Origin of the sequence: Arthrobacter crystallopoietes BAB-32 (assembly GCF_000328305.2) — a bacterium.
Taxonomy (GTDB): Bacteria; Actinomycetota; Actinomycetes; order Actinomycetales; family Micrococcaceae; genus Crystallibacter; species Crystallibacter crystallopoietes_A.
Window position 1 is genome coordinate 1 of the sequence record NZ_ANPE02000105.1, and the last position, 48,928, is coordinate 48,928.

47 protein-coding genes are annotated in these 48,928 nt (G+C 65.6%); 38 read left to right on the forward strand and 9 right to left on the reverse strand.

What is annotated here, in order from left to right:
* The 18 genes from rho to murA form a co-directional block, all read left to right on the forward strand.
* Positions 1–1,352: transcription termination factor Rho (gene rho, locus D477_RS07990; RefSeq protein WP_005268516.1), on the forward strand; the 1,352-nt coding region annotated here is incomplete at its 5' end.
* Positions 1,353–1,498: 146 nt separating this feature from the next.
* Entirely contained in the window at positions 1,499–2,578 is a 1,080-nt protein-coding gene (gene prfA, locus D477_RS07995) for a peptide chain release factor 1 (RefSeq protein ID WP_005268517.1), read from the forward strand.
* 5 nt (positions 2,579–2,583) lie between these two features.
* Complete coding sequence (prmC, locus tag D477_RS08000) at positions 2,584–3,429, forward strand: peptide chain release factor N(5)-glutamine methyltransferase (RefSeq protein ID WP_005268519.1); 846 nt, start codon at positions 2,584–2,586, stop codon at positions 3,427–3,429.
* Between the two features lie 19 nt (positions 3,430–3,448).
* Positions 3,449–4,201 carry an L-threonylcarbamoyladenylate synthase gene (locus tag D477_RS08005; protein WP_005268521.1) on the forward strand — a complete coding sequence of 251 codons (753 nt, stop codon included), beginning with the start codon at positions 3,449–3,451 and terminating at the stop codon, positions 4,199–4,201.
* On the forward strand, positions 4,198–6,012 hold the full coding sequence (locus tag D477_RS08010) for a polysaccharide biosynthesis protein (RefSeq protein ID WP_005268522.1): 1,815 nt from the start codon (positions 4,198–4,200) through the stop codon (positions 6,010–6,012). Before D477_RS08005 ends, D477_RS08010 begins: the two co-directional genes overlap by 4 nt.
* On the forward strand, positions 6,009–7,007 hold the full coding sequence (locus D477_RS08015) for an MraY family glycosyltransferase (RefSeq protein WP_005268523.1): 999 nt from the start codon (positions 6,009–6,011) through the stop codon (positions 7,005–7,007). The genes D477_RS08010 and D477_RS08015 overlap by 4 nt, the downstream gene beginning before the upstream one ends.
* A 103-nt stretch (positions 7,008–7,110) precedes the next feature.
* Positions 7,111–7,620: a hypothetical protein gene (locus tag D477_RS08020; protein WP_043846161.1), complete on the forward strand. Its 510-nt coding sequence runs from the start codon at positions 7,111–7,113 to the stop codon at positions 7,618–7,620.
* A complete protein-coding gene (locus tag D477_RS08025; RefSeq protein WP_150110048.1) occupies positions 7,610–7,870 on the forward strand; it encodes an AtpZ/AtpI family protein in 261 nt (86 codons plus the stop codon). The genes D477_RS08020 and D477_RS08025 overlap by 11 nt, the downstream gene beginning before the upstream one ends.
* 85 nt (positions 7,871–7,955) lie before the next feature.
* Positions 7,956–8,762, forward strand: coding sequence for a F0F1 ATP synthase subunit A (gene atpB / locus D477_RS08030; protein WP_005268526.1), 807 nt, complete (start codon positions 7,956–7,958; stop codon positions 8,760–8,762).
* Positions 8,763–8,829: 67 nt separating this feature from the next.
* The gene (atpE, locus tag D477_RS08035) at positions 8,830–9,033 is read left to right on the forward strand and encodes an ATP synthase F0 subunit C (RefSeq protein WP_005268527.1); all 204 of its coding nucleotides are present in this window, start codon (positions 8,830–8,832) and stop codon (positions 9,031–9,033) included.
* Positions 9,034–9,079: 46 nt separating this feature from the next.
* Entirely contained in the window at positions 9,080–9,643 is a 564-nt protein-coding gene (locus tag D477_RS08040; protein ID WP_005268528.1) for a F0F1 ATP synthase subunit B, read from the forward strand.
* On the forward strand, positions 9,643–10,458 hold the full coding sequence (locus D477_RS08045) for a F0F1 ATP synthase subunit delta (RefSeq protein WP_005268529.1): 816 nt from the start codon (positions 9,643–9,645) through the stop codon (positions 10,456–10,458). Before D477_RS08040 ends, D477_RS08045 begins: the two co-directional genes overlap by 1 nt.
* Before the next feature lie 104 nt (positions 10,459–10,562).
* Positions 10,563–12,200 carry a F0F1 ATP synthase subunit alpha gene (gene atpA / locus D477_RS08050; RefSeq protein WP_005268530.1) on the forward strand — a complete coding sequence of 546 codons (1,638 nt, stop codon included), beginning with the start codon at positions 10,563–10,565 and terminating at the stop codon, positions 12,198–12,200.
* A gap of 90 nt (positions 12,201–12,290) precedes the next feature.
* Positions 12,291–13,184, forward strand: coding sequence for a F0F1 ATP synthase subunit gamma (locus D477_RS08055; RefSeq protein ID WP_005268531.1), 894 nt, complete (start codon positions 12,291–12,293; stop codon positions 13,182–13,184).
* Between the two features lie 67 nt (positions 13,185–13,251).
* Positions 13,252–14,715, forward strand: a complete 1,464-nt coding sequence (atpD, locus tag D477_RS08060; RefSeq protein WP_005268532.1) for a F0F1 ATP synthase subunit beta — start codon at positions 13,252–13,254, stop codon at positions 14,713–14,715.
* A 5-nt stretch (positions 14,716–14,720) separates the two neighbouring features.
* Positions 14,721–15,008, forward strand: coding sequence for a F0F1 ATP synthase subunit epsilon (locus D477_RS08065; RefSeq protein WP_005268533.1), 288 nt, complete (start codon positions 14,721–14,723; stop codon positions 15,006–15,008).
* An 18-nt stretch (positions 15,009–15,026) separates the two neighbouring features.
* On the forward strand, positions 15,027–15,458 hold the full coding sequence (locus D477_RS08070; RefSeq protein WP_005268534.1) for a DUF2550 domain-containing protein: 432 nt from the start codon (positions 15,027–15,029) through the stop codon (positions 15,456–15,458).
* A gap of 81 nt (positions 15,459–15,539) precedes the next feature.
* Positions 15,540–16,841 (forward strand): UDP-N-acetylglucosamine 1-carboxyvinyltransferase, encoded by a 1,302-nt coding sequence (gene murA / locus D477_RS08075; RefSeq protein WP_005268535.1) that lies wholly within the window; start codon positions 15,540–15,542, stop codon positions 16,839–16,841.
* 69 nt (positions 16,842–16,910) lie between these two features.
* Here murA and D477_RS08080 read toward each other — a convergent pair whose 3' ends face one another.
* Together D477_RS08080 and nucS are read right to left on the reverse strand one after the other, a co-directional pair.
* Positions 16,911–17,114, reverse strand: coding sequence for a cold-shock protein (locus tag D477_RS08080; protein ID WP_005268536.1), 204 nt, complete (start codon positions 17,112–17,114; stop codon positions 16,911–16,913).
* 256 nt (positions 17,115–17,370) lie between these two features.
* The gene (gene nucS / locus D477_RS08085) at positions 17,371–18,066 is read right to left on the reverse strand and encodes an endonuclease NucS (protein ID WP_005268537.1); all 696 of its coding nucleotides are present in this window, start codon (positions 18,064–18,066) and stop codon (positions 17,371–17,373) included.
* A gap of 57 nt (positions 18,067–18,123) precedes the next feature.
* On the opposite strand from nucS, the gene D477_RS08090 reads away from it, so the two are divergent.
* Positions 18,124–18,453 carry a hypothetical protein gene (locus D477_RS08090; RefSeq protein ID WP_005268538.1) on the forward strand — a complete coding sequence of 110 codons (330 nt, stop codon included), beginning with the start codon at positions 18,124–18,126 and terminating at the stop codon, positions 18,451–18,453.
* A 3-nt stretch (positions 18,454–18,456) separates the two neighbouring features.
* On the opposite strand, the gene D477_RS08095 is transcribed toward D477_RS08090, so the two are convergent.
* Positions 18,457–19,725 (reverse strand): AI-2E family transporter, encoded by a 1,269-nt coding sequence (locus D477_RS08095; RefSeq protein WP_424580005.1) that lies wholly within the window; start codon positions 19,723–19,725, stop codon positions 18,457–18,459.
* Between the two features lie 246 nt (positions 19,726–19,971).
* On the opposite strand from D477_RS08095, the gene D477_RS08100 reads away from it, so the two are divergent.
* The 6 genes from D477_RS08100 (at position 19,972) to D477_RS08125 (ending at position 27,408) form a co-directional block, all read left to right on the forward strand.
* Complete coding sequence (locus D477_RS08100) at positions 19,972–21,666, forward strand: hypothetical protein (protein ID WP_005268540.1); 1,695 nt, start codon at positions 19,972–19,974, stop codon at positions 21,664–21,666.
* Positions 21,667–21,723: 57 nt separating this feature from the next.
* Positions 21,724–22,701: a tetratricopeptide repeat protein gene (locus D477_RS08105; RefSeq protein WP_043846174.1), complete on the forward strand. Its 978-nt coding sequence runs from the start codon at positions 21,724–21,726 to the stop codon at positions 22,699–22,701.
* A gap of 70 nt (positions 22,702–22,771) precedes the next feature.
* Positions 22,772–23,623: an ABC transporter ATP-binding protein gene (locus D477_RS08110; RefSeq protein WP_081608513.1), complete on the forward strand. Its 852-nt coding sequence runs from the start codon at positions 22,772–22,774 to the stop codon at positions 23,621–23,623.
* On the forward strand, positions 23,605–25,176 hold the full coding sequence (locus D477_RS08115; protein ID WP_005268543.1) for a hypothetical protein: 1,572 nt from the start codon (positions 23,605–23,607) through the stop codon (positions 25,174–25,176). Before D477_RS08110 ends, D477_RS08115 begins: the two co-directional genes overlap by 19 nt.
* Positions 25,177–25,211: 35 nt before the next feature.
* The gene (locus tag D477_RS08120) at positions 25,212–25,523 is read left to right on the forward strand and encodes a DUF3039 domain-containing protein (RefSeq protein ID WP_005268544.1); all 312 of its coding nucleotides are present in this window, start codon (positions 25,212–25,214) and stop codon (positions 25,521–25,523) included.
* A gap of 106 nt (positions 25,524–25,629) precedes the next feature.
* Entirely contained in the window at positions 25,630–27,408 is a 1,779-nt protein-coding gene (locus D477_RS08125; protein WP_005268545.1) for a DEAD/DEAH box helicase, read from the forward strand.
* On the opposite strand, the gene D477_RS08130 is transcribed toward D477_RS08125, so the two are convergent.
* Both D477_RS08130 and D477_RS08135 read right to left on the reverse strand, forming a co-directional pair.
* Positions 27,409–28,026 carry an isochorismatase family protein gene (locus tag D477_RS08130; protein WP_005268546.1) on the reverse strand — a complete coding sequence of 206 codons (618 nt, stop codon included), beginning with the start codon at positions 28,024–28,026 and terminating at the stop codon, positions 27,409–27,411.
* Complete coding sequence (locus D477_RS08135; protein ID WP_005268547.1) at positions 28,023–29,354, reverse strand: nicotinate phosphoribosyltransferase; 1,332 nt, start codon at positions 29,352–29,354, stop codon at positions 28,023–28,025. Before D477_RS08135 ends, D477_RS08130 begins: the two co-directional genes overlap by 4 nt.
* Positions 29,355–29,440: 86 nt before the next feature.
* On the opposite strand from D477_RS08135, the gene clpS reads away from it, so the two are divergent.
* The 7 genes from clpS (at position 29,441) to D477_RS08170 (ending at position 34,411) form a co-directional block, all read left to right on the forward strand.
* Entirely contained in the window at positions 29,441–29,794 is a 354-nt protein-coding gene (clpS, locus tag D477_RS08140; protein ID WP_005268548.1) for an ATP-dependent Clp protease adapter ClpS, read from the forward strand.
* A gap of 2 nt (positions 29,795–29,796) precedes the next feature.
* Positions 29,797–30,363, forward strand: coding sequence for a DUF2017 domain-containing protein (locus tag D477_RS08145; protein ID WP_005268549.1), 567 nt, complete (start codon positions 29,797–29,799; stop codon positions 30,361–30,363).
* 105 nt (positions 30,364–30,468) lie between these two features.
* On the forward strand, positions 30,469–31,407 hold the full coding sequence (murI, locus tag D477_RS08150; protein ID WP_005268550.1) for a glutamate racemase: 939 nt from the start codon (positions 30,469–30,471) through the stop codon (positions 31,405–31,407).
* Positions 31,404–32,198 carry an MBL fold metallo-hydrolase gene (locus tag D477_RS08155; RefSeq protein WP_005268551.1) on the forward strand — a complete coding sequence of 265 codons (795 nt, stop codon included), beginning with the start codon at positions 31,404–31,406 and terminating at the stop codon, positions 32,196–32,198. The genes murI and D477_RS08155 overlap by 4 nt, the downstream gene beginning before the upstream one ends.
* Before the next feature lie 22 nt (positions 32,199–32,220).
* Positions 32,221–33,006: a ribonuclease PH gene (gene rph, locus D477_RS08160; protein ID WP_005268552.1), complete on the forward strand. Its 786-nt coding sequence runs from the start codon at positions 32,221–32,223 to the stop codon at positions 33,004–33,006.
* Positions 32,999–33,616: an RdgB/HAM1 family non-canonical purine NTP pyrophosphatase gene (gene rdgB, locus D477_RS08165; RefSeq protein ID WP_005268553.1), complete on the forward strand. Its 618-nt coding sequence runs from the start codon at positions 32,999–33,001 to the stop codon at positions 33,614–33,616. Before rph ends, rdgB begins: the two co-directional genes overlap by 8 nt.
* 120 nt (positions 33,617–33,736) lie before the next feature.
* Positions 33,737–34,411: a DedA family protein gene (locus tag D477_RS08170; protein WP_005268554.1), complete on the forward strand. Its 675-nt coding sequence runs from the start codon at positions 33,737–33,739 to the stop codon at positions 34,409–34,411.
* Between the two features lie 18 nt (positions 34,412–34,429).
* Here D477_RS08170 and D477_RS08175 read toward each other — a convergent pair whose 3' ends face one another.
* Positions 34,430–35,029 carry an HAD family hydrolase gene (locus tag D477_RS08175; RefSeq protein WP_005268555.1) on the reverse strand — a complete coding sequence of 200 codons (600 nt, stop codon included), beginning with the start codon at positions 35,027–35,029 and terminating at the stop codon, positions 34,430–34,432.
* 189 nt (positions 35,030–35,218) lie between these two features.
* On the opposite strand from D477_RS08175, the gene D477_RS08180 reads away from it, so the two are divergent.
* Positions 35,219–36,235: a DNA polymerase III subunit epsilon gene (locus D477_RS08180; protein ID WP_005268556.1), complete on the forward strand. Its 1,017-nt coding sequence runs from the start codon at positions 35,219–35,221 to the stop codon at positions 36,233–36,235.
* A gap of 24 nt (positions 36,236–36,259) precedes the next feature.
* On the opposite strand, the gene D477_RS08185 is transcribed toward D477_RS08180, so the two are convergent.
* Positions 36,260–37,336, reverse strand: a complete 1,077-nt coding sequence (locus D477_RS08185) for an ADP-ribosylglycohydrolase family protein (protein WP_005268557.1) — start codon at positions 37,334–37,336, stop codon at positions 36,260–36,262.
* A gap of 312 nt (positions 37,337–37,648) precedes the next feature.
* Between D477_RS08185 and D477_RS08190 the strand changes: the two genes are divergently transcribed.
* From D477_RS08190 to D477_RS08205, 4 genes are all read left to right on the forward strand, one after another.
* The gene (locus D477_RS08190) at positions 37,649–38,449 is read left to right on the forward strand and encodes an MIP/aquaporin family protein (protein WP_005268558.1); all 801 of its coding nucleotides are present in this window, start codon (positions 37,649–37,651) and stop codon (positions 38,447–38,449) included.
* Between the two features lie 90 nt (positions 38,450–38,539).
* Positions 38,540–39,700 (forward strand): exonuclease SbcCD subunit D, encoded by a 1,161-nt coding sequence (locus D477_RS08195; RefSeq protein ID WP_043846164.1) that lies wholly within the window; start codon positions 38,540–38,542, stop codon positions 39,698–39,700.
* Positions 39,697–42,735: an AAA family ATPase gene (locus tag D477_RS08200; RefSeq protein WP_043846166.1), complete on the forward strand. Its 3,039-nt coding sequence runs from the start codon at positions 39,697–39,699 to the stop codon at positions 42,733–42,735. Before D477_RS08195 ends, D477_RS08200 begins: the two co-directional genes overlap by 4 nt.
* A gap of 114 nt (positions 42,736–42,849) precedes the next feature.
* Positions 42,850–44,193, forward strand: a complete 1,344-nt coding sequence (locus D477_RS08205) for an MFS transporter (protein ID WP_005268561.1) — start codon at positions 42,850–42,852, stop codon at positions 44,191–44,193.
* A 1-nt stretch (position 44,194) separates the two neighbouring features.
* On the opposite strand, the gene D477_RS08210 is transcribed toward D477_RS08205, so the two are convergent.
* Entirely contained in the window at positions 44,195–44,950 is a 756-nt protein-coding gene (locus tag D477_RS08210) for an IclR family transcriptional regulator (RefSeq protein ID WP_005268562.1), read from the reverse strand.
* A gap of 443 nt (positions 44,951–45,393) precedes the next feature.
* On the opposite strand from D477_RS08210, the gene D477_RS08215 reads away from it, so the two are divergent.
* A complete protein-coding gene (locus D477_RS08215) occupies positions 45,394–46,776 on the forward strand; it encodes an MFS transporter (protein WP_005268563.1) in 1,383 nt (460 codons plus the stop codon).
* 497 nt (positions 46,777–47,273) lie between these two features.
* Here D477_RS08215 and D477_RS08220 read toward each other — a convergent pair whose 3' ends face one another.
* Positions 47,274–48,758 (reverse strand): APC family permease, encoded by a 1,485-nt coding sequence (locus D477_RS08220; protein WP_005268564.1) that lies wholly within the window; start codon positions 48,756–48,758, stop codon positions 47,274–47,276.
* Between the last annotated feature and the right edge of the window lie 170 nt (positions 48,759–48,928).

The window sequence follows — 48,928 nt, forward strand, 5'->3', positions numbered from 1 at the left end:
GCGACGGTGACGGCCGCGACGCCGACACCCGGGACGACGCCGAGGACGGCGGACGCAACCGCAACCGCCGCAGCCGGAACCGCCGCGATCGCGACGGTGACGCCGGCAACAACCGGTACCGTGACCGGAACGAGCGTCGCCGCGGCCGGGATCGCTCGCCGGATGTCGATGACACCGAGATTTCGGACGACGACGTACTGCTGCCGGTCGCCGGCATTCTGGACGTCCTGGAGAACTACGCCTTCGTTCGCACTTCCGGGTACCTGCCCGGCCCGAACGACGTCTATGTCTCGCTCGCCCAGGTGAAGAAGTACCACCTGCGCAAGGGCGACGCCGTCGTCGGTGCCATCCGTGCGCCCCGGGACGGCGAGAATCCGAACCCGAACAGCCGGCAGAAGTTCAACGCGCTGGTACGCCTGACCTCGGTCAACGGCAAGCCGGCCGAGGACAACAAGGACCGTGTCGACTTCACCAAGCTGGTTCCGCTCTACCCGTCGGAGCGCCTGCGCCTGGAGACCGAGCCGAAGAAGATTGGCCCCCGCGTTATCGACCTGGTGGCTCCGATCGGCAAGGGCCAGCGCGGCCTGATCGTGTCCCCGCCGAAGGCCGGCAAGACGCTGATCCTGCAGGCCATCGCCAACGCCATCACCATCAACAACCCCGAGGTCCACCTCATGATGGTGCTGGTCGACGAGCGGCCGGAAGAAGTCACCGACATGCAGCGGACGGTCAAGGGCGAGGTTATTGCCTCGACGTTCGACCGGCCTGCCGATGACCACACCACGGTGGCCGAACTCGCCATCGAGCGTGCCAAGCGCCTGGTGGAAATGGGCATGGACGTCGTGGTCCTGCTGGATTCGATGACCCGCCTCGGTCGCGCGTACAACCTGGCGGCTCCGGCTTCCGGCCGCATCCTGTCCGGCGGCGTGGATTCGTCCGCGCTGTACCCGCCCAAGCGCTTCTTCGGTGCTGCCCGCAACATCGAAAACGGCGGTTCGCTGACCATCCTCGCCACCGCGCTGGTGGAGACCGGGTCCAAGATGGACGAGGTCATCTTCGAGGAATTCAAGGGCACCGGCAACATGGAACTGCGGCTTTCCCGCAGCCTGGCCGACAAGCGGATCTTCCCGGCGGTGGACGTCAACGCGTCCGGCACCCGCCGCGAGGAGAACCTGCTCTCGGCTGAGGAAGTCAAGATCATGTGGAAGCTGCGCCGCGTGCTGTCCGGCCTGGACACGCAGCAGGCCCTGGAGCTGCTGACCAACAAGATCCGGGACACGCAATCCAACGTCGAGTTCCTGATGCAGGTCCAGAAGACCACGCTGGGCTCGAAGTCCGACAACGACAAGTAGCTGGGTACCGCCCAGAAGTTTCCGGCTCCGGTAGGCCCGATGCCACTCCCGGGCCGGAAACTTCTGGGCGGCCTCGTCGTTTAACGGCGTCCCGCGCCGGCGCCGTCGTTATTTAGACTTGTTGTAGAAGCCGAAGGGGTTTTGAGATGTTTGAGTCCGTCAAGGGCATGCTGGAAGAGCATGCCGAGCTGCAGCAGCAGCTGAGCGATCCGGCTGTTTATGCCGACCAGGCGCTGGCGCGCAAGCTGGGGCGGCGGTCCGCCCAGCTGAACGGAATCGTCGAGGCGTACAACCGGTGGAAGCAGCTGACCGAGGACCTGGGTGCCGCACGTGAGATGGCGGCCGAGGATCCGGAGTTCGCCGCGGAGGTGCCGGGACTGGAAACCGACCTTGAGGCAGCCCAGGAGCGCCTGCGCCGGCTGCTGATTCCGCGGGACCCGGACGATGCCCGCAACGTGATCATCGAAGTCAAGGGCGGCGAAGGCGGCGACGAAGCCGCGCTTTTTGCCGGGGACCTGCTGCGCATGTACGCCCGCTACGCGGAGAACCGCGGCTGGAAGACCGAGATCATCTCGGCGACCGAATCGGACCTTGGCGGCTACAAGGACGTCTCGATGGCGATCAAGGGCTCCTCCAACGATCCTGCCGAGGGTGTGTGGGCGCGCATGAAGTTCGAAGGCGGCGTGCACCGGGTGCAGCGCGTGCCCGTTACCGAATCACAGGGCCGCATCCATACCTCCGCCGCCGGCGTGCTGGTGTTGCCCGAAGTGGATGAGCCCGAAGAGGTCGAGATCCACCAGAACGACTTGAAGATCGACGTCTACCGGTCCTCGGGTCCGGGCGGCCAGTCGGTGAACACCACCGACTCGGCAGTGCGCATCACGCACCTGCCCACCGGCATCGTCGTCGCCATGCAGAACGAGAAGTCCCAGATCCAGAACCGGGAAGCAGCCATGCGTGTGCTCCGGGCACGGCTGCTGGCCCACCAGCAGGAACAGATCGACGCGGCCAACTCCGAGGCGCGCAAGTCGCAGATCCGGACGATGGACCGCTCGGAGCGGATCCGGACCTACAACTTCCCGGAGAACCGGATCGCGGATCACAGGACCGGCTACAAGGCCTACAACCTGGACGCGGTCATGAACGGGGAGCTGGAACCGGTCATCCAGTCCGCAATCGAAATGGACGAAGAGGCCCGGCTGGCGGCACTGGGCGAGGACCACTAACGGCGGTGGCTGCTGCAAGTCTGGCCGAGGCCTTGGCGGAGGCCGCCCGGCTCCTGGCCGCTGCCGGCGTTCCAAGCCCGCGTGTGGACGCCGAGCTGCTGGCCGCGCATGTGTTGGGCGAATCGGCGGGACGGGTTCGGGTCCTGGCACTCACCGGAGCTCCGGAACCGGAGGGGCTGGCGGAGCTCGTGTCGGAACGCGCCCGCCGCGTGCCCCTGCAGCACATCACGGGCAAGGCCTACTTCCGCCACCTGGAACTGGCCGTTGGCCCGGGCGTCTTCGTTCCGCGGCCGGAAACGGAAACCGTGGCCCAGCACGCTATCGACGCCGCACGTCGGGTGGCGGGGGCGAAGGTCGTCGACCTGGGCACCGGTTCCGGCGCTATTGCCGGTTCGGTAGCTGATGAGGTGCCGGGAGCCGACGTGTATGCGGTGGAGCTGAGCGGGCTGGCCTACGCCTGGGCGGAGCGAAACCTGCAGCCTTTGGGTGTAACCCTGGTCAGGGGGGACCTGCGGACCGCACTTTCCGAACATGAGGGAACGTTCGACGTCGTTGTTTCCAACCCTCCGTACATCCCGCCGGATGCGGTGCCAGTCGATCCGGAAGTGGCCGAACATGACCCGGAGCTGGCCTTGTACGGCGGGGGAGTGGACGGCATGGAACTTCCGCGTGCGACAGCGGACAGCGCTGCGCGCCTGCTGAAGCCCGGCGGGTACTTCATTATGGAGCATGCCGAAGTCCAGGCCGCCGCTGTGTCCAAATTGCTCGCGGCCGCCGGCTGCTGGAACGATATTGCCACAGTCTCCGATCTCACCGGACGAGAGCGCGCCACCGCCGCAATCAGGCGGTAACCACGCCACGAATGAAAGAATGAACCCTGTGACCCCCACATTCAACTGCCAGGACGAAGCCGAGCGGAGCGAAGGACTTGCCGCCGCCCAGACGGCCATCAGCAGCAAACAGTGCGTCGTGATTCCCACTGACACCGTCTACGGGATCGCCGCTGACGCCTTTTCGCCGCAGGCCGTCGCCACGCTTCTGGCTGCGAAAGGGCGCAGCCGGAAAATGCCGCCACCGGTCCTGATTCCACGGCCGCAGACCATGGACGGACTGGCCGTGGACATCAGCGAAGATGCCCGGCGGCTTGCGGATACGTTCTGGCCGGGCGGCCTGACCCTGATTTTCCATGCGCAGCCGTCGCTGACCTGGGACCTGGGGGAGACCAAGGGCACCGTGGCCCTGCGCATGCCGGATGACCGGATTGCTCTGGACCTGCTGGCGCTGACGGGACCGCTGGCCGTATCCTCGGCCAACCGGACGGGACGGCCGGCCGCACAAACTGCCGAGGAAGCCTTTGCCCAGCTCGGTGAGTCGGTTGAGGTGTATTTGGAGGCCGGCGCGCGAGACGCCGGCACTTCAGCGGTGCCTTCCACCATCGTCGATTGCACGTCCACGCCGCTGCGCGTGGTCCGGGAGGGCACGTTCAGCCTCGAGCAGCTGCGCGAAGTCGTCCCCGGAATCCTTGGGCTGGGTGAAGAACTGCCGGAGCAGCAGACGGAGGCGGAGGGGCCGGAAGACGGCGGAGCGGAACCGCTCCCGCAGGACGGGACAGCCCGGGCATGAGCCGAAGCATTCCCGCCCACGGCAGGACCGCCAGCAGCGACCGCGCCCTTTGGCTCTGGTCACAGTTCCTGCTGGACTCGTTCGCCTGGATCGTCGCGATCGTGCTCGCGGTGTACCTGCGCTACGAGATGCAGCTGAGCGGACTGCGGCTGCCGGGCATTTTGGTACTGTGCGGCATTGCCATCGCCTCACAGTTCGCGGTGGGCTCGGCGTTCGCCCTGTACAAGGGCCGCTACAGTTTCGGCAGCTTCCACGAAGCCAAGCTGCTGGTCATTGTGACGGTCTCGGTCTCGGCGATCTTGACAGTGGCGTTGCTGTTCTTCGGTATCTCCATGAGCATTGCCCGCGGCACGGGCCTGATTGCCTTCCCCTTCGCGTGCCTGTTCATGGCCGCCATCCGCTACGTGAAGCGGATGTATGTCGAGAGCAAGGCCAAGCCGGGGGACCAGGCGGCCAGGACGCTCGTCTACGGGGCCGGGTTCGTCGGCAAGTCCATCGTGACCCGGATGAGCAGTGACCCGGAATCTCCGTGGCTGCCGGTAGGACTGATCGACGACGATCCGGCCAAGAAGCATCTGCGCATCGCCAGCGTGCCGGTGCTGGGCAGGATGGAAGACCTGCCGGACATCGTGGCCAGGACGAACGCCACCGTGCTGTTGATCGCGATCGCCAACGTGGACGCCAAGCAAGTCCGTCGCATTTCCGACGTCGTGGTCGGCTTGAACATCAAGGTCCTGGTTGTGCCCCCGCTGAAGGACATGCTGACCGGCGGCTCGGAGTTCTCGTTCAGGGAGGTCGCCATCGAAGACCTGATCGGCCGCCAGCCGGTGGACATCCACGTCGACGAAATTGCAGACTACGTCAAAGGCAAGCGTGTGCTGGTGACCGGTGCTGGAGGTTCCATTGGCTCCGAACTATGCCGCCAGATCAACGACTTCGAGCCTGCCGAGCTGATCATGCTGGACCGTGACGAAACCGGGCTGCAGACCACCCAGATCTCGCTGACCGGACGGGGACTGCTCAACGGCAAGGACACCGTGCTGGCCGACATCAGGGACGCGACAGCGCTGTCGGACATCTTCCTCGACCGCCAGCCGGAGGTGGTTTTCCATGCCGCTGCACTCAAGCATGTCTCCCTGCTGGAGCAATATCCGGAAGAGGCGTGGAAAACCAATGTCCTTGGCACACTGAACGTGCTCAACGCAGCGCGTGCCGCCAACGTGCAGACGTTCGTGAATATCTCCACCGACAAGGCAGCCAATCCCACCACGGTCCTCGGCCATTCAAAGCGGGTCGCGGAGAAGATCACCGCCTGGGTGGCCCGCGAGTCGGGCCTGAAGTACGTTTCGGTGCGGTTCGGCAACGTCCTTGGCAGCCGCGGCTCCGTATTGCCGCTGTTCAACGAGCAGATCCGGCATGGGGGGCCGGTTACCGTCACCGATGCCGACGCCACACGGTTCTTCATGACGATCCCGGAAGCCTGCCAGTTGGTGATCCAGGCCGGTGCCATCGGCCGCGGGGGCGAGGTGCTCATCCTCGACATGGGTGAGCCGGTGCGGATCCTGGATGTAGCGCAGCGCATGATCGCCATGTCCGGCAAGGACGTCGACATTGTCTTCACCGGATTGCGGCCGGGCGAGAAGCTGCATGAGGACCTCATCGGCGCCGGCGAGGACGATTCGAGGCCGCTGCACCCCAAGATTTCCCACGCCTGCATCGCTGCCCTCAACCCCGTCCAGATGTCACTCGAAGAGTGGAAGAACCGCCAGCATCTGGCCGCCTCCGGGGACGTAGCGGAGACGGCGAAGTGACCCACCTGGTGGCTGCTGCAGTGGCCTTCGTCCTCAGCCTGATCCTGCCTGTCCTGCTCAAGCCCATCCTGCTCAGGCTCGGCGTGCTCGACATCCCGAACGAGAGGTCGTCGCACACTGAAGCCGTAGTCCGCGGCATGGGCATCACCGTGGCTGCCGGTGTCGCGGGCGGCCTGCTGGCAGCGATGTTGCTGGGATCCGGACAGGGCGTGCCCGTGTTGGCTGCGCTCGGCGGGGCAGCGCTGGCTGCGGCGTTGCTCGGCTGGGTCGAGGACTTCCGCGGGCTGGGGATCCTGGCCCGGTTCCTGCTGCAGCTGGGCATCGGGGCGGCGGCTACGGCCATGCTGGTGCGGCTAGCGGATTCGACATGGTGGTGGGTGCCGCTGGGGGCCATTGCCATTGCCGGGTACATCAACGTTGCCAACTTCATGGACGGGGTCAATGGGATTTCCGGTTTGCATGGTTTGGCAGCCGGAGGCCTCTTCGCCGTTGCCGGGGGGATGACGGGCCTGGCATGGCTGGTGTCGGCGGGCGTGGTTGTGGCAGCTGCATTCGCGGCCTTTCTGCCGTGGAATTTCTCCGGCCGCAATTTCCTGGGCGACGTCGGAAGTTACCTTTTGGGCGGATCGCTCGCCGTGACGGGTGTGGCGGCGTTCCTGCACGGAGTCCATCCGGAAATGCTGCTGGGCCCGGTGGCGGTCTACCTGGCGGACACAATGACCACCCTGCTGCGGCGCATCAGCGCGGGGGAGCGCTGGTACACTCCGCACCGACAGCATGTGTACCAGCGCCTGACGGATGCCGGCCTGTCCCATCTGCAGTCAGCCCTCGTGGTAACGGTGTGTTCCGTGCTGACTGGAATCTGCGGTTTAATCGCAGCCGAAGGAACCCTCCCGGTGAAGGCCGCGGCACTGGCAGCGGGCGTCGCTGTCCTCGTTTTCTATCTGCGTTCCCCCCGGATTTTCCGCCGTTTGCAGGAGCGGTCAACCGCCTGAGAGGGGCAGACGGACCGTTGGCTCCAAGGAACTTCTATCTCATGTAGAATTCTTCTGGCCGAAAGATCGGTCTCCCCCCTCCCGCACCTCTGGACGGACAGCTATGAACGCACGCGAATCCAACGGCCGACGTGCCGTGGGCGCTGCGTCGCTTAGAGCAGCAGGTCCCACGACTTCTCCTTGGCTGCGGATCCTCGCGAAGGCTGCCGCAGCAGCAGGTGCGGCAACCGTCGTGGTCATGGCTCTCGGAACGGTTATGTCCGGTGGAGGCGCAGCGTTGAGCGCGTTGCTCGGAGCAGCACTGGTTGTGGTGTTCTTCGGTATCAGCCTCCTGGTTGGGCATGTCGTCGGTCAACGGAATCCCTCCGGTGCCATCGGTGCATTTATTGCCACCTACATCCTCAAAGTTGTCGGATTCGGCGCCGCTTTGTTCCTGATCGGCACACCTGAATGGCTGGATACGACCTGGTTCTTCATCGCCGCAGTCGCAGCGGTGGTCGTGTGGCAGGTGGCTGAAGTCCATGCCTTCTCGCGTGTCCGCTACCAGATCTATGACGACCAGGCAAGCACCCCGAATGGAGCTCCGCGGAAGGATGGGCGCCATGCCGGTTAAACCATCCGCAGGCAACGGAAACGGCGGCCAGGAGTACCAAGGTGGCAACACCCTTCTCACCTACATAATTGGCGGGATCATCGCCTGGGGTTTGATAGGGTGGGGGCTGGACTATCTGTTGAATACCCGCTGGCTGTTCATCGTCGGAGCCGTTCTAGGCGCCGGCGGGGGATACTATCTGGCCCGGAAACACAACCTCACGCGCAGCGCACGGCGCCGCCATGGGGACGGCCGGGGAAACAACAACTAAATGCCAACAACTTCATATGGTGGTGTGCCGCGTCGGCAGTCCACCCTGAAACGCCCAATGATGGACACTGCAGAGAGGAAACGCGTTGATCGCGCTTGCGCTTCCGGCGGCCGCTGATGAAGGTGGCTTCGTCCCACCCACCCTCGAAGATATGCATCTTCCCGAGATCCTTCCTTGGGGCGCCGAATACGGCACAGGCTTCGGCAAGCAGATGCTGCTGATCCTGCTGTCCGTCGCACTCATTTCCTGGTTCTTCGTCGCTGCCTCGCGCCGGCGGCAGCTCGTGCCCGGGAAGCTGCAGTTCCTCGGCGAGATGAGCTACAACTTCGTCCGCAACTCGGTGGGCAAGGACATCATCGGTGAACGGGACTACAAGCCGTTCGTGCCGCTGCTGTTCGCACTGTTCTTCTTCATCCTGGTCAACAACCTCTTCGGCTCCATCCCGCTGCTGCAGCTGCCTACGCCGTCGCATGTCGGCACCGCCTACGCGCTGGCCGGCATCGTCTACATCACCTGGATTGTTTTGGGCATCAAGAAGCACGGCATTGCCTACTTCAAGCTCGCTGTGGTGCCCTCCGGTGTTCCGAAGGCCATCCTGCCGCTGGTCGTCCTCATCGAAATCATTTCGACCTTCCTGGTGCGCCCCGTCACGCACAGCCTTCGTCTGTTCGCCACAATGCTGGCCGGCCACTTGATCATCATGCTGGCGGCCGCAGGCTCCGAGTTCCTGCTCATGGACGGCGCGGCGCTGATCAAGCCGCTTGGCGTGCTGACCCTTGCCGGCGGCGTCGGCATGTTCATGTTCGAAGTCCTGATCCAGGTCCTGCAGGCCTATGTGTTCACCCTGCTGACCGCGATCTACATCCAAGGCTCGTTGGCCGAGGAACACTAGAATTCCCCGCTGGGGATGCTCCTGAACCAAACAACCTGCCCGTCACGGGCATCTTGAAAGGAAAATAATGGAAGGCAATCTCAACCTCGTAGGTTACGGTCTCTCCGCCATTGGCGGTGCCATCGGTGTCGGCCTGGTCTTCGCTGCTTACATCAATGGTGTTGCCCGTCAGCCCGAGGCCCAGCGCGTGCTGCAGCCGATCGCCTTTTTGGGTCTGGCACTGACCGAAGCTCTGGCTATCCTCGGCCTGGTGTTCGCGTTCGTCCTCTAGTCGGCACCGCGCACTTTCCAAACCGAGTAGATAGGACGGGTGAGATATGAATGAGACAGTAATCCTCGCCGCCACAGAGGGTGCGAATCCTCTGGTCCCTAACATCTGGGAAATCCTGGTTACGCTGCTTGGCTTCGCCCTGCTCATGTTCATTGTCGTCAAGTACGTCGTCCCGGCGTTCGAGAAGACCTATGCAGAGCGTGCCGAGGCCATCGAAGGCGGCATTGCCAAGGCAGAGGCCGCCCAGGCCGAAGCCAGCGCCGCCTTGGACGAGTACAAGCAGCAGTTGCTTGATGCCCGCACCGAGGCCAACCGCATCCGTGAGGATGCACGTGCCGAAGGCGCCCAGATCCTGGCGGACCTGAAAGAGAAGGCCGCTGCCGAAGCCTCCCGCATCAGCGAACAGGCCCAGGTGCAGATCGCAGCCGAGCGCCAGGCCGCCGTTACTTCGCTGCGCAGCGAAGTGGGCGTGCTTGCCACCGAACTGGCCGGCAAGATCGTCGGGGAGTCCCTCAACGACGATGCCCGCGCCGCCCGTGTCGTGGATCGTTTCCTGGCCGACCTTGAGACGGCTGCACCGGCGTCCCAGAGTGCAGGTGCTGCGAACTAATGGCAGGTGTATCGAGCGAGTCACTGAAAGCGGCACAGCAGGATCTTGAGGCCAAACTGCCGACGGCTCCACTGTCCCTGGCAGAGGAACTCTTTGCCATCCTGGGCCTGCTGGACAGCAATGCTGGGCTGCGCCGTAGCCTGACTGACCCCGCACGCGAAGGCCAAGACAAGGCCCGTCTGGTTTCCGACCTTATCGGCGGAAAGGTCTCGGCTGATGCCCGGATCGTCGTCGAGGGTCTTGCTGCTTCGCGTTGGGCTTCAGCACGTGACATTGGAGATGCGCTGGAAACCCTCGCGGCGACCACTGCCATCGCAGTCGCGGAGAGCAAGGGCACAGGCCTTGACGGACTCGAAGGTCTGGAGAACGACCTGTTCAGCTTCATCAGGGCAGTCAATGCGGACCACGATCTGCAGCGAGCCCTCTCGGAGCCCCAGGCATCGACCGAGGCCAAGGTGCAGCTAGCCCTCAAGCTGGTTCCGCACGCCGGTCCGGAGGCGCAGGTATTGATCAGCCAGGCCGTGTCCGCCCCGCGCGGACTGAAGCCGACGACGCTGGTTCAGCGCTTTGTCGAGCTTGTCGCCAAGCGCCAGCGGCGTTGGATCGCTGAAGTCAGCGTAGCCCGTCCGCTGACCCAGGATCGCCTTTCGCGCCTGCAGACAGGTCTCGACCGGCTGTATGGCCGCGAGCTGAAGATCAATGTCAACGTCGACCCATCACTGGTTGGAGGCGTCCGCGTCCAGGTCGGGGATGAAGTGGTCGATTCATCGGTCATCACACGGTTGGCCGAACTTCGCCGGAAGCTCGCGGTCTAGCCGCTCCCTCAAGGGACGGCTGGCCTACGGCCTCAACACAGACTGATATACACACAGGTTGCCGCAGGTGCGGCGATCGCAACATAGGAGAGCAGGGACTGCAGATGGCCGAATTGACCATCAATGCCGATGACGTCCGTAATGCACTGAACGAGTTCGCGGCGTCCTACGAACCCGGGACCGCCGAGCGCGTTGAAGTTGGCCGCGTAACGACCGCCAGCGACGGCATCGCACGCGTGGAGGGCCTTCCCTCCGCCATGTCGAACGAGCTGCTGCGTTTCGAGAACGGCATCCTGGGCCTGGCCCAGAACCTCGACACCCGCGAGATCGGTGTCGTGATCCTCGGTGAGTTCACCGGTATCGAAGAAGGCATGGAAGTCCACCGTACCGGTGAGGTCCTGTCGGTCCCCGTGGGCGACAACTTCCTCGGCCGCGTTGTGGATCCGCTGGGCGAACCGCTGGACGACATGGGCCCGATCGAGTCTGAAGGCCGGCGTGCACTGGAATTGCAGGCGCCGGGCGTGACCCAGCGTAAGTCGGTTCACGAGCCGCTGCAGACCGGCATGAAGGCCATCGACTCCATGATTCCGATCGGCCGTGGCCAGCGCCAGCTGATCATTGGCGACCGCCAGACCGGTAAGTCGGCCATTGCGATCGACACGATCATCAACCAGAAGGCCAACTGGGAATCGGGCGACGTCAACAAGCAGGTCCGCTGCATCTATGTGGCAATTGGCCAGAAGGCGTCCACCATCGCAGCCGTGCGCAAGACGCTGGAGGAGAAGGGGGCGATGGAGTACACCACCATCGTGGCCTCGCCTGCTTCCGACCCGGCCGGTTTCAAGTACCTCGCGCCCTACTCCGGCTCGGCCATCGGCCAGCACTGGATGTACTCGGGCAAGCACGTACTGATCGTGTTCGATGACCTGTCCAAGCAGGCCGAGGCCTACCGCGCCGTGTCGCTGCTGCTGCGCCGCCCGCCGGGACGCGAAGCCTACCCGGGCGACGTTTTCTACCTGCACTCGCGCCTGCTTGAGCGCTGTGCCAAGCTTTCGGATGAGCTCGGTGCAGGCTCGATGACCGGCCTGCCGCTGATCGAAACGAAGGCGAACGACGTCTCGGCCTACATCCCGACCAACGTCATCTCCATCACGGACGGCCAGATCTTCCTCCAGTCCGACCTGTTCAACGCCAACCAGCGTCCTGCTGTCGACGTCGGCATCTCGGTGTCCCGCGTGGGCGGCGCCGCACAGGTCAAGGCGATGAAGAAGGTTTCGGGCACCTTGAAGCTCGAGCTGGCCCAGTACCGCGACATGCAGGCCTTCGCCATGTTCGCCTCCGACCTGGATGCTGCATCGAAGCAGCAGCTCGAACGCGGCGCCCGCCTGACGGAACTGCTGAAGCAGGGCCAGTACTCGCCGTACCCCGTCGAGGACCAGGTCGTCTCGATCTGGGCCGGCACCAACGGCTACCTGGACGACGTTCCGGTCGAGGACATCAATCGGTTCGAGCGGGAGTTCCTGGAGCACCTGCGCCACCGCTCCCAGGTCCTGACGACCATCGCCCAGACCAACGTGCTCGAGGATTCCACTCTCGACGAGCTGAAGTCCCAGATCACCGAGTTCAAGCAGGGCTTCTTCGGTGAGGGTGACAACCAGCTCGTTGGCGCCGGCCATGAGGAGTACGACGCTCTGGCCCAGGATGCCGTCGACCAGGAACAGATCGTCCGGCAGAAGCGCTAATTCGTTTTCACCGGCAGGTGCGGGGACGCCCATGTGCCGCAAGGCAGCATCGGGTCCCCGCCCTCCGGGGGGAATTAGGAAAGGAAAAGTATGGGAGCCCAGATTCGGGTCTACCGCCAGAAGATTGCCTCGACCTCCTCGCTGCGCAAGATCTTCAAGGCGATGGAACTGATCGCTGCCTCGCGCATTGGCAAGGCCCGCAGCCGGGTGGCTGCTTCGTTGCCGTATGCCAATGCGATTACCCGTGCCGTTTCTGCTGTGGCCTCGCAGTCCGAGATTGAACATCCGCTGACCACCGAACCGGAGCAGATCCGGCGGGCCGCAGTGCTGGTGCTGACCTCCGACCGCGGTCTGGCTGGAGCCTACTCGGCGTCCATCCTGAAGCAGACTGCATCGCTGACGGAACTGCTCCGTGGCGAAGGCAAGGAAGTCCGCCACTACCTCGTTGGCCGCAAGGCCCAGGCGTATTTCGACTTCCGCGGTCTCGACTACCAGCAGGTGTGGACCGGCAGCACCGACAACCCGGAGTTCGAAGTCGCACGGGAAATCGGCAATGCGCTGCTTGCGGACTTCAACACCGCCTTCGAAGAGGGTGGCGTTGATGAGATCCATGTGGTCTACACCCGCTTCAAGTCCATGGTTTCGCAGGAGCCGACGGTCATCCGCTTGCTCCCGCTCGAGGTTGTCGAGCAGGAAGCTGCCTCGGAATCGGACCTGCTGCCGCTGTACGAGTACGAGCCGGAGCCGGAGCAGGTGCTCGACGCCCTGCTGCCGCGGTATATCGAATCGCGCATCTTTGCCGCACTGCTGCAGGCTGCTGCCAGCGAGCTGGCCGCCCGCCAGCGTGCGATGAAGTCGGCCGGCGATAACGCCACGGAACTCATCAACAAGTACACCCGGTTGCGTAACAACGCCCGCCAGGCGGAGATCACGCAGGAGCTCACCGAGATTGTCGGTGGCGCGGACGCGCTGGCCGCGTCCTGACCGCCGCATCGAAGTACTCCATCAGACCGTAAACTTAACTACGCCATCTAACTGAGAAGTGAGAGAGATGACTGCCCAAACCATCGAGCACGGAACCGGTTCCGTCGCCTCGGGCGCCACTGGCCGTATTGCCCGTGTCATCGGCCCGGTTGTCGACGTCGAATTCCCGGCCGACGCGATCCCCGAAATCTACAATGCGCTCACCGCTGAGGTCACCCTCAACGGCGAAAGCCACACCATCACCTTCGAAACCTCGCAGCACCTGGGCGATAACCTGGTCCGCGCCATTTCGCTGCAGGCAACCGACGGTCTGGTCCGCGGTACCGCTGTCCAGGACAGTGGTGCTCCGATCTCCGTTCCCGTTGGCGACGGCGTCAAGGGCCACATCTTCAACGTGCTGGGCAAGCCCCTGGACATGCCGGAGTCGCAGCTGGAGGTCACCGAGCGCTGGCCGATCCACCGGAAGGCGCCCAGCTTCGCCGACCTCGAAAGCTCGACCGAGATCCTCGAGACCGGCATCAAGGTCATCGACCTCCTCACTCCGTACATCAAGGGCGGAAAGATCGGCCTGTTCGGCGGTGCCGGCGTCGGCAAGACCGTGCTGATCCAGGAAATGATCACCCGTGTGGCGCGCAACTTCGGTGGTACCTCCGTCTTCGCCGGCGTGGGTGAGCGCACCCGTGAGGGCAACGACCTCTGGGTCGAAATGGAAGAAGCCGGCGTTCTCAAGGACACTGCCCTTGTCTTTGGCCAGATGGATGAGCCGCCGGGAACCCGTCTGCGCGTGGCGCTGTCCGCACTGACCATGGCGGAGTACTTCCGCGATGTGCAGAACCAGGACGTGCTGCTGTTCATTGACAACATCTTCCGCTTCACCCAGGCCGGTTCCGAAGTGTCGACCCTGCTGGGCCGCATGCCTTCCGCTGTGGGGTACCAGCCGAACCTGGCCGATGAAATGGGTCTCCTGCAGGAGCGCATTACCTCGACCAAGGGCCACTCGATCACGTCCATGCAGGCGATCTACGTGCCCGCTGACGACTACACCGACCCGGCTCCGGCGACGACCTTCGCCCACCTGGATGCGACCACGGAACTTTCGCGTGAAATCGCCTCCCGTGGCCTGTACCCGGCGGTCGACCCGCTGACCTCCACCTCGCGCATCCTGGACCCGCAGTACATTGGCCAGGCGCACTACGACGTGGCCATCCGCGTGAAGCAGATCCTGCAGAAGAACAAGGAACTGCAGGACATCATCGCGATCCTGGGCGTCGACGAGCTCTCGGAAGAAGACAAGATCGTCGTCTCCCGTGCCCGCCGCATCCAGCAGTTCCTGTCCCAGAACACCTACACCGCCAAGCAGTTCACTGGCGTCGAGGGTTCGACTGTGTCCATCAAGGACACCGTTGAAGGCTTCAAGGCGATCTGCGACGGCGAGCTGGACCACATCGCAGAGCAGGCCTTCTTCAACGTGGGTGGGCTCGACGATGTGGAGCGCAACTGGGCCAAGATCCAGGAACAGACTGGTAAGTAGAGCCGATGGCTAACGAAACAGCTGAGCTGGAAGTTGAGATTGTCGCGGCGGACCACTTCGTGTGGTCCGGCGCGGCGTCCCTGGTCAAGGCGCGCACTGCCGACGGCGAGATCGGGATCCTGCCCGGCCACGCTCCGGTGCTGGCCATCCTCGCGGCCGGGGAGCTGGGAATCCAGCCCGTCAACGGTGACCGGATCAACGTCACTGTCGACGGAGGGTTCTTCTCCGTGGACAGCAATCGTGTTGTGATCGTGGCCGACAACGCCACGGTCAACGATTTGGCCACGGCCTAGGTCCTGCTAGCGGCGCCAGTGAACGAGCTATCGGTCGCGTTCGTTGTCCTCATGGCAGTGTTCGTGCTGCTCATCCTGGCGCTGCTGGCCTTTGGGATGCGCCGCTACCAACTGCGGCGCGCCTTGGGAACATTCGACGCCTCCATTTGCCTGCTGCCCGGCAGCTGGCAAATGGGGGTTTGTCGTTATGCGGACCAGCACCTGGAATGGCTTAGGCTGTTTTCGCTGAGCCCGCGTCCACGATACAAGTTCAGGCGCAGCGCCTTGGAGCTCAAAGGCTGGCGCCAGCCCACTGAGGAAGAACGGCCGAAGATCCAACCGGGTGCGATCGTGGTGATACTCAAGCATGAAGAGCAGGAGCTGTTGCTGGCGATGAACTTCGACGTGTACGCCGGCCTGTCTTCCTGGCTGGAGGCCGGCCCGGTGATCGGCATCGGAACCTGGCGGTGACCCGGCACCAGCCATACCCTGCGGCTCCCCATGGGGGCCGCTTTTGTTTAATAACCGGAAGCGCTGATTAGGATGGACAGAATGGAAGACGTCATCGTGGTCACCGGGCCGAGCACTCTGTCCGGACAGGTGCATGTAGCCGGGGCGAAGAACAGCGTCCTGAAACTGATGGCGGCCGTGCTCCTGGCTGAGGGACAGTCCACCATCACGAATGTCCCGAATATCCAGGACGTCTGGATCATGGCCGAACTGCTGCGCAGGCTCGGCTGCGGCGTGGAGTACGACGTCGGAGAGGCGGCGGTGCATATCGACGTCCCCGCCGAACCTGCTCACCAGGCGGACTATGATCTGGTGCGCGCCATGCGTGCCTCCATTTCCGTTCTGGGACCGCTGGTGGCGCGTTGCCGCCAGGCCGAAGTCGCGTTGCCCGGAGGCGACGCCATCGGTTCCCGTGGGCTGGATATGCACCGTGGCGGGCTGGAGCACATGGGTGCGCAGATCGTCATCGACCACGGCTACCTGGTGGCCAAGGCACCGGACGGGTTGAAGGCAGCCCACCACCGATTGGCTTTCCCCTCCGTAGGCGCGACCGAAAACCTCATGATGGCGGCAACGCTCGCCGACGGCGTCACAACGATCGACAATGCCGCACGCGAACCCGAGATCTCGGACATCGCCCAGATGCTCGTGTCGATGGGCGCGCGCATCGAAGGCATCGGATCGCCCACCTTGGTGATTACCGGCGTCGAACGCCTGCACCCTGTGACCCACCGGACAGTACCGGACCGGATTGTGGCCGGTACGTGGGCCTTTGCCGCCGCAGTCACCGGCGGCCGGATCGATATTTGCAAGGCCGACCCCTCGCACCTCGGCGTTGTGCTGGACAAGCTGGAGCAGGCTGGCTGTACGGTGACTCCGCGGGAGGACGGTTTCGTTGTGGAAGGATCGGGACGCCCGGCGCCGATCAACGTGTCCACGTTGCCATACCCTGGGTTCCCCACGGATCTGCAGCCTTTCGTGGTCGCGCTCAACGCAGTCGCTGACGGGAACGGAATGGTCACGGAGAACGTCTTCGAGGCACGTTGGGGCTTCACGAATGAGCTTGCGCGTTTGGGTGCCATTGTCCGGCTCGACGGCCACCACGCCCTGATCAAAGGTGTCCCGGAGCTCTCCGGCGCGCCAGTCGAGGCCAACGACATCCGTGCCGGAGCGGCGCTCGTTATCGCCGGCCTCGTGGCAGACGGGGTCACCGAAGTCAGGGGAGTGGGCCATATTGACCGCGGATACGAAGACTTCGATGCGAAGCTCCGATCGCTGGGGGCAACCGTCGAACGGCGGGGCCAAGCGCCGGATCCGCTGGCCCAGGCCGGGTTGCTCCGTTAACTGAGGCAGCCTCCCGGTGCGCCGGGAGGCTGCCTGCTGGCCGGCTGAGCGCCGGAAGCTATTGCGGGACTAGATGACGGTCACGCCCGTGGCCTGGGGGCCCTTGGCGCCCTGGCCGATTTCGAAGCTCACGCGCTGGTTCTCGTCCAGGGTCTTGAATCCACCGGTCTGGATCTCAGAGTAGTGAACGAAAACATCGCCCTCGGAATCATCCGGAGTGATGAAGCCGAAGCCCTTTTCAGCGTTGAACCACTTGACGGTCCCCTGTGCCATGTATTTCTCCTCATAACGGTACTTCTCAGACCGGCACACCTTATACCGGTCCTGGTTACTCCACGGAAGACCTCAGGATCCGGCAGGCTGCCGAAGCGTTTGAGGAGCTTCACGCTCGCAACAATGTCTTGCGAGCATGAAAAACTCACCTACACAAAGACTGCTCTAAGCATCACATAGGCGTATGGGCAGGTCAACGGTCATTTGCGTCATTCAACCTATTGTTAAGCGAAAGTTCGCTGCCCGGGACTGGGGGCTAGAAAAGCCTGGATTCCCGGTCGTCGATTCCCCGCATGGCGTCGTAGTCCAGTGTCAGGCAATCGATGCCGCGGTCCTCTGCCAGCACGCGGGCCTGGGGCTTGATCTGCTGCGCGGCAAACACGCCCTTGACCGGGGCCAGCAGGGGGTCGCGGTTGAGCAGTTCGAGGTAGCGCGTCAGCTGCTCGACACCGTCGATGTCCCCGCGGCGCTTGAGTTCGACGGCGACGGTGCCCCCATCGGCATCGCGGGCCAGGATGTCCACCGGCCCGATGGCAGTCATGTACTCGCGACGGACGAGGGTATAGCCATCGCCCAAGGTGTGGATCTGTTCGGCGAGCAGGCGCTGCAGGTCGGCTTCCACGCCGTCCTTGACCAAGCCGGGATCCACACCCAGCTCATGGCTGAATTCATGCAGCTGCTCATGGATGCTGATCACCAGGCGGTCGTCGCTTTTGGCATGCTGGACATTCCAGACCTCGGTGACGCCCTCGGGATGTTCGCCGTCGACCGGATCGCTCACCCGTAGCGTGGCAGGCGGGCTCATCCAGTTGAGCGGCTTGTAGGAGCCGCCATCGGAATGGATCAGGACCGATCCGTCGGCCTTAACCATCAGCAGCCGCGTGGCCAACGGCAGGTGGGCGCGGAGCCGGCCGATGTAGTCAACAGAGCAACGGGCAATAACGAGACGCACAGTAGGCCACCTTACCGCCAGTTTGGCCGCTCCCGTGGAGGCGGGCAGAATGGGCCTATGCCCCGCTCCAACCGACCGCGCCGCCGTTCAGGCCAGGCTTCGGGCAAGTGGAACCGCGGCGCGGAGCTTGATCTGGAGCGTGCCAGGTTCGGCATTCCGGAGCGCCAGAGTGCACCCGACGGCGAGTGGAACGTGAGGCGGATCACCCAGAGGAACGCCGTGAAGGATTACATCTGTCCGGGCTGCGGACTCATCATTGCTCCCGGCGTAGAGCATGTAGTGGCGTGGCGGGAGGACTCGCTGTTCGGCGCCGACGCCGCGCTGTCCGAACGGCGGCACTGGCACCACCACTGCTGGAAAACCCGCAGCTTCCGCTACCGCCGGTAGGTATCAGTTCCGGTCCTGCCTGACGATCACGACTTCCTTCAGCAGCAGCATGACTGCGGCGGCCGCGGGGATGGCCATGAGCGCGCCCAGGACGCCCATGAGCGAACCGCCGGCGATCACCGCGATGACTGCCACAGCACCCGGCACTGCCACGGCGCGCTGCATGATGCGCGGAGAGACGAAGTAGGCTTCGAACTGCAGGTAGGCGAAATAGATGATGGCGAACAGTGCCGCAGTCTGCCAGCCGACCGTCAGGGCGACCAGCGAAACCATGATTCCGGCAATCATGCCGCCCACCAGCGGAATGAAGGCCAGCAGTGCGACGAGGAACGCCAGCAGCACGCTGAAAGGCACGCCCGCGATGCTCATCGCAATGAACGCGACCGTCGCGTTGATCAGCGCAACGCAGGCCTGGCCGATAACGTAGCTTCCCACGCTGCCGGTGATTTCTTCGGCCAGCGCCTGCACCCGCTGGCGTTTGGACTTCGGGGCCAAGCGGTACGCCCAGATCTTCAGCGCCGGCAGCGAGGCCAGGAAATACAAGGTCAGAACCAGCACGATCAGGGCGCCGAAGGCTCCTTGGAGAACGGCGCTGCCGACCCCCAGCACCCCGCCGAAAATGCCGGTGATGGCTTCGGAATTGTCGAAGAACTTTGCAACCTCGTCCTCCACCCGCGTGCGGACCTGGAACTGCTGGTCGATGGATTGGAAGAGCTGCGAGTTGAGGAATTCGTCGGCGTACCGCGGTCCGTTGGCCACGATTTGAGTGGTCTGGTTGACAATAGTCGGGATCAGCGTCGAGAAGAATGCGGCCAGCAAGCCCGCCAAGGCAAGGACGACGGCGACAACGCCTGCCGGCCGCGGCAGGCCTTTGCTTTCCAGCCAGCGGACGACGGGATCCAAGCCCAGCGCGATGAACAAGGCTGCGGCGATCCAGCCCAGGAGCTGTCCGACATTGGTCAGGACGAAATACAGCAGCAGGGCCAGACCCACGCCCACCGTGGCCATGAAACCGAAGTGGATTGGGTGGTGCACGGCGCCCTGGCTGGCCACAGCTGCGGCGACCGCCTCCTCGTCCACCGGCGCCTGGGTCTCGGGCGGCATCTCGAAGCGCACTCGCGGCTGGGCACGGGGAATGGATGCCCCCAGCCGCCCAAGTGCGTGCAGGACGGACCTTCGTCGCGCCGGCGCCGGAAGGGGAGTCCCGCCTTCTGGTGCTGCGGGGTCGCCCGTGGCCTGCTGTGCGGCAGGCTGGTCCTCATGCTCGGTCACGCGAATTGCCCTGTTCCGTCAGCCCGCAGCGGCGGGAGAAGTGTGTGCGAACGATTATCCAAGCTGTCCCTTGTGGGTTGGCAGCGGGGGACAGCCGACAACGCACTCTAACAGGCAATTCGTTACCATAGGGTTATAAACACTGACCCCTGGTCCGCAGCGGCCAGCCGGCGTGCGGCATGCTCCGCGTCAGAGCCGGCGGTCAGGTCCGCTTTCCCGCGACAAATGATAGGTATTCTTGTGCGTTTGAAGACTGCAGTCGCTCTGATCGCAGCCGGTCTGGTGGCCATCCTGCTGGGCATCGGGTTCCGCACCGTCTGGGCTCCGCCCGAGACGCTGTCCGCCAGCTATTCGGCAGGGGAGTCGACGGCGCCGGTCACCGTGATCGAGCCCGCTGTCTTCGGCGTCCATGACGAGCGTGTGGACATCTCTGTAGAGGCCGACGGCGAATTCCTTCTGGCCGTGGGCCGTGCCGGAGACGTCGAGGCATGGGTTGGGGAGGCCGCCCACACCGCGATCAGCGCCGTGGATGGCGGCCAGCTTCAGGCCGAAATCGTCGAAGGCGAGGCCGAAGTGCCGAACCCGGCAGGTTCGGATCTGTGGGTCAGCGAGGAAACTGCCAATGGCAGCACCGAGCACCGCTGGATCGAGCCGGCCGAGGGCGAGTGGTCCATCCTGCTGGCGGCCGACGGCAAGCAGCCTGCACCGGCAACGGTCACCGTCAGCTGGCCCAATGACAGCAGCACCCCTTGGAGCATGGTCCTCTTCATTATCGGCGCTTTGCTGGCCGTGCTGGGCCTGGCCCTGGCTGTGCTCGCCCGGCGTGGCGGTTCCGATGCCGGAGGCCCGGACGCGGGCAGCCGAATCGGCCATCCGGAAGCCGCCGTCGCCGGTGCCTCCGCTGGCTCAGCCGCGGGGCAGCGGGTGCGTGGACGCGCTGAAACCGTAGCTGGCAGGCTCGTCAAGCCGGTGTTCGCTGTCGCCGCAGCCGGCGCACTGGCGGCAACGGTCCTGCAGCCGGCCCGGGCAGCCGAATCCTCCGCAGCCTCAAGTGAAGCAGGTACTGCGTATCCGGTGCTGCTGGATGGCCAGCTGAACCGGATCCTGGACTCCGTAGCCGCCGCGGTGGCCGCCGGGGACTCTGCCCAGGATGCCAAGGAGCTAACCTCCCGAGTGGGCGGATCCGCGCTCACCCTCCGCGAAGCCAACTACGCGGTGCGTGCAGAAAACAGCGACGTAGCAGCGCCCGCCCCTGTGGCCGCCGAGCCGCTGCGCACCGCCATGGTGAGCACCACGGCCTCCTGGCCCCGCACCGCCGTCGCTGTTACCCAGGGCAAGGACAACCAGGTGCCGCAAGTGATCGTGCTCTCGCAGGGCGGTCCCCGGGAGAACTACAAGATGGTGGAAGCCGTGCAGATGCTGCCCGGCACGACCTTCCCGCAGGTCGCCAGCGAAGCCGGCGGGACGGCCGCCGTCGCCCCGGACGCCGCGGACGGCCTGCTGCATGCGCCCAAGGATGCCCTCGAACTGCTGGCCGCCAACCTCAATGGCGGCAAGAACGCCGACAAGGTGGCCAAGAACACCTTCACTGACCAGATCCGTTCCTTCCAGGACGCCCAGGTCAAGGCCAACGAGAATGCCGACATCACCTTCAGCCGCAAGGTGGCACCGGACTCGGTGCGCGCCTTGAAGACTGCCGACGGCGGTGCGATGGTTTTCGGCTACATCAGCAATGTGATGAGCAGTGTCCCGGCTGAACCCGGCGCTACCGTCGAACTGTCGGACGAGTTCGCCACGTTGGCCGGAGAGCGTTCCACGACCTCTGGCGTAGACGTCACCTATGGTGAGTCGGTGGCGGTCTACGTTCCCCCGACGGGCGCCAAGGAACCGGTCAGCGTGATCGGCGTGGCACAGGACCTTGTCGACGCCAAAATCAAGTAGCGGCGGCGCTCTCGGCGGATTCCGCCCGCTGCCCGGGATCGTACTAGGGTGATGTTCATGACCACACCAGCTGCAGGGCGCGGCCCTGCGCCAGCTTCTGTCAACCTCCGCGGAGCCGTGGACCTGTCAGCGCTCAAGCGGCCTCAGCCACCCGCGGGTGTTCCCGCCGGCGGCTCCGGCCAGGCCGGGCCGGGCCAGCCGGCAGGCGAAGCGGCTGGGGAACGCCCGGCCTACATCGTGGACATCAACCAGGAGAGCTTCCCGTCCCTGGTCCAGCTGTCGGCACAGGTCCCGGTGATCGTGGAGCTCACTGCCTCCTACAGCGATCTGGCCAAGCAGCTGTCGGCCGCCATGGACAAGGTGGCTGCCGAGTATGCAGGCCGGTTCGTGCTCGGCCGGGTGGACGTTGATGCGAATCCGCAGATCGGCCAGGCCTTCCAGCTGCAGAGCGTTCCTGCCGCGGTGGCGCTGCTCAAGGGACAGCCGATCCCACTCTTCCAGGGAGTCGCCAGCGAGGAGGAACTGCGTTCCTTCGTCACCGAACTGCTCAAGGTGGCGGAGGCCAACGGAGTCACCGGCACCGCGCCGTCCGGCTCAGGCGGACCGCAGGAGGAGCCGCCGCTGCCGCCGTTGCACCAGGAGGCGTTCGACGCCATCGAAGCCGGGGACTACGCCGCTGCAGCCGCGGCCTACCGGAAGGCCCTGGCCGAGAGTCCGGCGGATAACGAGGCACGCAGCGGTCTGGCCCAGGTGGAACTGATGCAGCGGCTGGAAGGGGCGGATCCCAACGCCGTGCGCGAAGCCGCCGCTGCCAGTTCCGACGACCTGGAGGCCCAGCTCGCCGTTGCCGACCTGGACGTCTCCGGCGGCCATGTCGAGGACGCCTTCGCGCGCCTGGTGAAATTCGTCAGCCTGCACGCCGGGGACGAGCGCGAAGCAGCACGCGCGCGGCTGGTGGAACTCTTCGAGGTGGTCGGTGCCGCCGACCCCCGCGTCTCGAAGGCACGGCAGGCCCTGGCGAGAGCCCTGTTCTAAGGGCCTCACGAGGGGATTTAGTCCTTGCGGATGATGCCTCCGCCGCCGGCCCGTTGTTACGTTGGGCTCTATGACATCCCCCGACTTTGTGCCGCCTGCCGGTTCGACACCGCACGACCCCGTGCCCGAAGGCACCGGACCGGAACTGCCTGAGCACCCGCAGCCCGAAGCTCCTGCCTTGGCCGTGCGCGGCCTGGCCAAACGGTTCGGCGAGAAGGTCGCGGTCAACGGGGTCAACCTGGATGTGCCGGCAGGCTCCTTCTACGGCCTCGTCGGCCCCAATGGTGCCGGCAAGACGACCACGCTATCGATGGCCACCGGACTGCTGCGTCCCGACTACGGCCAGGTCCGGGTGCACGGAACCGAAGTCTGGACGCACCCGCTGGAAGCCAAGAAGCTGATGGGTGTGCTGCCCGACGGGGTGCGGCTCTTCGACCGGCTCACCGGCGAGCAGCTGGTGAGCTATGCCGGGCTGCTGCGCGGCATGGACCGCGAAACCGTTGCCTCCCGGGTGGCGGACCTGCTGCGCGCCCTCGACCTGGCCAACGACGCCGGTACCCTCGTGGTCGACTACTCGGCGGGCATGACCAAGAAGATTGCGCTGGCCTCCGCCCTCATCCATGCGCCGAAGCTGCTGGTGCTTGACGAGCCGTTCGAAGCCGTCGATCCCGTCTCTGCCGCGAACATCCGGGACATCCTGCACGACTATGTCGCCTCCGGCGGAACCGTCATCGTCTCCAGCCATGTGATGGATTTGGTGCAACGGATGTGCGACCACGTTGCCGTGATCGCCAACGGCAACGTGCTGGCGGCCGGGACCGTCGAGGAGGTACGCGACGGGGCGAGCCTCGAAGACCGCTTTGTCCAGCTGGTTGGGGGCCGGAGCCAGTCGGAGGGGCTGTCGTGGTTGCGCACCTCGTAAGGCTTAAACTGACGCTGCTGCGCAACGGTTTCAAGCGCAGCCCCTGGCCGCTCGTGGGCGTGATCCTCGGCGGACTCTACGCCCTCGGCGTCCTCGGCATGCTCCTTGTCGGACTGGTCTTCCTCGGCAGCGGCGAGCCCGATATCGCGCGTACCGCGATCATCCTCGCCGGCGCGGCTGTGTTCCTGGGCTGGGCGCTGATACCGCTGGTCGCTACCGGGGTGGATATGACTCTGGACCCCGCGCGCTTTGTCACCTTCGCCGTGCCGATGCCGCACCTGCTGGCCGGGTTGGCCGTGGGAGGCCTCGTGGGGATTCCCGGGGCTATGACCCTGTTGGCGTCGCTGGGGCAAGCCGCGGCCTGGTGGCAGCATCCGGCGGCGATGATCGCGGCTGTGCCGTGCGCCGCCGTCGCTGCCCTCACCGCGGTAGTGCTGTCCCGCCTGACAACGTCCGCGTCCACGACGCTGGCGAGTTCGCGCCGGTTCAAGGACCTGAGCGGCGTGATTGGCATTATCCCGCTGATGCTGCTCGGTCCGATCATCGCGGGGATTACTGAAGGTCTCGGCAACTCGCGGGATTTCCTTCCGTCGCTGGCCGAAACGCTGGCTTGGAAGCCGCTGGGCAGCATCTGGGCTGTTCCGGGCGATATCGCCTTGGGCGATTGGGGCGTTGCCGCCGCCCGGTTCGGCATCGGCCTGGTTTTCCTGGGCCTGGTCGCTTGGCTGTGGAAGTTGAGCCTGGCGCGTGCCCTGGTCACGCCGCCCTACAACGCAGTGGCGCGCAAGGGCGCCGGCAAGCTGGGCTGGTTTTCCCGCTTCCCGGCCACCCCGACCGGTGCGGTGGCGGCCCGGGCGCTGACCTACTGGTTTAAGGATCCGCGCTATGGCGCTTCCCTCATCTCGGTTCCGCTGATCCCGGTCGTGATGGTCTTCGCGTTGTCGCAGAGCGGGGACTTCTCCTTCATGCTGTGGCTCGGACCGATCATGGCGTTCCTCCTCTCGTTCGGAATCTCGGCCGACATCTCCTACGACAACACCGCCTTTGCCCTCCACATCACCACGGGCGTCAGCGGGATGGCCGACCGCGCCGGTCGGGTCTTTGCCTGTGCAGTCTTCGCGCTCTCGGTCACCCTGGTGTTCGCCGTCGCGCCGTTCTTCTTCCTTGGGCCGTGGCATCTGCTGCCGGCCACGCTCGGGCTCTCGCTCGGCGTACTGTTGAGCGGGTTCGGGCTCTCCAGCGTGGTGTCGGCACGCTACACCTACAACGTGCCGCTGCCGGGGGAGAGCCCCTTCAAGACGCCGCCGGGTTCGACAGCGCGGATGATGATCGTGCAGATGCTCGGTATGGGGGTGCTGGTGCTGCTGGCTCTGCCGGAAGCGGCGTTGGCGCTGGCGGCCGTGCTCACCGGCGCTCCGCTGTGGAGCTGGCTCACGCTGGTCGTCGGCCTGGTTCTTGGGACGGTCCTGCTGGTGGCGGGCCTACGCATCGGCGGCAAGTGGTACGACCGCCGGGCTCCCGAGCTGCTCCAGGCTGTTGCGGTCAACAAGTGAGCCGTCCCGGGGCCCCGAGCCGCTAAGATGGTTCCATGACTTTGCCCCCTGATCCTTTCGAGAACGACCCGTATCGCCAGCCGCAGGGGCCCGGCGGTTCGACCGCGACGATCGAGCGCGAAGAGCAGCGCGAGGAGCTCGAGCCGGGGGACCGGGAGCGCTTTGCCCACTACGTGCGCAAGGAAAAGATCATGGAGTCCGCCCTGACCGGGGAACCCGTGATCGCCCTGTGCGGCAAGGTCTGGGTTCCCGGACGGGACCCGAACAAGTTCCCGGTCTGCCCGGAGTGCAAGGAGATCTACGAGGGTCTCCGCCCGGGCAATGATGGCTCCGGCAAGGACAAGTAGCGTTTGACCCTCCGGCCAGCCGGCTGCAACCGGCTGGCCGCGGCTTTGGCATGCCCGAATGCCTCAAACGATCAACCGAATCGCACCGCAAGGAGCTTCCGCCCAGATGAGCCAAGAGACACTATTCGGCTCCGGCCCGGCACTGCCTCCGGCCTACCCGGAACGCGCGGCGTGGGGCACCGCCCCCAAGCTGCGCCAGTGGCAGGCTGAGGCGCTGGACAAATACTTTACGCTCGCGCCCCAGGACTTCCTCGCCGTCGCTACTCCGGGAGCTGGCAAGACTACTTTCGCGCTCCGGGCGGCCACTGAATTGGTGGACCGTGGAACCGTGAACCGGATCGTCGTCGTCGCGCCTACGGACCACCTCAAGCGCCAGTGGGCGGATGCGGCGGCACGCGTGGGCCTGTCCATCGACCCCAACTTCAAAAACTCCGACGGCCAGCACGGCCGGGACTTCATCGGCGTGGCCGTCACCTATGCACAGGTGGCGATGAAGCCGATGCTGCACCGAGCCAAGACGGAGGCCGCCCGGACCCTGGTGATCCTCGACGAAATCCACCACGGCGGCGACGCCCTCAGTTGGGGCGACGGCATCCGCGAGGCGTTCGAACCGGCCACCCGCCGGCTGGCGCTGACCGGTACGCCGTTCCGCTCGGACACTGCGGCCATCCCGTTCGTCGAGTATGCGGAAGACAAGGACGGCATCCGCCGGTCCCGCGCCGACTACACCTACGGCTACGGCAGTGCCCTTCGCGACCATGTTGTCCGTCCGGTCATCTTCATGGCCTACTCCGGCCAGATGCGCTGGCGGACCAGTGCGGGGGACGAGATGGCTGCCTCGCTGGGTGAAGCCGCCGTGACCAAGGATGTCACTGCCCAGGCCTGGCGTACTGCCCTGAACCCGCAGGGCCAGTGGATACCGGCCGTGCTGGCCGCCGCGGACAAGCGGCTGACCGAGGTGCGGCGTGCAGTGCCTGACGCCGGCGGACTGGTGATCGCCACCGACCACGAGGATGCCCGGGCCTATGCCGGCCAACTCAGCCGCATTACCGGGGAATCGCCGACCGTCATCCTGTCCGACGACGCGGGCGCCTCGGAGAAGATCGAAGAGTTTTCCGCCGGCGACAGCCGCTGGATGGTGGCCGTGCGGATGGTGTCCGAAGGCGTGGACGTGCCGCGCCTTGCCGTCGGTGTGTATGCCACCTCGACTGCCACGCCGCTGTTCTTCGCCCAGGCCGTGGGCCGTTTCGTGCGCGCGCGGAAACGCGGCGAGACGGCGTCGGTCTTCCTGCCCTCGGTGCCCAACCTGATGCAGCTGGCCAACCAGATGGAACTCGAGCGGGACCACGCGCTGGACCGCCCCGAGAAGGACAACGACGACTTCCTTCCGGAAGAAGGCCTGATGGAGGCCGCGAACCGGGAAGAGAAGGCGTCCGACTCGCTGACCAAGGGCAAGTACGAAGCGCTCGAATCGCAGGCCGCGTTCGACAGGGTGCTGTTCGACGGCGGCGAATTCGGCACTGGCGGCGAGATCGGTTCCGACGACGAGCTGGACTTCCTGGGCATCCCGGGCCTGCTGGACGCCGAGCAAGTGGGAGTGCTGCTGCGCCAGCGCCAGCATGAACAGCAGTCCCGCAAGCGCCGCACCAGTGCCGCTGCCGCTGACCCGCAGCCCGCCGTCGTCGACCACCGGCAGCTGACCGAGCTTCGCAACCAGCTGGCCAAGAACGTCTCCGCCTGGTCTGCCCGCTCCGGCATGCCGCACGGCGTAGTGCACTCGGAGCTGCGCCGGATCTGCGGCGGACCGCCCGTAGCGCAGGCCAACGAGGAGCAGCTGAACAAGCGCCTGAAGAAGCTCCAGGACTGGTTCATCGGCCGCAAGTAGTCAGTCCTGGATGACCTCGATCCCGTTGTCTTCCAGTTCTGCGACGGTTTCGGCGACCCGCTGCTCATTGATGCCGGCGGTCAGCGGCAGCAGCACGGCGGTGGTGTAGCCGGCCTGCACCGCGTCGAGAGCCGTGGCCCGGACGCAATAGTCGGTCGCGATGCCGGTAATGACCAGTTCGTCGACGTCGTTCTGGCGCAGCCAGTCGTCGAGGGTGATGACGTCTTCGTCCGAATCCGCGTCCTCGTCCAAGTCTCCGGTGGCAACCTCGTCCTCCGGCGCCAGCACCCCCTCAAAACCGGAATAGGCCGCCTCGAAGGCTCCCTTGCGGAAATAGGCGTCGATCGGCTCGGTGTCCAGGTCAGGATGCAGCTGCGCCCCCTTCGACCCGGCCACGCAGTGCGGGGGCCAGCTGTCGACGAAGTCCGGGGTATCGGAGAAGTGGCTGCCCGGATCGACATGCCAGTCCTGGGTGGCGACCACGAAATCGTAGCCGGCACCGTTTTCCTCCAGATGCTCGCTTAGGTCCGCGGCCACCCGGGCACCGCCATCGACCCCCAGAGCGCCGCCTTCGCAGAAGTCGTTCTGCACATCAACAATGACCAGTGCCCGTGTCATGGCTGCTCCTCGAACTCGGTGGGAATGACTGCCTCGCCGCGCTGCAGCCGGCGGTGGGTGCCGGGCAGTTCCGCCAGCGACAGCCGGTGCCGCTCCGCCGCCCGCTGGACTGCTTCCGCCCCGGTGAACCCGGGCAGCAACTCGCCGTTCTTCACGAACTGCTCCAGCAGCGGCCGGTCGTTGCTGTCCCGCTCCGGCCGGTGCCCGATGCCTACCACTTCCGCAGTGGCCACGCCGTGGTCGTCCAGGCGGCGCAGGGCGTATTTGCGGCCGCCGCGCGACATCTTGTTCTTGGCGGCCTTCGCGACGGAAACCTGCACTCCGTCGTCGTTCTCCCTGCTGACGAGCTTGTATACCATGCTGGCAGTCGGGGCCCCGGAACCGGTGACCAGTTCCGTGCCGACGCCGTAGGAATCCACCGGCGCCGAGGCCAGCGCCGCGATGGCGTACTCATCCAGGTCCGACGTGACGGTGATGTGGGTGTTGTGGTTGCCCAGGTCGTCCAGGAGGCGGCGCACCCACTGCGCCTGGGTGACCAGGTCCCCGGAATCCAGCCGGACTCCACCCAGGTCAGGTCCGGCAAGTTCGACGGCGGTGCGCACCGCAGTCTCGACGTCGTACGTATCCACCAGGAGGGTGGTGCCGTGGCCCAATGATGCCAGTTGCGCAGTGAAGGCGTCCCGCTCGCTGTCGTGCAGCAGCGTGAAGGAGTGTGCTGCCGTGCCGACGGTTTTGATGCCGTAGCGGTAGCCCGCCTCCAGATTCGACGTGCTGGTGAACCCGCCGATGACAGCGGCCCGCGCGGCTGCCACCGCGGATTCTTCCTGTGTGCGGCGCGAGCCCATCTCGATGCAGGGCCGGCTGCCGGCCGCCGTCGTCATCCGCGAGGCCGCGGAGGCAATAGCGCAGTCGTGGTTGAGGATGGAGAGGATGTAGGTCTCCAGGATGCAGGCCTCGGCGAAGCTCGATTCGACGGTCAGGATGGGGGAGTAGGGGAAGTAGGCCTCGCCCTCGGCATAGCCGTAGATCTCGCCGGTGAACCGGAAATCGGCCAGCCAGTCGATGGTCGGAGCGTCCACCACATTGGTCCGGACCAGGAACTCCAGTTGTTCCTCGCTGAACGTGAAGCTGCGGAGGCCTTCGAGGATCCGGCCGGTGCCGGCCACCACGCCGTAGCGTCGTCCGTCCGGCAGCCGCCGGGCGAACGCTTCGAAAACCGAGCGCCGGTGCGCAGCGCCGGAGCGCAGGGCCGCCTGGAGCATGGTCAGCTCGTAGTGGTCGGTGTACAGGGATGTCGCGGGCGGAACCCAGCCTGTTTCGGTACTCACACCTCAAACTCTAATCAAGCAGCCGCGCCTTGAGTACCCGCCGGCCGAACGGGCGGCGGCTGCGGCAGCGGCCTACAATGGAAGCCATGTCATCAACCATTGAGCTGCTTCCAGCGCTGTCCCCGGTGGTGGAGAACACCGTTGTTGACGTCGAGGCCGAAACCGAGCGGTACACCGGCACCAGCGAAAGCACGGCTACGGATGTGCCGTGGGTGGTCTTGGTCTGGAACGACCCGGTCAACCTGATGAGCTACGTCAGCTACGTCTTCCAAAGCTACTTCGGCTACCCCGAAGCCAAGGCCAACACGCTGATGCTGCAGGTGCACCAGCAGGGCAAGTCCGTTGTCTCCAGCGGCACGCGCGAAGAAGCCGAACGGGACACGCAGGCGATGCACTCATTCGGGCTGTGGGCCACCTTCCGGAAAGCGGACCAGGCGTAGGCATGGCGAAGGCTTTCAGGAAGACGCGCAAGGGAATCGCCGGCGAGCTGGAGCGGGCCGAGCGGGACCTGGTCCGCCGGCTGTTCGAAGACGTCATCAGCATGCTCGAACGCACCGCTGCCGCGGACGAAGATCCGCTGGCCGCCTTGGTCGGGCTGGACACCAACGCAGCCAGACCGGAGGACAGCGCGCTGCTGCGGCTGCTTCCGGACGGAGTCAAGGATGACGACGGCGAATCCCTGGAGTTCCGCCGCCTCACCGAACGCTCGCTTCGGGAGGACAAGGTGGCTGCCCTGCGGGCGGGTGCGCTGCTGCTGGAGCAGAACCCGCTGCTGCTGACTCCGGAGCAGGCCCAGCTGTTGGCCCGCGCCATCAACGATGTCCGGCTGGTGCTGGCGGACCGGCTCGATATCGAGACGGACGAGGACGCCCAGGCGCTGCATGAGATCGACGACTGGTCGCAGGCCGAAGACCTGCAGACATACCTGGCCCTGGTCTACAACTTCATGACTTGGCTGCAGGAATCCCTGATGCAGTCGCTTCTGGCCGGCCTGCGGCAGCCGGAGTAGGTCCGGCAGGCCGGGTTCGTGGGTGTGAGATGGCTTACAGGGCAGGGGTCAAAGTTCAACAAAGCCTTGCCCACGGCATATCCTCGATAGACCATGAGCCCGGACATGAGTGCTTCGCCACGAACCAGCCAGCCTTCGGCGCCGATCGGTATTTTCGACTCCGGCGTCGGCGGCCTGACCGTCGCCCGCGCGGTGATCGACCAGCTGCCGCAGGAATCCGTCCTCTACGTCGGCGATACGGCCAACGGCCCCTACGGCCCGCTGCCGATCGCCGAGGTGCGGGCCAACGCCCTCGGCGTGATGGATGAGCTCGTCGACTCGGGCGTCAAGGTACTCGTGATCGCCTGCAACTCCGCCTCGGCCGCAGTGCTGCGAGATGCCCGGGAGCGCTACACCGCGCGGTACGGGATCCCGGTGATCGAGGTCATCCAGCCGGCCGTCCGCCGCGCCGTCGCCTCAACCCGCAGCGGCCGGATCGGCGTGATCGGCACTGCGGCGACGGTCGGATCGCGGGCTTACGAAGATACGTTCGCGGCCGCGCCGCACCTGGAGATCACGTCGGTCGCCTGTCCGCGCTTCGTCGAATACGTCGAAGCCGGTGTGACCGCGGGCGATGAGCTGCTGACCACTGCGGAACGCTACCTTGCCCCCTTGCAGGATGCCGGCGTCGACACCTTGGTCCTGGGCTGCACGCACTACCCGCTGCTCACGGGCGTCATCTCGTACGTCATGGGAGACGATGTCACGCTGGTTTCCAGTGCCGAGGAAACCGCCAAGGACGTCTATCGTGCGCTGGTGGGCAACGGACTGCTCCGCCAGGACGGCTCGGTCCCGCAGCACCACTTCATCGCCACCGGCGACGCTTCCCGGTTCGAGGTGCTGGCCCGCCGTTTCCTAGGGCCTGAAGTCCGCACGGTCGAGCACGTGGACCACGTCTCCGCCCAGTATCCGACCGGTGCCATCGCGCGGATCACGGACGAGATGATCGCGGCCGCACGCCAGGGGTCGCTGGCCGGCGCCGGGAGTGCGGGGGACCAGGCATGAACCTGACTGTCGTGGGATGCACCGGCTCCTTCCCCGGTCCGCTTTCGCCGGCCTCCTGCTATCTGGTTTCGGCTTTCGACGGCGAACGCACGTGGCGGATCCTGCTGGACCTGGGCAACGGCGCCCTCGGAACGGCCCAGCGCTATCTGGATCTGGAGGACATCGACGCGGTCTTCCTCAGCCACCTCCACCCGGACCACTGCATGGATCTGTGCGGCCTGCATGTGGCGGTCCGCTGGCACCCCGACGGCTGGTCCAAGGGCCGGATTCCGGTCTGGGGCCCGGAGGACACCGCGCTGCGGATGGCCACCGCGTACGGCCTGGACCCCGACCCGGGAATGACCGAGGAGTTCGAGTTCCACAGCTGGTCCGCCCGCGAAACGGTCAAGCTCGGACCCTTCAGCATCACTCCCTACCCGGTCCGCCATCCGGTGGACGAGGCGTACGCCATGCGCGTGGAAGCAGTGGAGCCCGGCCCTGACGGTCCGGTGACACGCGTGCTGACCTATTCCGGCGATACCGACAGCTGCCCGGAACTGGTCGAAGCTGCCCGCGGCTCCGACATGTTCCTGTGCGAGGCGGCCTACCACGAGGGCCGTGACGACGCGATCGAGGGCATCCACCTGACCGGCAAGCGCGCCGGGGCGGCCGCGACCGAAGCGGAGGTGCGGCGGCTGCTGCTGACCCACCTGCCGGTGTGGAACGATTCCGTGCGGACGGTCCAGGAAGCCCGCGAAAGCTACTCCGGCGACCTGGCGGTTGCCGTCGCCGGCGTCAGCTACGTCATCTGAACGGGAACGATAAGGTGGAGCCATGACTTCAGTTGAACCCAGCTCTGCCGCGCCCGCCATTGTCCGAGCCGACGGTCGGAGTCCGGACCAGCTGCGCCCGATCAGCATCACCCGCGGCTGGTCCAACCAGGCGGAGGGGTCGGCGCTGATCGAGTTCGGCAACACCCGGGTGCTGTGCACTGCCTCGGTCACCGCCGGCGTTCCGCGCTGGCTCAAGGGGGAGGGCAGGGGCTGGGTCACGGCGGAGTACGCGATGCTGCCGCGGGCCACCAACACCCGGTCGGACCGCGAGTCCGTCAAAGGCAAAATCGGCGGCCGCACCCATGAGATCTCCCGGCTGATCGGCCGGTCCCTGCGCTCGATCATCGACCTGAAGGCGCTGGGCGAGAACACCATCGTGCTGGACTGCGATGTCCTGCAGGCCGACGGCGGAACCCGGACGGCCGCCATTACCGGCGCCTACGTTGCGCTGGCGGACGCCTTGCGGTGGGCGAAGGACAACAAGCTGGTGGCGCGTTCGGCGAGTCCGCTGACCGACACGGTCGCCGCCGTGAGCGTTGGCATTATCGACGGCGCCCCCATGCTGGACCTGCCGTATGTCGAGGATGTCCGCGCGGAGACCGACATGAACGTCGTCGTCACCGGTTCGGGCCAGTTCGTCGAAGTCCAGGGCACGGCGGAAGGGGCGCCGTTCGACCGCGATGAGCTGAACGCACTGCTAGACCTGGCACTGGCGGGCACGGCGCAGCTGGCCCAGATCCAGCGTGACACGCTCGCCGGGACGCTGGCGGAGGTCATCCGTGGCTGAGTCCCCGCGGCTGGTTCTGGCAACCCGCAACCCCGGCAAGCTGAGGGAACTTCGTGAGCTGCTGCGCGGGCAGGTGCCCGGACTGGACGTGGACACGCAGGTCATCGACGCCGCCGCTGCCGGAGCCCCGGATGTGCCCGAGACGGGACTGACCTTTGCGGAGAATTCATTGCTGAAGGCGCGCGCCGTAGCCGCTGCCACCGGCCTGGTTGCCGTGGCGGACGATTCCGGACTGGCGGTGGATGTCCTCGGCGGCGCCCCCGGCATCTTTTCCGCGCGCTGGGCGGGTGCCCATGGCGACGATGCAGCCAACCTGCAGCTCCTGCTCGACCAGCTGTCGGATATTGCGCCGCCGCACCGCGCCGCCGCCTTTGTGTGCGCGGCCAGTGTCGTCTCGGCCGGATTCGAAGCCGTCGAGGAAGGCCGCCTGGCCGGGGTCCTGCTGACCGAGCCGCGGGGCGGCGGCGGGTTCGGTTACGACCCGATCCTCCAGCCCGAGGGGATGGACCGCAGCTGCGCGGAGCTCAGCCCGGAGGAGAAAAACCGGATCAGCCACCGCGGCCAGGCTTTCCGGGCACTGCTGCCGCATCTGGTCAAGGCACTATCCTGACTCTCCTGCCGATCCTCCCGCTGGCTCCCGCGACGCCGGCGGGGGCCGGGGTGGTCTTGGTCACGGAGCGGCCGCGGTAGTTCGCCGCCCGCCGGGCGATAGTGCAAACTGGAAGGCACTATGAGTATCGCTGCCTCCGTTGCTGCCCAATCCTCCGGTTCCGCCTCCAACCTAACGGGCGTTGCCCAGTGGGCTGTGGACGTGATGGAGACGATCGGCGCTCCGGGGGCAGGCCTGGCCATCGCCTTGGAGAACCTTTTTCCGCCGCTGCCCAGCGAGGTCATCCTGCCGCTGGCAGGGTTTACTGCCAGCCGCGGCAACTTCACCCTGGTCGAGGCGCTGCTCTGGACCACGCTCGGTTCCGTATTGGGGGCCTGGTTGCTCTACGGCATCGGTGCTGCCCTCGGCCGGCGCCGTATGCTGGCCATTGCGGACAAGCTGCCGCTGGTGGACGTCGAGGACGTGGAACGGACGGAAGGCTGGTTCAACCGGCACGGCTACAGCGCGGTCTTCTTCGGCCGGATGATTCCCATCTTCCGGTCACTGATCTCGATCCCGGCCGGCATCGAACGCATGCCCATTTGGAGGTTCCTGGGGCTCACGGCGGCCGGCAGCCTGATCTGGAACACGATCTTCGTGCTCGCCGGCTTCTATCTGGGCGAGAACTGGCACATCGTCGAGCAGTACGCCGGCATCTTCCAAAAGATCGTGATTGCCGCCGTCGTTCTCTTCGCCGCGTATTGGATCACGTCCAAGGTCATCAAGCTGCGCAACCGGAAGAAGTCCTCTTCCTGAATCCGGCGCCGCCGCTGCCTACAGCCGCAGCTCGCGCATCAGGTCCGTGCCGGGCACATGGTGAATGGTGCTGAAGCCGAGCGCGGCTGCGGCAGCGATGTTTTCCGCTTTGTCGTCGATAAAAACTATTGACGAAGGCTCTGCCTCCAGCGCGGACAGCACATGCTGGAAGACTCCCGGATCCGGCTTCGTCATCCCGATGCGCGAGCTGTAGAAGCGGTGGTCGAAATACTTGGTCCAGGCCGCGCCGTCGAATTCGTCGGCCATCGCCGCGGGCATGTTGGACAAAACGGCCAGCCCGGCCGCACGCGAGACCAGCAGCTCCAGCACGTCCAGGGTGTCCAGGTTCAGGTGGGACCACTGGATGGCATCGAGGGAATCAAGCTCGGCTGCCCTGCCCGTTGAAACCCGGGAGCCCAGGACCAGGGACCAGTAGTCGACCGAGTTGAGCCGGCCCTCGTCATAGTCCCGCCGATGCAGCCAATAGCTGCTTGAAGGATGCCGCAGGTCGATTCCGGCGGCTTCCTCCATGGCCAGCCAGTCCGCGTCTTCCGGGGCCGTGGAGATCACCATGCCGTAGTCGAACAGATACCAGCTCCCGGCGGCTACCTTCTCCATGCCACCAGAGTAGACCCCCTGCTCCGGAGGCAAGGAAGTGCTCGGGTGTAAACAATGGGTGAAGTTTGCCCGCACCGCCCCTGACCAAACCCCGGCGCCCGGGCTTGGGAGCCAAAAGGTTCCACAGTTTCGGGTCGCCGTCGTCGTGCCTCCCGCTGACTGTCGGCACCGAAAGGTAGCCTGTGGGGCGTGGGAATTGAGTTCACGGCCATTGACTTCGAAACAGCAAACGGGTTCCGGGGCTCCCCATGTTCAGTCGGACTGAGCAAGGTACGCGACGGCAAAGTCGTTGAGGAAGCGTCTTGGCTGATGCGCCCGCCGGAAGGCTTCGACCATTTCGATCCGCGCAATGTGCAGATTCACGGGATCACCGCCGGGATGGTCGCGGACCAGCCCCGCTTCTGCGACGTGTTCCCCGAGATCGCCGGTTTCATCGGTGCCGACCTCCTCGTGGCGCACAACGCCGCCTTCGACCTTGGCGTCATCCGGTCGGCACTTGAGGTGTCGGAGCTGGCCGGGCCGGCCTACGACTACGCCTGCACCGTCATCCTGTCCCGCCGGAGCTACTCCCTGGTGTCCTATTCGCTGCCGTTCGTCGCCGAGGCCGCCGGCGTGCCGCTGCAGAACCACCATGACGCGGTGGAGGACGCGCGGGCCTGTGCCGGGATCATGATCGACATCGCCCGCCGGCGCGAAGCCTCCAGTGTGGCCGAGCTGATGCTCGGCCTGCAGCTGAATCCGTCCCGGCTGCAGGAGTATGTTCCGGGCCGGGACGGCCTTTCCAAGCCGACGGTGGCCGCCCGGGAGCGGCTTCAGCTGTCGGCCGCCGGCGGAGCTGCACCGCAGACGGCCTGGACCTACTGGCCGCAGGAGGGTTCCAATCCGCCGGCCAATCCCCAGGCGGACGCAGCCCATCCGCTGTACGGCCAGACCGTAGTCTTCACCGGAAACCTTGGCATCGAGCGGCAGCAGGCCAAGATCCGCGCGGCAGCGCTGGGCGCCCAGCCGGCCAGCAGCGTCACCCGCAAGACCACGGTCCTCGTGGTCGGCGATGGCTTTGTCGCCGCCGACCTCAAGCGCGGCCGGCTTACGGCGAAGGCGCAGAAGGTGCTCCAGCTGCACGGCCGCGGCCAGCAGATCGAGGTCCTCTCCGAGGGCGAGTTCCTCCAGATGCTCGGCGGCGACTGGCCCGCGGCCAGCGTCTGAACCGCCGGGGTGCCGCTGTACCCCTCAGCCGACGGTCTGGGCGAGGAACAGGCCGGCCATGCCGTTGACTTCGTCGGTTCCCTCTGCTGCGGCGAGCCATTCCGGCGGCAGGCCGGCCTCACCGTAATAGGCGCCGAGCAGGCTGCCGGCGATGCTGCCGGTACACGAGCTGTCGCCGTCGATATTAACTGCAAGGGCCAAAGCTGCGCGGAAATGCTCTTGGGGATCCGAAGCATGGCCGGCGAGGACTGCGTAAAGAGCGACGGCGAGGGCCTCGTCGGCCTCCAGCCCGGCACCGAGCTCCCCGCTGACGGCTTCCGCCGGCACCGGTCCGGCTTGGCCCAACCGTAGGGCCGCCTTGAGCCGTCCGGCCAACCCAGCTGCAGCCGGGATGGCCTCGGTGGCGGCCAGCACGGCGGTGGCCGCGTCCGCCGGGGCTGCGCCCTGGTGCACGAGTACGTGGACGAGCGAGCTGAAGGCAGCCGCACTCTGCTGGGCGGCGGGACGTCCGTGGGTCAGCGCTGCACCGTCCAAGGCGAGCCGCCTGACCATCTCGGCGGGCACGCGGGGCAGCAGGCCGAAGGGTGCGGACCGCGCGACACAGTCCGCACCGTCGGTGTCGGCATTGATTGGGCGGGCCCGGCTGCCCATTTCGCCAGTCGCCAATGCCGCCAGGCTGGCCGCGCTCGGAGACCGGCGCTCCTGCAGCAGCTGCTGGGCGTCAATCCACCGGGGCAGCGGCTGCGGGGCCGCATCGGGAAAACCGCCTTCCTGCCCGGCATACCAGCGCAGGTAGGCCAGCCACAGGCACGCCGTCTCATCGGCCGCGGTCCCGGCGTTGGCCCACTCCAGCGCTTCAAGCAGCGCGTCCACGGTGTAGAGCGCCAGCTGGGTCGTACCGGAAATCCGTGCCGTCTCCAGCTGCCCGAAGCTGCGCAGGCCCTCGGCCCCGTAGCGCAGCCGGATGCCCTCGCGGCTGCTGGCGGTCACCGGATGTCCCAGTTGGTCGCCGAGGGAGCCGCCCAACAGGCAGCCGCGCACGCGGGAGGGAAAACCAGGGTCAGGGGAGCCGGAACCGGCCGGCTGCAGCACGTCATTCACCGGACCAGTTTAGGGTGGAGTACCGTGGCCCTGCCGCACGGGAGGCATTCAGCCAATTCCCAGTCAGCGGTGAAACGCTGAAACGGTTTGTGTTCAGAATGCCGGCGTGCTGCCGGCCGGAGGAGGTAAAGAATACATGTCTGCAGAGCAGACCCAAGAGCCGGAGGCAGCGGCACCAGGAGCCGCCAGTGCTCCCCGGCTCGGAGAGGGCCACGGGCTGTCCGCCCGCATTGCAGCGGAGGCTGCCGGAGCATTCCTGTTGTTCTTCGGGGCGATGGGCATCGGAATGTTCAACCCGCAGGCGGGTTCTCTGTGCCCTTCGGTTTCGGCCTGGCAGTCGTCGCCGGCATGCTCGCCTTCGGACACATCTCGGGCGGCCACTTCAACCCCGCAATCACGCTCGGCAGCGCGCTCGCCGGACGCACCAGCTGGAAGAGCGTCCCGGCCTATGTTATCGCCCAGCTGGTCGGCACGTCCCTGGCTGCAGTTGTCCTGTGGGTGATCCTGCTCAGCCACCCCGCCGCCAGCCAGCTCTCGCAGGTCTTTACCCTGGTTGCCAACAAGTACGCCGCCGGAGAGGAGCTGGGCTTCGGGCTGGCCGGAGTGTTCCTGGCCGAAACCATCGCCACGGCCATCCTTGTGGCTGTCTACCTCGGCGCGACGTCCAGCAGGGACCGGCTGCGCAGCGCGCCGTACGCCGTCGGCCTGGCTTTCGCCGTCCTGACCGCCGTCCTGATTCCCATTTCGAATGCCGGAATGAACCCCGCCCGTTCCACTGCCGGCGTCTACTTCGCCGACCCTGCGACGCTGGGCGAGCTTTGGCTGTTCTGGGTCGCCCCGCTCCTGGGCGCGGTCATTGCCGGCCTGCTGTACCGCAGTGCTGAGATGGTGCCTGCCAGCAAGTCCGGCGGCGACGCATCGGACGGCTCAGCGGAAGCCCACGTGCAGCAGAAAACCGCTGCGGCAACGGCTGAGGATGCTGCGCCGGCTCCGGCGGCAGAAGGTCCTGGCGGCAGGACGGTCCCGACCGAGGCCCAGGGCGACCACGGTGCCGACGAAGCCCGGGACTTCTTCAACGGGAAGCCGAGCCGGAATCCGGACGAGGAGCAGTAAGGCCTTCCACCACGGTGGCGGCACGTCTTTTCGGGGCGTGCCGCCGTGGCCTGCACAAAACTGTCAGAGCCCGCCGTTAGCGTTGGGAGCATGAGGTTACTGCATACATCGGACTGGCATCTCGGACGCTCCTTCCATGGCGTCGGGATGCTCGGGGCGCAGCAGCATTTCGTTGGCCAACTGCTCGATACGGTCAGGAGCCGCGGCATCGACGTCGTGCTGATAGCCGGGGACGTGTATGACCGTGCCTTGCCCGGCGTCGATGTGGTGAACTTCTTTTCCGACACACTCTCGCGCATTCGTGCGGCCGGAGCGGCTGTGATCGTCACCAGTGGAAACCATGATTCAGCGTCGCGGCTTGGCTTCGGTTCGGACATCCTGGCCCACGGCGGCGTGCACCTGCGCACCCGCATCGACCAGTTGGCTGTACCGGTGGAACTGGACCTCGGCGGCGCAACCCTGGCCGTCTACGGCATCCCTTACCTGGAACCGCGGCTCAACTCGGAGGAACTCGAAGCTGCCGCGCCCACGCATACCGCCGTGACCCGTGCGGCATTGGACCGTGTCCGGGCAGACCTGGAGGCCAGACGGTCGAAGGGCCGCGTTCACTCCCTCGTCATGGGACACACCTTCGCGAGCGGTGGCATCACGTCGGACAGCGAGCGGGACCTGAGCATCGGAGGCGTGGGAGCCGTCCCGCTCGACTTGTTCGACGGTCTGGACTATGTGGCGCTAGGCCACCTGCACGGGCGACAGAAGCTCAGCAGCACGGTCCGGTATTCCGGCTCCCCGCTGCCGTACTCGTTCTCGGAAGCGGGACATGAGAAGGGCGGCTTCATTGTCGAATTCACCGAGGACGGACTAGGTACAGTGGAGCCGGTTAACTGGACGGCACCCCGGCGCCTAGCCGTGCTGAGGGGGACCATGGACGACCTCCTGTCCTCAGTTGAGCATTCGTGGGCTGAGGACGCATACTGCCAAATCACGCTGACGGACAACGACCGTCCGGCCAAGGCCATGGAACGCCTCCGGGGACGGTTCCCCGAGACCCTGGTCCTCGCCTTCGAACCTGAATCGGTGCCGGCCAAGGCCGCAATGACCTACAGCCGGCGGATTGCCGAAGCCCGGGACGATCTTGAACTGTGCTGCGGCTTCCTGGAGCATGTGCGGTCCAGGGAGCCAGACCCAGCGGAACGCGCGCTTGTTGCTGACATGCTGGCCAGGGCCGCAACAGCGGAGGTCTCGGCATGAGGATCCATCGGTTGGAGATCCAGGCCTTCGGCCCCTTTGCCGGACGTGAGGTTATCGACTTCGATGAGCTCAGCAGCCAAGGGCTGTTCCTGCTGAACGGTCCAACCGGCGCCGGCAAGACCAGCATCCTGGACGCCGTCTGCTTTGCCCTGTACGGTTCGGTGCCTGGCGCCCGGCAGCAGGGCAAGCGGTTGCGCAGCGACCATGCTCTACCAGACGCCGTCCCTGAAGTTGTTTGCGAGTTCAGCGCCAGGGGACGCCGGCTGGAGGTCACCCGCAGCCCGCAATGGGACCGCCCCTCGGCCAGGTCGAAGAAGGGCTCTGTCCCGGAGAAGGCCCTGACGCTGCTGCGGGAAAAAGTAGACGGCACATGGGTGGCCAAGACGTGGCGAAATGATGAAGCCGGCTCCGAACTGCTGGCACTGCTGGGCATGAGCCTGGACCAGTTCACCAAGGTCGTGCTGCTGCCACAAGGAGACTTTGCCGCCTTCCTGCGGGCCGACGCCAAGGAGCGCCGCCCGCTGCTGCAACGGCTGTTCAACACCGATCGTTTCGAAACCGTCGAACAGCTGATGGCCGAAGAGGCCCAGAAAGCCCGCAACAGCTTCGACGCGGCGGCGGCGGGAGTTGCCCAACTCCGTGATCGTGCCTTGGACGAGGCCCGCCGGTATTTGGCCGAAGAACAGTTGCCTGCCGAATCCTTGCCGGTGGAGGAGGTCATTCCTGCCCTCGAGGGAGCATTGGCGGATGCCGTTGCCAGCGCGTCGTCGTCTGTGGAATCCCAGCGGCAGCAGCTCCTGGCCCGGAACGAAACCATCGCAGCGCAGGAACAGTCCCTGGCAGACGCCCGACAGCTGCAAGCCATGGAGAAGCTCGCGGCCGAGCACGAGGCTGCGGCACCGGCGTACGCCGAATGGACCGCAACCCTCCAAGCGCACCGTGCGGCCGAGCTGCTGGCGGCGCCGTTGCGCCACCGCGATCAGGCCGCCAAAGCGGTTGAGCAAGCAGACAAGGGCTTCCTGGAGAGCGCCGACGCCGCCCAGGCGCATCGGCTGTACCCGCGGTTTGCGGCTGATCGTCCGGCGCCGGACAACTCCGGCAAGGAACTCCTCGAGGGCATTTCCCGGCAACTGTCGAACGAGCTGGGCCGGTCTCGTGCCATGTTGCCTGAAGCCGAAGGGCTGGCAGCGGCCAAGGCGGAACAGCGACGCCAAGAGCAGCGCGTTGGCGCCCTGCGGCAGCAGGCGGAAGCCGCCTCCAACCGGAAGCGGGAGGCGGAGGAACACGGAGGCCTGCTCCGCCAGCAACTCGAGTCTTTGGGGCGGGAGCCGCTGGACCCTGCTTTGCTGTCGGAAAAACTTGACCAGGCCAGGCAAGTCCGGGATGCCGTAATCCACTACGGAAATTGCCTTCGCCGCACTGAGGAAGCCAGGGAACTGCGGGACCGGGTCAATGCCGAGCAACTCGAGTTGAAGCAGCGCTGGCTGCAATTGCTGGAACGCCGGCTCGAGCAGGCCGCGGCGGAGCTGGCTGACACGCTGACACAAGGCGGTCCATGTCCGGTCTGCGGCGGCATTGAACACCCGCAGCCGGCCGTGGCGGACCACGGAGGGCTGGTCACTCGCGAAGTCGAGAACGAAGCTCGCCGCCGCCATGCCGAGGCCGAGGCTCGCTACGCGGAGGCACAGCAGTCGTGCTCTGCCTTGGAACAGGAGCTCGCAGGACTTGCCTCCCGCGGCGGCACGACGGATCCGTCGGAAGCCCAAGGGGATGTCCGTGCTGCACAGGACAGCCTGGATGCGGCCCTCGCTGCCCGCCGCCGCCTGGAAAGGCTGCAGGAACAAGTGCAGTCGAACGCTGAACAGGTCCAGTCGCTGCAGCGGCAGCTTTCCCAAGTGGTTGTCGAGCAGGCCTCGGCGGAATCGGAACTTCAGTTCGCTCGGGCCCGAATTGTCGAACTTGAGCATAGATTGGCTGAAGTCTTGCCTGAGGGTGAGCGTCTTGAGGAGTGGATTGCGGGTCTGGAGCAGCTGGAGCGGCTGGTGGGTACCTGCTCCAAGCTGCTTGTCCAGCGGGAGCATGCGGCCCGGGCATTGGACAGCACCGAGGATGAAGTTGCGGCTGCCGTAGAAGCGTCGGAATTCGACACCGAGGACGACGCACGCGTTTCGCTCCTGGCGGGACCGGAACTGGACGATCTGAGGCGACGCCGGGATGCCTACGAGGAGGCAGGCCAGCGTCTTCGCCTGCTGTGCGAATCCTCTGCTGTCCTACGGGCACAGGACGCTGTGCGCAGCGGGTCGGGCCTGCCTGAACCGGCTCAAGTAGAAGAGGCCCGTGCCGAGGTGCGCAGGTTGGAGGACGATCTGCGCCGGATTTCTGTCCGGCACGGCATGCTTCAGGCCGCGCAGGAGCAGCTGGGGGGCTACCGGACGCGGCTCCAGGAACAGCTCGTGCGGTTGCGGCCCGCGGCCGAACGGTTCGAACTGGTCCAGTCAGTGGCAGATAGTGTCCGGGGGCTGGGCGATAACGACCGCAAGATGACTTTGGCGACGTACGTCTTGGCGGCCAGGCTAGAGCAGATTGCTGCGGCAGCCTCAGAGCGGCTGAATGCGATGACTGACGGCCGGTACACCCTCCTGCACGATGATTCGAAGTCTGGCAACAAAAAGTCCGGCCTCGGCCTTCATGTTAGTGATGAATGGACCGGATTGCGTCGGGACACCTCCACGCTGTCAGGCGGCGAATCCTTCATGGCTTCGCTGTCCTTGGCCCTGGGCCTTGCCGACGTCGTGCAAGCTGAATCCGGCGGCGTGGACATCGAGACCCTCTTCGTCGACGAAGGTTTCGGCAGCTTGGACGAGCAGTCCCTCGAACAGGTCATGGATGCCCTCGAAGGCCTGCGCGACGGCGGCCGGGTGGTAGGCCTGGTCAGCCATGTTGCCGAGATGAAGCAGCGGATCGGCGCCCAGTTGCAGGTTGCAAAGGGTCGACAAGGTTCAAGTGTGCGCACGGTCGTAGCAGCCGTGGAATGAGGTCCGGCAGCAGCCGCCGGAACGGGGTGCCGCCGGAGGTATGATGGTTCGCGTATCCGGGTTCTGCGTATCGGGAGGTAGGGACGATGCGCAGCACAAACCTACGGAAAATCAATGAACGAACATTTCGAGCCTGGCATCCCTGCCCAAACTGACGCCGGTGATCGGCCGTCCGGCACAGCAGAAGCGGACGCCCGCGGTGGCAACCCAAGGAAAACCTGGGGCCGCTACGCGCGCCTCGCTGAACTGGCGGGCCTGTCCTTCCTGGCGATCGGATTTCCCGCCCGGCTGCCCTTGGCGATGTTGACGATCGGCGCATTAACCATGGTGACTGCGAGCACCGGATCGTACGCGCTCGGCGGTTTCGCTGCCGGCGCCGTAGGCCTTGGTTCGGCACTCGGCGCGCCGCTTCTGGGCTACTTGGCCGACCGAAACGGCCAGCGGCCCGTGCTGCTGCTGTCGGCGGCGGTGCATACAATCGCCGTCGCACTCTTGCTGCTGGCCGTCTACGCGAGCCCGGCAGATGCCGGAATGCCCGCCGTTCTCGCAGCTTCGCTGGCTGTGGGCGCCTCCTGTCCACAGGTAAGCCCCATGGCCCGGGTGCGCTGGATGGCACTGGCCCGCCACGACAAACGGGCGCTGGATACGGCCCTGTCCTACGAGAGCACAGCGGACGAACTGACCTTCGTGCTGGGCCCGGCACTGGTCGGCCTCCTTGCAGCCACCGTTGCCCCATGGCTGCCATTCGCGCTTGTTGTGCTCCTGACGGTCACGCTTGTTCCGGCCTTTGCGCTCCATCGAACTGTGTTCACCGTGGCGCCGATCGGCAGGAAGATGGAGCGCCGGCATCCGGCGGCTGTCGCAGCGGCGCGCAGCCGGCCGCCAGTCAACTGGCTCTATACTTCGGTCCCCGTGCTGGGCATGGTCGCCATGGGGATGTTCTTCGGGTCCACCCAGAACGCGCTGAGTGCCTTCGGGGGAACCTTCGGCGCCGCGGATTCCGCAGGACTGCTGTACGCATTGCTGGGCCTGACATCGGCGTTCGGCGCCCTGTCCGTTGCCTATTGGCCCGCCCGCTGGAATCATGCAGCGCGTTGGATCGTCTGCGGCGGGACCATGGCTGTCTTCACGGCGTTGTTGCAGTTGCCGACAGAAGTCGCGCCCATGATCCTGATCCTGCTCCTGGTGGGACTGCCGGTCGGCCCCACAATGGTCACGATTTTCAGCATCGGTACCGTAGTTGCGCCAAAGAACCGGCTCGGCACAGTAATGACCTTGCTGGCCAGCGGAGTGGTGCTCGGGAGCGCGCTCGGCTCTGCCGCTGCCGGAGCGGTGGCGGAATCGGCCGGGTACTCCGCCGCGTTCATCGTTTCCCTAGGTGCGGCGGCCGCGCTCTTCGTCCTCGGCTTCCTGGCGGCTGTCGTCCGTCGCAAGGCAACCGCCGTCGACCAGCCTTAGGTCAACGCAATTCCGCTTCAATCGCGGCGGCGGCGCGCTGCAGTGCGGCTGCAATGACCTCGGTTGATGTGTCCGTGCGAATATAGACCACCGCAACGGCGGCGGGTAGCTGTCCGGGCACATTGACGGGTACGGCGACAGAAGAGACCCCGGGGATGACTTCGTCGTGGCTCACAGCGAAGCCCATCTGCCTGGCCAGTTCCGCTTCCGGCCGGAACGGCTGGCCAGTTGACCGCTTCTCCCATTCCTCGCGCCCGATTGCAGACTGGATGGCGATCCCGGGGGCGCCTGTCGAAAACGAATGCCGGGTCCCCGGGCGCTGCACAAGCGCGGCCGCTGTGTGGCGTGGCTCCACGGTGACGAGGGTGACGGAATCGTGCTGGTCCCATACTGCTATGAACGCGGTCATCGCCAGGCCATTCGCCAGTGCAGTCAGCTCCGGCAACGCGGCGGACTGCAGGTCCCTTGACACGCCTCGAGCCAACGCTGCGAGTCCCGGGCCTGCCTGCACCCGCCCCGAGGAATCGCGCATCAGCAGGGAATGGTCCTCAAGGGTGCGCAGAATCCGATAGGCGATCGACCGGTGCACCCCGAGCGCTTCCGACAGTTCAGCGATGGTCATCGGCGCCTGCGCCTCGGCAAGGATCTCCAATGCGCGGATGCCCCGCGAGAGAGTCTGCGAATGCGCCGGACCCTTGGGCGTGGCAGGCGCTGTCTCCTTGACCGACAGGTCCGCAGGGGGCATGCGCTGGCTCATTGGTTCATCCTTCGATCGCTGTTGAGGGACAGGCACAGCAGGCTGTTCCTGTGCTCACACGAATCATTGTTCTATATCAGTACGTGATGTTCAACTATAGAACATTCTGAGTCGCGCGGACCGGGCGCAAATTCCGAAGCGCCACTGCCAGGGGGCGAGCGACGGTCATGGCATCGTGTGCATCTGGACCGCTCCTTCCTCTGCGCCGAAGCGCTCCCCTATCACTGCCACCTCCTCAAAGCTATCGTTCTTGCGCCTGCTGCCGGTTCGCCTGCGTGTGGGCACCCCTCGCCACACCCGTCTGTAGGCCGGCAGGCACGAAGGCCGCCGTTGCAGGATCGTTAGCGAAGAGGCTGTGATGGTTGTCACCGTCGTGTAATATGGCTTCAGTCACATTACCGACCGTTCTGTCGGTAATCTTCGATGGGAGGATCGGAGTCTTCATGTCAACGTCAGAAGAACTGGCAGGCAACCTGAACGCCTCTACGCGGAAAGAGGAGCGCAAGGTTCTTGCCGGAACGCTGGTCGGCACCACCATTGAGTGGTACGACTTCTTTATCTATGCGCAGGCTGCCGGCATGGTCCTGGCTTCCCTGTACTTCGCCCCGCTCGGCACCGAGAATGCCGGACTGGCACAGATTATCTCGTGGGCCTCGTTGGGTATCAGCTTCCTGTTCCGCCCTTTGGGGGCGATTGTCGCCGGCCATCTGGGCGACCGGCTCGGCCGCAAACTCATGCTTGTCTTCACCCTCATCCTGATGGGTGTCGCCACCGCCCTGATCGGCGTGCTGCCGACCTACGCCCAGATCGGCATCTGGGCGCCGATCCTGCTGGTGCTGCTCCGCATCCTGCAGGGCTTCTCCGCCGGCGGCGAATGGGGCGGCGCTGCCCTGATGTCGGTTGAACACGCCCCGCGGGACAAGCGAGGGTTCTTTGGCGCCTACCCGCAGATCGGCGTGCCGTGCGGCATGATCCTGGCCACCGGCGTGATGTGGCTGCTGACCACTGTCATGAGCGAAGAAGCCTTCCTAACCTGGGGCTGGCGCATCCCGTTCCTGTTCTCCATTGTGCTGATTGTGGTCGGCTACATGATCCGCCGCGCGGTGGATGAGAGCCCGGTCTTCAAGGAAATGCAGGAGCGCAAGAAGGAATCGGCTGCCCCGCTCGGCCTGCTGTTCAAGCACAACTGGAAGGAAGTCATCCTTACCGCCCTGATCTTCATTGCGAACAACGCGGCCGGCTACCTCCTGATCGCCTTCTTCGCCTCGTACGCGACCAAGGCGCCGGCCGACGGCGGCCTCGGCATGGACCGTTCCGCGGTGCTGCTGGCCAGTACGCTCGCGGCCTTCGGCTGGCTCGTCTTCACCATGTACGGCGGCATCCTATCGGACAAGATCGGACGCATCCGCACCTTCCAGATCGGCTACGTTTGGGTGCTGCTCTGGTCGGTTCCGATGTTCCTGCTGATCGACACCGCCAGCATCATCTGGTTTACGGTGGCTGCCTTCGTCCTGACGATCGGCCTTGGCCTCTCGTACGGTCCGCAGTCGGCCCTGTACGCCGAAATGTTCCCGGCCAACGTCCGCTACTCGGGTGTCTCGATCGGCTACGCCATCGGCGCCATCCTCGGCGGTGCCTTCGCGCCGATGATCGCTGAATTGCTGCTCGGCCGGACCGGAACGACGATCTCCATCGGCATCTACATTGCGGTGCTCTCCGTTATCTCCCTTGTGGCCGTCTCCGTAGTCAAGGAAACCAGGGGCTCCAACCTTCGGGTTGAGGAGGCGCACCAGGAGTACCTGCGCAGCCATCCCGAGGCGCGCTGACGGGGTACCAGACACAGCAAGTTCAGCAATAGGCAGCCGGGCTGCTGCGGATTCTCCTCCGCGGCAGCCCGGCTGCTGCCGTTCCCGGAAAGAAGCACGACGGCGAGGGGCGCCGGCTGTGCCAGTTGCAGCAGATGGGGCGCGGGGGGAGGGGCTGGGTGACACGCCCAGTGGGAAGATTGGCGGCGGCAACCCGAGCCGACGGCCGAGGCGGGTGCGTTTTGAGTGCTGCGAATGAAGGTGCCACTGCAGTCAAGCACATCGCATGGGTAGTTCTCCCCATCGCCCCTGTGCGGCCGTAAAGCTAGGCTGGATCCGACGGCCGCGCTTGGGAAGAAGCCGGCCGGTTCGCCCGGGTCTGAACGAGAGCCCGGAAGCGGAAAAGCCGGCGCTGCACAGCCCCCCAACCTCTGCAGCCCCGGCTTTTCTGTTTAACCGTCACAGGCGGGCCAATTGGAACGGCCCGCCTGTCCGGCGCTCGATACGGATGTGACCCGTTAGTCTTCGAAGCCGCCGTGGCCGATCCCGGCATACAGCTCCGGCCGGCTGGACTTCAAGTGCAGTCCCCAGCCCACGCCGGCAAGGCCCGGCAGCACCACAATCGCCGGCAGCAGCCACGACAGTGTGGAAAGGCCATCGGAGCCGATCAGGACATTGAAATTGACCACGATCAGGATGAACACGGCACCCAGGCTGGCAACAGCCAGGGCAGGCGCCACGAGCTTGGTCCAGGCTGAGTAGCCTTCACCGTGCTTCCGGAAGTAGCCGATCACCGCGGCCGAGATCAGCACCAGCAGCAGGACCAGCCCGAAGGCGCCGGTGTTCGTCAGCCAGGTGAAGAAGGTCAGGACCGGATAGAGCGGCCCCAGTTCCGAGCCGGTGCCCGCAATGGCGAAGACCACCAGCAGCAGCAGGGCCAGGCCGGATTGGACCAGCGAGCCGGCGACGGGGGCATGGCTGCGGGGGCTGACGTAGGCGAGCTGCCGGGGAATGACCCCCTCGCGTCCGAGCGAGAAGACGTAGCGCGCGACGGCGTTGTGGAAGGCGATCAGGGCCGCGAGCAGGCTGGTGATGAACAGGACCTGGGTGATGTCGGCGATGACCGTCCCGGCGTGCTCGGTCAGGAAGACGAACAGCAGGTCCGGGCCGAACTCCTGCGAGCGTGCAACAACCTGGCCGGGGCCGGTGGCGATCGTCGTGGCCCACGCCGAGAAGGCGTAGAAGAGCGAAATCACGGCGACCGCAATGTAAGTGGCCCGGGCGATGGAGCGCTTGGGGTCTTTGGCTTCCTCGCTGTAGATCGCGGCGGACTCGAACCCCATGAAGCCCGCGATGCTGAAGGCCAAAGCGGCGCCGACACCCGCCGTGAAAAGGTTCGACGGCGCCATGCCCGCGCCGGAGACGCCTTCCGGCTGGACTGCGAGTGCCACGATGTCGAAGACGATGACGGCCAGGAATTCCAAGCCGACCAGCACGGCGATGACCTTCACGGACAGGTCCACCTTGTTGACTCCGAGCCAGCCCACAATCGCGAAGCCGGCCAGAGCCGTCGCCCACCAGGGGATTTCGCTGCCGATCTTGCTCCCGATGAAGGACGCCGATGCGAAGCCAAAAAGGCCGTAGATGCCGATCTGCATGGCGTTGTAGGCGACGAGGGCCACCCACGCGGCTCCGACACCGGCGGCCCTTCCGAGGCCCTGGGCGATGTAGGCATAGAAGGCGCCGGCGTTGCGGATATGGGCGCTCATGGCCGAGTAGCCGACGGCGAAGAGAGCCAGGCAGGCGCCGAGGACGATAAAGGAGAGCGGGATCCCCACCACCCCGGTGACCGCGAAGTTGCTCGGCGTGCCGCCGGCGATCACGGTCAGCGGCGCAGAGGCCGCAATGATCATGAAGACCAGGGCGGGCACGCCGAGGGTGCGCTTGCTGAGGCCCTGCGCGGCTGCAGGTTGCCCCTGCTGCAAAGTGCGTTGCTGTGACATTAAAACCTCCAACGGGAGAATAAAGATGCACCGATTGTGGCAGATGTCACCTCCGCAGCAATTGCCAATAGGAGCACGGGACTTGTCTTCCCGTGCATACCTGCGGTGGGGAGGCTGGAGCCGGACAAAAAAGTGCGTACGACGGCGGTCCCGCACCTTTCGGGCGAAAG

What these genes read in the sequence shown, in the direction of transcription:
- prfA (WP_005268517.1), top strand. Translation starts at nt 1,499, where the DNA reads ATGTTTGAGTCCGTCAAGGGCATGCTGGAAGAGCATGCCGAGCTGCAG.
- D477_RS08005 (WP_005268521.1), top strand. Translation starts at nt 3,449, where the DNA reads ATGAACCCTGTGACCCCCACATTCAACTGCCAGGACGAAGCCGAGCGG.
- D477_RS08010 (WP_005268522.1), top strand. Translation starts at nt 4,198, where the DNA reads ATGAGCCGAAGCATTCCCGCCCACGGCAGGACCGCCAGCAGCGACCGC.
- D477_RS08020 (WP_043846161.1), top strand. Translation starts at nt 7,111, where the DNA reads ATGAACGCACGCGAATCCAACGGCCGACGTGCCGTGGGCGCTGCGTCG.
- D477_RS08025 (WP_150110048.1), top strand. Translation starts at nt 7,610, where the DNA reads ATGCCGGTTAAACCATCCGCAGGCAACGGAAACGGCGGCCAGGAGTAC.
- atpE (WP_005268527.1), top strand. Translation starts at nt 8,830, where the DNA reads ATGGAAGGCAATCTCAACCTCGTAGGTTACGGTCTCTCCGCCATTGGC.
- D477_RS08040 (WP_005268528.1), top strand. Translation starts at nt 9,080, where the DNA reads ATGAATGAGACAGTAATCCTCGCCGCCACAGAGGGTGCGAATCCTCTG.
- D477_RS08045 (WP_005268529.1), top strand. Translation starts at nt 9,643, where the DNA reads ATGGCAGGTGTATCGAGCGAGTCACTGAAAGCGGCACAGCAGGATCTT.
- atpA (WP_005268530.1), top strand. Translation starts at nt 10,563, where the DNA reads ATGGCCGAATTGACCATCAATGCCGATGACGTCCGTAATGCACTGAAC.
- D477_RS08055 (WP_005268531.1), top strand. Translation starts at nt 12,291, where the DNA reads ATGGGAGCCCAGATTCGGGTCTACCGCCAGAAGATTGCCTCGACCTCC.
- atpD (WP_005268532.1), top strand. Translation starts at nt 13,252, where the DNA reads ATGACTGCCCAAACCATCGAGCACGGAACCGGTTCCGTCGCCTCGGGC.
- D477_RS08065 (WP_005268533.1), top strand. Translation starts at nt 14,721, where the DNA reads ATGGCTAACGAAACAGCTGAGCTGGAAGTTGAGATTGTCGCGGCGGAC.
- murA (WP_005268535.1), top strand. Translation starts at nt 15,540, where the DNA reads ATGGAAGACGTCATCGTGGTCACCGGGCCGAGCACTCTGTCCGGACAG.
- D477_RS08080 (WP_005268536.1), bottom strand. Translation starts at nt 17,114, where the DNA reads ATGGCACAGGGGACCGTCAAGTGGTTCAACGCTGAAAAGGGCTTCGGC.
- D477_RS08090 (WP_005268538.1), top strand. Translation starts at nt 18,124, where the DNA reads ATGCCCCGCTCCAACCGACCGCGCCGCCGTTCAGGCCAGGCTTCGGGC.
- D477_RS08105 (WP_043846174.1), top strand. Translation starts at nt 21,724, where the DNA reads ATGACCACACCAGCTGCAGGGCGCGGCCCTGCGCCAGCTTCTGTCAAC.
- D477_RS08110 (WP_081608513.1), top strand. Translation starts at nt 22,772, where the DNA reads ATGACATCCCCCGACTTTGTGCCGCCTGCCGGTTCGACACCGCACGAC.
- D477_RS08120 (WP_005268544.1), top strand. Translation starts at nt 25,212, where the DNA reads ATGACTTTGCCCCCTGATCCTTTCGAGAACGACCCGTATCGCCAGCCG.
- D477_RS08125 (WP_005268545.1), top strand. Translation starts at nt 25,630, where the DNA reads ATGAGCCAAGAGACACTATTCGGCTCCGGCCCGGCACTGCCTCCGGCC.
- D477_RS08130 (WP_005268546.1), bottom strand. Translation starts at nt 28,026, where the DNA reads ATGACACGGGCACTGGTCATTGTTGATGTGCAGAACGACTTCTGCGAA.
- clpS (WP_005268548.1), top strand. Translation starts at nt 29,441, where the DNA reads ATGTCATCAACCATTGAGCTGCTTCCAGCGCTGTCCCCGGTGGTGGAG.
- D477_RS08145 (WP_005268549.1), top strand. Translation starts at nt 29,797, where the DNA reads ATGGCGAAGGCTTTCAGGAAGACGCGCAAGGGAATCGCCGGCGAGCTG.
- murI (WP_005268550.1), top strand. Translation starts at nt 30,469, where the DNA reads ATGAGTGCTTCGCCACGAACCAGCCAGCCTTCGGCGCCGATCGGTATT.
- D477_RS08155 (WP_005268551.1), top strand. Translation starts at nt 31,404, where the DNA reads ATGAACCTGACTGTCGTGGGATGCACCGGCTCCTTCCCCGGTCCGCTT.
- rph (WP_005268552.1), top strand. Translation starts at nt 32,221, where the DNA reads ATGACTTCAGTTGAACCCAGCTCTGCCGCGCCCGCCATTGTCCGAGCC.
- D477_RS08170 (WP_005268554.1), top strand. Translation starts at nt 33,737, where the DNA reads ATGAGTATCGCTGCCTCCGTTGCTGCCCAATCCTCCGGTTCCGCCTCC.
- D477_RS08175 (WP_005268555.1), bottom strand. Translation starts at nt 35,029, where the DNA reads ATGGAGAAGGTAGCCGCCGGGAGCTGGTATCTGTTCGACTACGGCATG.
- D477_RS08195 (WP_043846164.1), top strand. Translation starts at nt 38,540, where the DNA reads ATGAGGTTACTGCATACATCGGACTGGCATCTCGGACGCTCCTTCCAT.
- D477_RS08200 (WP_043846166.1), top strand. Translation starts at nt 39,697, where the DNA reads ATGAGGATCCATCGGTTGGAGATCCAGGCCTTCGGCCCCTTTGCCGGA.
- D477_RS08205 (WP_005268561.1), top strand. Translation starts at nt 42,850, where the DNA reads ATGAACGAACATTTCGAGCCTGGCATCCCTGCCCAAACTGACGCCGGT.
- D477_RS08210 (WP_005268562.1), bottom strand. Translation starts at nt 44,950, where the DNA reads ATGAGCCAGCGCATGCCCCCTGCGGACCTGTCGGTCAAGGAGACAGCG.
- D477_RS08215 (WP_005268563.1), top strand. Translation starts at nt 45,394, where the DNA reads ATGTCAACGTCAGAAGAACTGGCAGGCAACCTGAACGCCTCTACGCGG.
- D477_RS08220 (WP_005268564.1), bottom strand. Translation starts at nt 48,758, where the DNA reads ATGTCACAGCAACGCACTTTGCAGCAGGGGCAACCTGCAGCCGCGCAG.